General features: G+C 67.1%; 59 protein-coding genes, 1 pseudogene and 1 riboswitch (1 of these 61 cut by a window edge). Of the genes and pseudogenes, 25 read left to right on the top strand and 35 right to left on the bottom strand.

Going from position 1 to position 55,414, the window contains the following annotated elements:
- The 3 genes from A5692_RS27500 to A5692_RS27510 form a co-directional block, all read left to right on the top strand.
- Positions 1-623: GTP 3',8-cyclase MoaA (locus A5692_RS27500; protein ID WP_369830333.1), on the top strand; the 623-nt coding region annotated here is incomplete at its 5' end.
- Positions 616-906 carry a MoaD/ThiS family protein gene (locus A5692_RS27505; RefSeq protein WP_369830334.1) on the top strand — a complete coding sequence of 97 codons (291 nt, stop codon included), beginning with the start codon at positions 616-618 and terminating at the stop codon, positions 904-906. The genes A5692_RS27500 and A5692_RS27505, both read left to right, overlap by 8 nt.
- Before the next feature lie 208 nt (positions 907-1,114).
- A riboswitch (cyclic di-AMP (ydaO/yuaA leader) is annotated at positions 1,115-1,341 on the top strand.
- 12 nt (positions 1,342-1,353) lie between these two features.
- Positions 1,354-2,175 (top strand): transglycosylase family protein, encoded by an 822-nt coding sequence (locus A5692_RS27510; RefSeq protein ID WP_068062743.1) that lies wholly within the window; start codon positions 1,354-1,356, stop codon positions 2,173-2,175.
- A gap of 77 nt (positions 2,176-2,252) precedes the next feature.
- Here A5692_RS27510 and A5692_RS27515 read toward each other — a convergent pair whose 3' ends face one another.
- The 4 genes from A5692_RS27515 to A5692_RS27530 are packed head-to-tail and all read right to left on the bottom strand — an operon-like array spanning position 2,253 to position 3,893.
- Entirely contained in the window at positions 2,253-2,678 is a 426-nt protein-coding gene (locus A5692_RS27515) for a molybdenum cofactor biosynthesis protein MoaE (protein WP_068062746.1), read from the bottom strand.
- Complete coding sequence (locus A5692_RS27520) at positions 2,675-3,157, bottom strand: molybdenum cofactor biosynthesis protein B (RefSeq protein ID WP_068062900.1); 483 nt, start codon at positions 3,155-3,157, stop codon at positions 2,675-2,677. The genes A5692_RS27515 and A5692_RS27520 overlap by 4 nt, the downstream gene beginning before the upstream one ends.
- Complete coding sequence (moaC, locus tag A5692_RS27525; RefSeq protein WP_068062749.1) at positions 3,157-3,684, bottom strand: cyclic pyranopterin monophosphate synthase MoaC; 528 nt, start codon at positions 3,682-3,684, stop codon at positions 3,157-3,159. The genes A5692_RS27520 and moaC overlap by 1 nt, the downstream gene beginning before the upstream one ends.
- An 8-nt stretch (positions 3,685-3,692) precedes the next feature.
- Positions 3,693-3,893 carry a hypothetical protein gene (locus A5692_RS27530; RefSeq protein WP_139273158.1) on the bottom strand — a complete coding sequence of 67 codons (201 nt, stop codon included), beginning with the start codon at positions 3,891-3,893 and terminating at the stop codon, positions 3,693-3,695.
- Positions 3,894-4,011: 118 nt separating this feature from the next.
- On the opposite strand from A5692_RS27530, the gene A5692_RS27535 reads away from it, so the two are divergent.
- Together A5692_RS27535 and A5692_RS27540 are read left to right on the top strand one after the other, a co-directional pair.
- On the top strand, positions 4,012-6,264 hold the full coding sequence (locus A5692_RS27535) for a helicase-associated domain-containing protein (protein WP_068062756.1): 2,253 nt from the start codon (positions 4,012-4,014) through the stop codon (positions 6,262-6,264).
- Between the two features lie 95 nt (positions 6,265-6,359).
- Positions 6,360-8,009 carry a DNA repair helicase XPB gene (locus tag A5692_RS27540; RefSeq protein ID WP_068062758.1) on the top strand — a complete coding sequence of 550 codons (1,650 nt, stop codon included), beginning with the start codon at positions 6,360-6,362 and terminating at the stop codon, positions 8,007-8,009.
- On the opposite strand, the gene A5692_RS27545 is transcribed toward A5692_RS27540, so the two are convergent.
- A complete protein-coding gene (locus tag A5692_RS27545; RefSeq protein ID WP_068062760.1) occupies positions 8,006-9,151 on the bottom strand; it encodes a thiolase family protein in 1,146 nt (381 codons plus the stop codon). The two genes, A5692_RS27540 and A5692_RS27545, sit on opposite strands and share 4 nt — an antisense overlap.
- A 42-nt stretch (positions 9,152-9,193) precedes the next feature.
- On the bottom strand, positions 9,194-9,607 hold the full coding sequence (locus A5692_RS27550) for a Zn-ribbon domain-containing OB-fold protein (RefSeq protein WP_068062904.1): 414 nt from the start codon (positions 9,605-9,607) through the stop codon (positions 9,194-9,196).
- Between the two features lie 144 nt (positions 9,608-9,751).
- Here A5692_RS27550 and A5692_RS27555 point away from each other — a divergent pair, with 144 nt between their 5' ends.
- Entirely contained in the window at positions 9,752-10,045 is a 294-nt protein-coding gene (locus tag A5692_RS27555) for a putative quinol monooxygenase (protein ID WP_068062763.1), read from the top strand.
- Positions 10,046-10,099: 54 nt separating this feature from the next.
- On the opposite strand, the gene A5692_RS27560 is transcribed toward A5692_RS27555, so the two are convergent.
- On the bottom strand, positions 10,100-11,089 hold the full coding sequence (locus tag A5692_RS27560; protein WP_068062766.1) for an LLM class F420-dependent oxidoreductase: 990 nt from the start codon (positions 11,087-11,089) through the stop codon (positions 10,100-10,102).
- Between the two features lie 207 nt (positions 11,090-11,296).
- On the opposite strand from A5692_RS27560, the gene A5692_RS27565 reads away from it, so the two are divergent.
- From A5692_RS27565 to A5692_RS27575, 3 genes are read left to right on the top strand one after another with little or no spacing between them, the layout of a single operon-like run.
- Positions 11,297-12,529: an FAD-dependent monooxygenase gene (locus A5692_RS27565; RefSeq protein ID WP_068062770.1), complete on the top strand. Its 1,233-nt coding sequence runs from the start codon at positions 11,297-11,299 to the stop codon at positions 12,527-12,529.
- Entirely contained in the window at positions 12,520-13,377 is an 858-nt protein-coding gene (locus A5692_RS27570; protein ID WP_068062773.1) for an LLM class F420-dependent oxidoreductase, read from the top strand. Before A5692_RS27565 ends, A5692_RS27570 begins: the two co-directional genes overlap by 10 nt.
- Positions 13,378-13,401: 24 nt before the next feature.
- Positions 13,402-14,028 carry a bifunctional 2-polyprenyl-6-hydroxyphenol methylase/3-demethylubiquinol 3-O-methyltransferase UbiG gene (locus A5692_RS27575; protein WP_068062777.1) on the top strand — a complete coding sequence of 209 codons (627 nt, stop codon included), beginning with the start codon at positions 13,402-13,404 and terminating at the stop codon, positions 14,026-14,028.
- Positions 14,029-14,083: 55 nt separating this feature from the next.
- Here A5692_RS27575 and A5692_RS27580 read toward each other — a convergent pair whose 3' ends face one another.
- Together A5692_RS27580 and A5692_RS27585 are read right to left on the bottom strand one after the other, a co-directional pair.
- Entirely contained in the window at positions 14,084-16,228 is a 2,145-nt protein-coding gene (locus tag A5692_RS27580; RefSeq protein WP_068062780.1) for a 3-hydroxyacyl-CoA dehydrogenase NAD-binding domain-containing protein, read from the bottom strand.
- A gap of 4 nt (positions 16,229-16,232) precedes the next feature.
- Entirely contained in the window at positions 16,233-17,444 is a 1,212-nt protein-coding gene (locus tag A5692_RS27585) for an acetyl-CoA C-acetyltransferase (protein WP_068062783.1), read from the bottom strand.
- 190 nt (positions 17,445-17,634) lie between these two features.
- Between A5692_RS27585 and A5692_RS27590 the strand changes: the two are divergent.
- Positions 17,635-18,826: pseudogene (locus A5692_RS27590) on the top strand (pyridoxal phosphate-dependent aminotransferase); the annotation flags it as partial.
- Here A5692_RS27590 and A5692_RS27595 read toward each other — a convergent pair.
- Genes A5692_RS27595 through A5692_RS27610 form a run of 4 tightly spaced genes read right to left on the bottom strand, consistent with a single transcriptional unit; the run spans position 18,822 to position 21,364 of the window.
- Positions 18,822-19,271, bottom strand: coding sequence for an SRPBCC family protein (locus tag A5692_RS27595; protein WP_068062788.1), 450 nt, complete (start codon positions 19,269-19,271; stop codon positions 18,822-18,824). The pseudogene A5692_RS27590 and the gene A5692_RS27595 sit on opposite strands and share 5 nt — an antisense overlap.
- A 50-nt stretch (positions 19,272-19,321) precedes the next feature.
- Positions 19,322-19,777, bottom strand: a complete 456-nt coding sequence (locus A5692_RS27600; RefSeq protein ID WP_082963157.1) for an SRPBCC family protein — start codon at positions 19,775-19,777, stop codon at positions 19,322-19,324.
- Positions 19,778-19,835: 58 nt separating this feature from the next.
- Positions 19,836-20,915, bottom strand: coding sequence for a CaiB/BaiF CoA-transferase family protein (locus A5692_RS27605; protein WP_082963158.1), 1,080 nt, complete (start codon positions 20,913-20,915; stop codon positions 19,836-19,838).
- Positions 20,916-20,920: 5 nt separating this feature from the next.
- Positions 20,921-21,364, bottom strand: coding sequence for an SRPBCC family protein (locus A5692_RS27610; protein WP_068062793.1), 444 nt, complete (start codon positions 21,362-21,364; stop codon positions 20,921-20,923).
- 64 nt (positions 21,365-21,428) lie between these two features.
- Between A5692_RS27610 and A5692_RS27615 the strand changes: the two genes are divergently transcribed.
- Positions 21,429-23,114 carry an alpha-keto acid decarboxylase family protein gene (locus A5692_RS27615; protein WP_068062796.1) on the top strand — a complete coding sequence of 562 codons (1,686 nt, stop codon included), beginning with the start codon at positions 21,429-21,431 and terminating at the stop codon, positions 23,112-23,114.
- 10 nt (positions 23,115-23,124) lie between these two features.
- Here A5692_RS27615 and A5692_RS27620 read toward each other — a convergent pair whose 3' ends face one another.
- From A5692_RS27620 to A5692_RS27640, 5 genes are all read right to left on the bottom strand, one after another.
- Positions 23,125-23,310: a bacterioferritin-associated ferredoxin gene (locus A5692_RS27620; protein ID WP_068062798.1), complete on the bottom strand. Its 186-nt coding sequence runs from the start codon at positions 23,308-23,310 to the stop codon at positions 23,125-23,127.
- Positions 23,311-23,323: 13 nt separating this feature from the next.
- Positions 23,324-23,950 (bottom strand): fatty-acid--CoA ligase, encoded by a 627-nt coding sequence (locus A5692_RS27625; RefSeq protein ID WP_068062800.1) that lies wholly within the window; start codon positions 23,948-23,950, stop codon positions 23,324-23,326.
- Positions 23,947-25,350 carry a FadD3 family acyl-CoA ligase gene (locus A5692_RS27630; RefSeq protein WP_068062908.1) on the bottom strand — a complete coding sequence of 468 codons (1,404 nt, stop codon included), beginning with the start codon at positions 25,348-25,350 and terminating at the stop codon, positions 23,947-23,949. The genes A5692_RS27625 and A5692_RS27630 overlap by 4 nt, the downstream gene beginning before the upstream one ends.
- 32 nt (positions 25,351-25,382) lie before the next feature.
- Positions 25,383-26,573, bottom strand: coding sequence for an amidohydrolase family protein (locus A5692_RS27635; protein WP_068062803.1), 1,191 nt, complete (start codon positions 26,571-26,573; stop codon positions 25,383-25,385).
- An 83-nt stretch (positions 26,574-26,656) separates the two neighbouring features.
- Complete coding sequence (locus A5692_RS27640; RefSeq protein ID WP_068062811.1) at positions 26,657-27,079, bottom strand: lipoprotein LpqH; 423 nt, start codon at positions 27,077-27,079, stop codon at positions 26,657-26,659.
- 114 nt (positions 27,080-27,193) lie between these two features.
- On the opposite strand from A5692_RS27640, the gene A5692_RS27645 reads away from it, so the two are divergent.
- Both A5692_RS27645 and A5692_RS27650 read left to right on the top strand, forming a co-directional pair.
- Positions 27,194-27,940 (top strand): enoyl-CoA hydratase/isomerase family protein, encoded by a 747-nt coding sequence (locus tag A5692_RS27645; RefSeq protein WP_068062814.1) that lies wholly within the window; start codon positions 27,194-27,196, stop codon positions 27,938-27,940.
- A gap of 98 nt (positions 27,941-28,038) precedes the next feature.
- Positions 28,039-28,362, top strand: a complete 324-nt coding sequence (locus tag A5692_RS27650) for a hypothetical protein (RefSeq protein ID WP_082963166.1) — start codon at positions 28,039-28,041, stop codon at positions 28,360-28,362.
- On the opposite strand, the gene A5692_RS27655 is transcribed toward A5692_RS27650, so the two are convergent.
- Entirely contained in the window at positions 28,278-28,979 is a 702-nt protein-coding gene (locus tag A5692_RS27655; protein ID WP_068062821.1) for a TetR/AcrR family transcriptional regulator, read from the bottom strand. The genes A5692_RS27650 and A5692_RS27655 overlap by 85 nt on opposite strands.
- Before the next feature lie 183 nt (positions 28,980-29,162).
- On the opposite strand from A5692_RS27655, the gene A5692_RS27660 reads away from it, so the two are divergent.
- Positions 29,163-30,458 carry a cytochrome P450 gene (locus A5692_RS27660; RefSeq protein WP_068062823.1) on the top strand — a complete coding sequence of 432 codons (1,296 nt, stop codon included), beginning with the start codon at positions 29,163-29,165 and terminating at the stop codon, positions 30,456-30,458.
- A 2-nt stretch (positions 30,459-30,460) separates the two neighbouring features.
- Here the strand turns inward: A5692_RS27660 and A5692_RS27665 are convergent, their stop codons facing one another.
- Genes A5692_RS27665 through A5692_RS27680 form a run of 4 tightly spaced genes read right to left on the bottom strand, consistent with a single transcriptional unit; the run spans position 30,461 to position 32,911 of the window.
- The gene (locus tag A5692_RS27665) at positions 30,461-30,745 is read right to left on the bottom strand and encodes a cytochrome C oxidase subunit IV family protein (RefSeq protein ID WP_068062911.1); all 285 of its coding nucleotides are present in this window, start codon (positions 30,743-30,745) and stop codon (positions 30,461-30,463) included.
- Entirely contained in the window at positions 30,745-31,332 is a 588-nt protein-coding gene (locus tag A5692_RS27670) for a cytochrome c oxidase subunit 3 family protein (RefSeq protein ID WP_068062825.1), read from the bottom strand. Before A5692_RS27670 ends, A5692_RS27665 begins: the two co-directional genes overlap by 1 nt.
- Positions 31,332-32,129 (bottom strand): hypothetical protein, encoded by a 798-nt coding sequence (locus A5692_RS27675; RefSeq protein ID WP_068062837.1) that lies wholly within the window; start codon positions 32,127-32,129, stop codon positions 31,332-31,334. The genes A5692_RS27670 and A5692_RS27675 overlap by 1 nt, the downstream gene beginning before the upstream one ends.
- The gene (locus A5692_RS27680; RefSeq protein WP_068062913.1) at positions 32,126-32,911 is read right to left on the bottom strand and encodes a hypothetical protein; all 786 of its coding nucleotides are present in this window, start codon (positions 32,909-32,911) and stop codon (positions 32,126-32,128) included. Before A5692_RS27680 ends, A5692_RS27675 begins: the two co-directional genes overlap by 4 nt.
- A gap of 101 nt (positions 32,912-33,012) precedes the next feature.
- On the opposite strand from A5692_RS27680, the gene A5692_RS27685 reads away from it, so the two are divergent.
- Positions 33,013-33,615, top strand: a complete 603-nt coding sequence (locus A5692_RS27685; protein ID WP_068062840.1) for a TetR/AcrR family transcriptional regulator — start codon at positions 33,013-33,015, stop codon at positions 33,613-33,615.
- A 9-nt stretch (positions 33,616-33,624) separates the two neighbouring features.
- Here A5692_RS27685 and A5692_RS27690 read toward each other — a convergent pair whose 3' ends face one another.
- Complete coding sequence (locus tag A5692_RS27690) at positions 33,625-34,008, bottom strand: hypothetical protein (RefSeq protein WP_197514579.1); 384 nt, start codon at positions 34,006-34,008, stop codon at positions 33,625-33,627.
- 217 nt (positions 34,009-34,225) lie between these two features.
- Between A5692_RS27690 and A5692_RS27695 the strand changes: the two genes are divergently transcribed.
- The 3 genes from A5692_RS27695 to A5692_RS27705 all read left to right on the top strand — a co-directional run bounded on the left by A5692_RS27695 (position 34,226) and on the right by A5692_RS27705 (position 36,254).
- The gene (locus A5692_RS27695; RefSeq protein ID WP_068062920.1) at positions 34,226-35,026 is read left to right on the top strand and encodes a hypothetical protein; all 801 of its coding nucleotides are present in this window, start codon (positions 34,226-34,228) and stop codon (positions 35,024-35,026) included.
- Positions 35,023-35,598 (top strand): hypothetical protein, encoded by a 576-nt coding sequence (locus A5692_RS27700; RefSeq protein WP_068062842.1) that lies wholly within the window; start codon positions 35,023-35,025, stop codon positions 35,596-35,598. The genes A5692_RS27695 and A5692_RS27700 overlap by 4 nt, the downstream gene beginning before the upstream one ends.
- 134 nt (positions 35,599-35,732) lie before the next feature.
- Positions 35,733-36,254 (top strand): hypothetical protein, encoded by a 522-nt coding sequence (locus A5692_RS27705; protein ID WP_068062844.1) that lies wholly within the window; start codon positions 35,733-35,735, stop codon positions 36,252-36,254.
- A 41-nt stretch (positions 36,255-36,295) separates the two neighbouring features.
- Here the strand turns inward: A5692_RS27705 and A5692_RS27710 are convergent, their stop codons facing one another.
- From A5692_RS27710 to A5692_RS27755, 10 genes are all read right to left on the bottom strand, one after another.
- On the bottom strand, positions 36,296-38,041 hold the full coding sequence (locus tag A5692_RS27710; protein WP_068062847.1) for an MCE family protein: 1,746 nt from the start codon (positions 38,039-38,041) through the stop codon (positions 36,296-36,298).
- Complete coding sequence (locus A5692_RS27715; RefSeq protein ID WP_068062850.1) at positions 38,042-39,337, bottom strand: MCE family protein; 1,296 nt, start codon at positions 39,335-39,337, stop codon at positions 38,042-38,044.
- Positions 39,334-40,764, bottom strand: coding sequence for an MCE family protein (locus tag A5692_RS27720; RefSeq protein WP_068062854.1), 1,431 nt, complete (start codon positions 40,762-40,764; stop codon positions 39,334-39,336). The genes A5692_RS27715 and A5692_RS27720 overlap by 4 nt, the downstream gene beginning before the upstream one ends.
- Positions 40,761-41,879 carry an MCE family protein gene (locus tag A5692_RS27725; RefSeq protein ID WP_068062921.1) on the bottom strand — a complete coding sequence of 373 codons (1,119 nt, stop codon included), beginning with the start codon at positions 41,877-41,879 and terminating at the stop codon, positions 40,761-40,763. Before A5692_RS27725 ends, A5692_RS27720 begins: the two co-directional genes overlap by 4 nt.
- Complete coding sequence (locus A5692_RS27730; RefSeq protein WP_068062857.1) at positions 41,879-42,901, bottom strand: MCE family protein; 1,023 nt, start codon at positions 42,899-42,901, stop codon at positions 41,879-41,881. The genes A5692_RS27725 and A5692_RS27730 overlap by 1 nt, the downstream gene beginning before the upstream one ends.
- A complete protein-coding gene (locus A5692_RS27735; protein ID WP_068062860.1) occupies positions 42,898-44,157 on the bottom strand; it encodes an MCE family protein in 1,260 nt (419 codons plus the stop codon). The genes A5692_RS27730 and A5692_RS27735 overlap by 4 nt, the downstream gene beginning before the upstream one ends.
- Before the next feature lie 19 nt (positions 44,158-44,176).
- Entirely contained in the window at positions 44,177-45,022 is an 846-nt protein-coding gene (locus A5692_RS27740; RefSeq protein ID WP_067922237.1) for an ABC transporter permease, read from the bottom strand.
- Between the two features lie 9 nt (positions 45,023-45,031).
- The gene (locus A5692_RS27745; protein ID WP_068062863.1) at positions 45,032-45,850 is read right to left on the bottom strand and encodes an ABC transporter permease; all 819 of its coding nucleotides are present in this window, start codon (positions 45,848-45,850) and stop codon (positions 45,032-45,034) included.
- 384 nt (positions 45,851-46,234) lie between these two features.
- Entirely contained in the window at positions 46,235-47,440 is a 1,206-nt protein-coding gene (locus A5692_RS27750; RefSeq protein WP_068062866.1) for a CaiB/BaiF CoA-transferase family protein, read from the bottom strand.
- On the bottom strand, positions 47,437-48,942 hold the full coding sequence (locus A5692_RS27755; RefSeq protein ID WP_068062873.1) for an aldehyde dehydrogenase family protein: 1,506 nt from the start codon (positions 48,940-48,942) through the stop codon (positions 47,437-47,439). The genes A5692_RS27750 and A5692_RS27755 overlap by 4 nt, the downstream gene beginning before the upstream one ends.
- 276 nt (positions 48,943-49,218) lie before the next feature.
- Between A5692_RS27755 and A5692_RS27760 the strand changes: the two genes are divergently transcribed.
- The 7 genes from A5692_RS27760 to A5692_RS27790 all read left to right on the top strand — a co-directional run bounded on the left by A5692_RS27760 (position 49,219) and on the right by A5692_RS27790 (position 54,523).
- The gene (locus A5692_RS27760) at positions 49,219-49,920 is read left to right on the top strand and encodes an SDR family NAD(P)-dependent oxidoreductase (RefSeq protein WP_068062876.1); all 702 of its coding nucleotides are present in this window, start codon (positions 49,219-49,221) and stop codon (positions 49,918-49,920) included.
- A 37-nt stretch (positions 49,921-49,957) separates the two neighbouring features.
- Complete coding sequence (locus tag A5692_RS27765; RefSeq protein WP_068062879.1) at positions 49,958-50,833, top strand: mycofactocin-coupled SDR family oxidoreductase; 876 nt, start codon at positions 49,958-49,960, stop codon at positions 50,831-50,833.
- Between the two features lie 48 nt (positions 50,834-50,881).
- A complete protein-coding gene (locus A5692_RS27770) occupies positions 50,882-51,082 on the top strand; it encodes a ferredoxin (RefSeq protein WP_067922210.1) in 201 nt (66 codons plus the stop codon).
- Between the two features lie 43 nt (positions 51,083-51,125).
- A complete protein-coding gene (locus A5692_RS27775; protein WP_068062883.1) occupies positions 51,126-52,490 on the top strand; it encodes a cytochrome P450 in 1,365 nt (454 codons plus the stop codon).
- 141 nt (positions 52,491-52,631) lie between these two features.
- Positions 52,632-53,048: a hypothetical protein gene (locus A5692_RS27780; RefSeq protein WP_068062887.1), complete on the top strand. Its 417-nt coding sequence runs from the start codon at positions 52,632-52,634 to the stop codon at positions 53,046-53,048.
- A gap of 48 nt (positions 53,049-53,096) precedes the next feature.
- Complete coding sequence (locus A5692_RS27785; protein WP_068062890.1) at positions 53,097-53,954, top strand: hypothetical protein; 858 nt, start codon at positions 53,097-53,099, stop codon at positions 53,952-53,954.
- Positions 53,951-54,523 carry a hypothetical protein gene (locus A5692_RS27790; RefSeq protein ID WP_068062892.1) on the top strand — a complete coding sequence of 191 codons (573 nt, stop codon included), beginning with the start codon at positions 53,951-53,953 and terminating at the stop codon, positions 54,521-54,523. The genes A5692_RS27785 and A5692_RS27790 overlap by 4 nt, the downstream gene beginning before the upstream one ends.
- A 25-nt stretch (positions 54,524-54,548) precedes the next feature.
- Here the strand turns inward: A5692_RS27790 and A5692_RS27795 are convergent, their stop codons facing one another.
- Positions 54,549-55,414, bottom strand: partial view of an acyl-CoA dehydrogenase family protein gene (locus tag A5692_RS27795; RefSeq protein WP_068062898.1) — the 3' portion only. Its footprint extends 310 nt past the window's final position; the window shows 866 of its 1,176 coding nt (coding positions 311-1,176); the start codon falls outside the window, past its right edge — the gene reads right to left on this strand; it ends in the stop codon at positions 54,549-54,551.

Genomic DNA, 55,414 nt, shown 5'->3' on the forward strand with positions numbered 1-55,414 from the left:
GCGAGCACTTCGCGGCGATCACCCGACGGGACCGACTCGACGACGTGCTCGCCGGCCTGGCGGCCGCCCACGACGCCGGCTTGACACCGGTCAAGGTGAACGCCGTCCTCGACCCCGTCACCGGGCGGGAGGACGTGGTCGAATTGCTGCGGTTCTGCCTCGAGCGCGGCCACCAGTTGCGGGTCATCGAGCAGATGCCCCTGGACGCCGGGCACCAATGGCGTCGGGGCGCCGCATTGAGCGCCGACGATGTGCTCGACACGCTGCGGCCCCACTTCCGGCTACGTCCCGACCCGGCGCCGCGCGGGTCGGCGCCCGCCGAGCTCTGGCTGGTCGACACCGGCCCGGGGACGCCCAGCGGCAAGTTCGGTGTCATCGCGTCGGTCTCGCACGCTTTCTGTTCGGCCTGTGATCGCACCCGCCTGACGGCCGATGGCCAGGTCCGCAGCTGCCTGTTCTCGGTCGAGGAGACCGATCTTCGGACCCTGCTGCGCACCGGCGTCTCCGACGACGCGATCGAAACGGCGTGGCGGGTCGCGATGTGGGGCAAGCCCGCGGGTCACGGCATCAACGACCCGAGCTTCGTCCAGCCCGACCGGCCGATGAGCGCGATCGGTGGCTAGGCCCGTGGGTCACGCGTCCGTCCAGCAAGGCGGGATTCAGGTGACGGTGCGCTACTTCGCGGCCGCGCGGGCGGCGGCGGGGGCCGAGTCGGAGACGGTGGTGGTGCGCCCCGGCACCACGGTGGCCGAGCTGGTCGAGCGCCTCGCCGTGCGGGGCTCCCGCCTCGCCACGGTGTTGGACAGGTGCTCCTACCTGTGCGACGGGGTCGCCGTCCGCGACGAGACCGCACCGTTACGCACCGGAAACACGATCGACGTTCTACCCCCCTTCGCCGGCGGCTAAAACTGTGAAATATCTCACGTAACGGAACGATAACGGCGTAATCACGCTCCGATATCGGGTGCTATGACCTGCGTGAATGCCGCATGCCGCGGACGTTTTCGCAGATGGCCGAGAGGGAAACGCCCGGTTGCGCAGAACGTGACGGGACCAACAGAAACCGCTACCTTTCTCCGAAGGCTCGCCAAGACAACCGAATTGGTGAACCTCCCCTCCTATCGCGCCGAGCTCCATCCAATAGGCAGGGGCCCACCGACCAACGTGGATGGAGACGGGGGACCCACCGGTCCACCGTGATCGGATCGGGGCCGCATGCGGCTCCTTGGGGTGAAGCCGACGTCGTTTCACAGCGGATGCTCGCTGAATTCGATGACGGCCGGGTGGCCTCTCCAACCCGAACCCGACAGCTGACCTCGCAGGCGCGTGACGAGAGAGGATTTTTCACGGCCTATGAGTGGACGTCACCGTAAGCCCAGCACGTCAAACATCAGCGTCGCCAAGATCGCCGTCACCGGCGCGGTCCTCGGTGGCGGCAGCATCGCCCTGGCCGGCCAGGCGGCAGCGGCCACCGACGGCGAATGGGACCAGGTAGCCCGCTGCGAATCCGGCGGCAACTGGGGGATCAACACCGGCAACGGTTACCACGGTGGCGTGCAGTTCAGCTCCAGCACGTGGGCGGCGCACGGCGGCGGTCAGTACGCCCCGTCGGCGGAATTGGCCACCAAGGAACAGCAGATCGCCGTCGCAGAGCGCGTACTGGCCACCCAGGGCCGCGGTGCGTGGCCGGTATGCGGTGGCCCGCTGTCGGGCCCGACGCCGCGTGACATTCCCGCACCGGCCGCCCTGGACGCTCCGGACCTCAACGGCCAGCCGGCGCCGCTGGCTCCCCCGCCCGCCGATGCGCCCCCGCCGGACGCCCCTCCGCCGCCCGCTCCTGTGCAGCTGGCCGGCTTCGATCAGCCGGCTCCTCCGGCGGACCTGCCGCCCGCGCCTCCGGCCGACGCGCCGCCCGCGCCCCCGGCAGACCTCCCACCGGCGCCCCCGGCCGACGCCATGCCGCCCGCCCCTCCGGCGGACCTGCCGCCGGCGCCTCCCGCCGACGTGCCACCGGCGCCTCCCGCCGACGACTTCCACGGCTTCGTGCCGGCCAACATGCCGCAGGAGGTTTCCACGGTCGGCTACACGAAGCAGCTGTGGGACGCCATCCGGGCGCAGGACATTCAGGGCAACGACGCGCTGGACGCGATCGCGCAGCCGGCCCCGGCCACCTGAGTTCCGCCCGTCAGACTGCCCGGCACGCCTCGAACGTTCACGCTTCGGGGCGTGCCGGCATTCCAATCGTCACGGCGTTACGCCGAGCCCACCCATTCTTCTGTTCCGTCGTCGAAGAACTGGTGCTTCCACACGGGTAGCCGCGCCTTGATCTCGTCGACCAGCAGGGCACACGTCGCGAACGCCTCCTGGCGGTGGTCGGCGGCCACCGCCGCCACCAGCGCCGCCTCGCCGATGCGCAGCACCCCGATCCGGTGGCTCGCCGCAATGGCGCGCACCCCGCTCGACTGGTCCGCGACGTCGGAGACCACCTTGGCCAAGACCTGCTCGGCCGACGGATGCGAGGAGTACTCCAGCCGCACCACCCGTCGCCCGCCGTCGTGGTCGCGGATCATGCCGACGAAGCCGACGATGGCGCCGGCTGACTGATGGCCCACCAATTCTTCGTGCTCGGCCAAGAAGATCGGGTGATCGGTCATGGCCGCGCGGACGACGAGCGTCATTGCTGGTGATCTCCGCCGGCGAGCTGATCGAGCGCGTGATCGAGCACGTCGGCGAGCACACCCAGACCGTCGCGCACCCCGCCCGGCGAACCCGGCAGGTTGACGATCAGCGTCCGTCCCGCCACGCCGCACACGCCGCGTGACAACACCGACGTCGGCACCTTGGGCAGCCCCGACCGGCGAATGGCGTCGGCCAGCCCCGGGATCATGTAGTCCAGCACCGCCACGGTCTGGTCGGGGGTGCTGTCGCTCGGCGAGATGCCGGTGCCGCCGGAGGTGATGATGACGTCCACGCCGTCGCGGACCGCCTTGCGCAGGGCGTCGCCCACCGGATCACCGTCGGCGACCACCTCCGGCTCGGGGAACGAAAACCCCCGCTCACCAAGCCATTCCGCGATGATCGGCCCGCACCGGTCGTCGTACACTCCCGCCGACGCGCGGGTCGAGGCGATGATGACGCGGGCGGATCGGGCGCCCATCACCGCTCCCACGTTCCGGTCTTGCCGCCTTCCTTGCGCAGCACCCGAATGCCATCGAGGCGCGCGGCGGGGTCGACCGCTTTGATCATGTCGTAGAGCGTCAGCCCGGCCACGCTGACGGCGGTCAGCGCCTCCATCTCCACGCCCGTGCGGTCGGTGCTGCGCACCGTCGCGGTGATCTCGATTTCGGACTCCCCCACGGTGAATGCCACGTCGACTCCGGTGAGCGCCAACTGGTGGCAGAGCGGTATCAGGTCGCTGGTGCGCTTCGCCGCCAGGATGGCCGCCACCCGGGCGGTGGCCAGCGCGTCGCCCTTGGGCAGACCTCCGGCCGAGATCAGCTCCACGACGCGCGACGACGTGTGTAGGACGCCCGCCGCGACCGCGGTGCGATTGGTCGCACCCTTGCCGCTCACATCGACCATGTGCGCCGCGCCGCGGTCGTCCAGATGTGACAGCGCGCCCGGGCCGGATTCTCCCGATGTCCAGGTCGTCGGGGGCTTGGCGGCCTCGGAGGCCTTAGCCATCCTGGCGCCTACCGGTTAACGACGGTGACCGGGTGCAGGTAGGGCAGGTCCGTAGAGGGCAGCGGGAACACCAGCTCGCCGAACGGCGACAACGCGCCCGTCCGGTCGGTCACGAGTTCGCTCACCGCGTGGTCGTCCGGGTCCGTCGTCGGCCACCCGTTGTCGACATACCTGGTTTTGCGGGCTTTGCCCTCAGCAGTGTCAGCCACGCCGTCCATTCTGACAGGTCGCTCTTGCGCGCGTCGTACAAGACCGGCAGTTCGACCGAGGAGCTGCCGACATTCGTTGCCTACGTGCGACCCGCCGACTGTTTTACGCTGGTCAGCAATGACCGACAACACCCCGGATATTCCGCTGGGGTCGTGGCTGGCCGACTTGCCCGACGAGCGGCTCATCCGCCTGCTAGAGCTGCGGCCGGACCTCGCCCAGCCGCCGCCCGGCAGCATCGCTGCGCTGGCCGCCCGCGCGCAGGCCCGCCAGTCGGTCAAGGCCGCCACCGACGAGCTCGACTTCCTGCGGCTGGCGGTGCTCGACGCGCTGTTGGTGCTGCAGGCCGACGCCACGCCGGTGCCCACGGCAAAACTGTTCGCCCTGATCGGTGAACGCGCTCCCGAGTCCGACGTGCTGGGGGCGTTGGACGATCTCCGGGAGCGCGCGCTGGTCTGGGGCGATGCGGCGCTGCGCGTCGCACCCGACGCCGGCGCGGCCCTGCCGTGGCACCCGGGCCAGGTCACCCTCGAGGACGCGTCTCGCACCGGCGAGGACATCGCCGGTCTCATCGACGGGTTGACTCAGGCGCAGCGCGATGTGCTGGAGAAGCTCCTCGAGGGTTCCCCGATGGGCCGCACCCGCGATGCCGCGCCCGGCGCCCCCGCGGACCGGCCGGTGCCCCAACTGCTGGCGATGGGCCTGCTGCGGCGCATCGACGCTGAGACGGTGATCCTGCCCCGCCACGTCGGGCAGGTCCTGCGCGGCGAACAGCCCGGGCCCATGCGGCTGACGGCACCCGACCCGGTGGTGTCGACCACCACCACCGGCGACGTCGACGCGGCGGCGGCCGGGGCCACCATCGACCTGTTGCGCGAACTCGACGTCCTCATCGAAACGCTGGCCGCCGCACCGGTTTCCGAGCTACGCAGCGGCGGATTGGGAATTCGTGACGTCAAACGGCTCAGCAAGACGACCGGCATCGACGAGTCGCGGCTGGGGCTCATTCTCGAGGTGGCGGCCGCGGCCGGCCTGATCGCGAGCGGGATGCCCGATCCGGAACCGGCCACCGGCGAGGGGCCGTACTGGGGGCCGACCGTGGCCATCGACCGGTTCACGGCCATGCCCACCGCCGAACGCTGGCAGCTGCTGGCCAGCAGCTGGCTCGACCTGCCGAGCCGGCCGGCCTTGATCGGAACCCGCGGTCCCGATGCCAAACCCTATGGCGCCCTTACCGATGCGTTGTACTCGACCGCCGCGCCGCTGGATCGCCGGCTGTTGCTGGGCATGCTGGCGCAGTTGCCCCCGGGCGCCGGCGTCAACGCCGCCGAGGCGTCGGCTGCCCTCGTCTGGCGGCGGCCGCGCTGGGCCAAGCGGTTGCAGCCGGGGCCCGTGGGTGACCTGCTGGCCGAGAGCCAGGCGTTGGGGCTGGTGGGACGGGGGGCGCTCAGCACCCCCGCCCGGGCCCTGCTGGACGAAGGCGCCGACGCCGCGGTCGACGCCATGGCGCGGGCCCTCCCCAAACCGATCGATTACTTCCTGATCCAGGCCGACCTGACCGTCGTCGTGCCGGGTCCACTGCAGCGCGACCTCGCCGAGCAGTTGGCCGCGGTGGCCACCGTCGAATCGGCCGGCACCGCGATGGTGTACCGCGTCAGCGAGCAGACGATCCGGCATGCGCTCGATGTCGGTAAGACCCGCGACTGGATGCACGCCCTGTTCGCCAAGCACTCTAAAACTCCTGTCCCCCAAGGACTTACCTATCTCATCGACGATGTCGCACGCCGGCACGGCCAGCTGCGGATCGGGATGGCGGCCTCGTTCGTCCGGTGCGAGGACCCCGCGCTGCTGGCCCAGGCCGTCGCCGCCCCCGCGACCGAAGGGGTGCAACTGCGCGCCCTGGCGCCGACGGTCGCGGTGTCTCCGGCGCCGATCGCCGAGGTGCTGCTCGCATTGCGGGCCGCGGGCTTCGCCCCCGCCGCCGAGGACTCCACCGGCGCCATCGTCGACGTCCGGCCGCGGGGCGCCCGGGTGCCCACGCCCCAGCAGCGGCGGCCCTACCGCCCGATGCCGCGTCCCAACACCGAAAGCCTCAACGCCGTGGTGGCGGTGCTGCGAAAGGTGACCGCCGCGCCCTTCGGCAACATTCGCGTCGATCCGGCCGTCACCATGTCGCTGTTGCAGCGCGCGGCCAGGGAACAAGACACGCTGGTGATCGGTTATCTAGACGCCGCCGGCGTCGCCACCCAGCGCGTTGTGTCGCCGATCACCGTCCGGGGAGGTCAGCTCACGGCCTTCGACTCGGCGTCCGGGCGGCTGCGCGACTTCGCCATCCACCGCATCACGTCGGTGGTGTCGGCCAACGGCCGATAATGGATTCCGTCCAGGCACGCGACGATGAGAAGGAGTTGGGCCATTGACTCGCGCCGCGACGATGCAGAGTGAATCGATGAGGAGGAGCGGCGCCATTGACTGACGGCCCGTTGATTGTGCAGTCCGACAAGACGGTGCTCCTCGAGGTCGACCACGAGTTGGCCGGCGCGGCGCGTGCCGCGATCGCACCCTTCGCCGAGCTCGAACGCGCGCCCGAGCACGTGCACACCTACCGCATCACGCCGTTGGCGCTGTGGAACGCCCGCGCCGCCGGCCACGACGCCGAACAGGTGGTCGACGCGCTGGTCAGTTTCTCGCGCTACGCGGTGCCCCAGCCGCTGCTCGTCGACATCGTCGACACCATGGCCCGCTACGGCCGCCTGCAGCTGGTCAAACACCCGGCGCACGGCCTGACCCTGGTGAGCCTCGACCGCGCGGTGCTCGAGGAGGTGCTGCGCAACAAGAAGATCGCCCCCATGCTCGGCGCCCGGATCGACGACGACACCGTCATCGTGCACCCCAGCGAGCGCGGCCGCGTCAAACAGATGCTGCTCAAGATCGGCTGGCCCGCCGAGGATCTCGCAGGCTACGTCGACGGCGAGGCCCACCCGATCAGCCTCGCGCAGGACGGCTGGCACCTGCGCGACTACCAGCAGATGGCCACGGACTCGTTCTGGTCCGGCGGATCCGGGGTGGTGGTGCTTCCGTGCGGGGCCGGCAAGACACTGGTGGGCGCGGCCGCGATGGCGAAGGCCAGCGCGACGACGCTGATCCTGGTCACCAACGTCGTCGCGGCGCGGCAATGGAAGCGCGAACTGGTCGCGCGCACCTCCCTGACCGAGGACGAGGTCGGCGAATACTCGGGTGAGCGCAAGGAGATTCGGCCCGTCACGATCTCGACGTACCAGATGATCACCCGCCGCACCAAGGGCGAGTACCGGCACTTGGAGCTCTTCGACAGCCGCGACTGGGGGCTGATCATCTACGACGAGGTCCACCTGCTGCCGGCGCCGGTGTTCCGGATGACCGCCGACCTGCAGTCCAAGCGGCGCCTGGGCTTGACCGCCACGCTGGTCCGCGAGGACGGCCGCGAGGGCGACGTGTTCTCGCTGATCGGCCCGAAGCGCTACGACGCCCCGTGGAAGGACATCGAGGCGCAGGGCTGGATCGCGCCGGCGGAGTGTGTCGAGGTGCGGGTCACCATGACCGACAACGAGCGGATGATGTACGCCACCGCGGAACCCGAAGAGCGCTACAAACTCTGCTCGACGGCGCACTCCAAGATCGCCGTGGTCAAGTCGATTCTGGACAAGCACCCCGGCGAACAGACGCTGGTGATCGGCGCCTACCTCGACCAGCTCGACGAGCTGGGCGCCGAGTTGAACGCGCCGGTGATCCAGGGATCGACCCGGACCAAGGAACGCGAGGAATTGTTCGACGCATTCCGCCGCGGCGAGGTGTCCACGCTGGTGGTGTCCAAGGTCGCCAACTTCTCCATCGACTTGCCGGAAGCATCGGTGGCCGTGCAGGTTTCGGGGACCTTCGGCTCGCGCCAGGAGGAGGCTCAGCGGCTGGGGCGGTTGCTGCGGCCGAAGGCGGACGGTGGTGGGGCCATCTTCTACTCGGTGGTGGCGCGCGACAGCCTGGACGCCGAGTACGCCGCGCACCGGCAGCGCTTCCTCGCCGAGCAGGGCTACGGCTACATCATCCGCGACGCGGACGACCTTCTGGGCCCGGCGATTTAGAGCGACAGGATGGTCGCCGAGGCGGTGCCCGGGGCGCCGTACACCTGGGCCAGGCCGACGCGCGGATTGCCGGGTACCTGACGCTCGCCCGCCTCACCGCGCAATTGGCGCACCAGTTCGTGCATCTGCCGCAGCCCGGACGCGCCGATCGGCTCGCCGTTGGCGATCAACCCGCCGTCGGTGTTGACCGGCATCGAGCCGTGAATCTCGGTGGCGCCGTCGGCCACCAACTTCTCCTGCTCGCCGTCGGCGCACAGGCCCGTCTCGGCCATGTGGATCACCTCGGCGCCGGCGTCGGTGTCCTGCAGTTGCGCGACGTCGACGTCCTCGGGCCCGATGCCCGCCGCCTCGTAGGCCGCCTTGGCCGCGTACACCGTCGGTGACGCGTCCTCGTCCAGCGGGGCCGACGTGGCGTGCACCTCGTAAGCCCCGTATCGCCGGGTCCGGATCTCGCAGGCGCGCACATACACCGGCTTGTCGGTGAACTTGTGCGCCAGGTCGGCGCGGCACATGATCACCGCGGCGGCGCCCTCGTCGGGCGCGCAGAACATGTACTGCGTCAGCGGATAATTGAGCACCGTCGAGTTGAGGATCTCTTCCTCGGGGATTGGCTTGCGGCGAAACGCATTCGGATTCAGCGCGCCGTTACGGAAGTTCTTGGCCGCCACCTTGGCCAGCGTGGCCTGGGAGATGTTGTGGTCGTGAATGTACTTGTTGGCCTTCATGCCGAAGAACTTGGTGGTGACGAACTGGCCGTTCTGGGCGTACCACTGCGGCAGCGCCAGCTTGGCGGGGTCGTCGGTGAATGCGCCGCGCGGATGCTTGTCCAGGCCGATGGCGATGCCGATGTCGTACTTACCCAGCCGGATCGTGTCGGCGGTCTGCTGAATCGCGCTCGCCGCGGTGGCGCACGCGTTGAACACGTTGGTGAACGTGATGCCGGTCAGCCCGACGAGGCGGGTCACCGCGTCGGGGTTGGACACCTCGTGGCTGCCGCCGAAGCCGAACTGAATGTCCTTCCACGCCACGCCGGCGTCCTTCAGTGCGGATTGGACGGCCTCGGCGCCCATCTGCATTGCGGTCTTGTCGAACCGACCGAAGGGGTGCAGGCCGACGCCGATGATGGCAACGTCGTTGGTCATCTCAGTCTCCTTCCGATTCCCGCTAGACCGGCCCGATTCCCGCTAGACCGGCTGGAACGCGAACGTCATGATTTCGGCGCCCTCTTCGTCGGTGGTGAGCGGCACCATGGTGAGCTCGACCTCCTGCCCGAATTGCAGCTTGGCCGGGTCGTTCTCGGTCAACCGCCCCTCGACGCGGATCACGTCCCCGAGCTGGACCAGCCCCACCCCGAACGGGACGAAGTCCTTGCCGGTGGGGCCGGCGTAGGGAGCCCCGGGCGGGAAGCCCTGGGTGGTCCACGCCACCAGCGTTCCGCGGCGCGGCAGCAACACGTCGGTCATCTCACCGACGCTGCAACGCGGGCACCACTGCTGCACCGGGAAGGTGGTGGCCCCGCAGCTGCCGCACCGACTGCCGATCAACTGCGGGCTCTCATCGGGCCAGGTCGAGATCTCGGGGGCGAGTGCTTTTTGCATCGAGGGGTCCTCCAGAGGCGCCGCCAACAGAATGTTGCTCACTGAACCGTATAACAGCTTTCCGAAAAGCGGAAACCACATTCTCATAGCGTGCGGCGGCGCGGGGCTGGGCTATCTTGGCGATGTGACGTAAGGAGACGACCAATGCCAGTCACGGTGATACTCGAACTGACGTTCAAGCCCGACGCGGTGCCCCGGGCGCGCGAGGTCATGGGCCGGGCGCTGAAAGACACCCGGGCGTTCGCCGGGAACCTGGGCACCGATGTGCTCGTCGACGAGGACGACGAAGCCCACTGGCTCATCTACGAGATATGGGACACGGTCGGACACGACGAGGCCTACCGCGCGTTTCGCGCCGGCGAAGGCCGGCTCACAGAGTTGCCGCCGCTGCTGGCCGAGCCCCCCGTCAAGAAGAGGTACACCACCTCCGACATCTAGCTGATGGTCGCGACCCGCTGCGCCCGGCTTCGCCGCGCTTGCGATCGCTCCTAGCTAGCTCAGGGCGGGAATGACCTCGCGCTCGAACAACTCGATGCCCGAGCGGTCGTACGCGGCCTCCGGGAAGTAGCAGATGGCGTATTCGCAGCCGAGGTCGCGGAGCCTGGCGATCCGCTCGATCACCTGTTCCGGCGTGCCCGTCGCCGAATCGGGGCCACTGCCCGCGGCCAGCATCGCGTCGGCGGCCGCCTCGGGCACGTAGCGGACCAAGCGGTCGCGGACGCGCGCCAGCCGGTCCTTGACGTCGGCGTCCGAGGTTCCGACGACGGCGTTGAAGTTGGCCGACCGCACGATGGCTTCGAAGTCGGTGCCCAGCTGCTCGCAGTGTCGCGCAAGCACTTCCGACTTGTGGGCGAACGCCTCGGGCTCCGGCGTGAAGTTGGTGTACTGCGCGTATTTCGCGGCGATGCGCAGGGTCACCTTCTCACCGCCGCCGGCGATCCACAGCGGGATCCCGTTGTCCTGCAAGGGTTTGGGGGCGACGATGGCGCCGTCCACCTGGTAGTGCCGACCGTCGAAACTGACCTTGCCGTCGCGCCAGGCGTCCCGCATGATCTGTACGCCCTCGTCCAGGCGGCCCAGCCGCACGCCGGCCGAGGGGAAGCCGTAACCGTAAGCGCGCCATTCGTGTTCGTACCAGCCGCCGCCGATGCCCATCTGGATCCGCCCGCCGGAGATAATGTCGGCGGTCGCCGCGACCTTGGCCAGGTACACCGGGTTGCGGTAGCTCATCGCGGTGCACATCTGGCCGAGTTTGATCCGCGACGTGACCGCCCCGTAGGCGGCCATCAGCGACCACGCCTCGTGGGTGGCTTCGCCGGTCGGCAGCGGGACGGTGTGGAAATGGTCGTACACCCACAGCGAGTCCCACGTGCCGTTGTCGGCATAGGTGGCCAGGTCGCGCATCACCGCCCAGTGCTCGGCCGGTTCGATATCGACCAGATCCATTCGCCAGCCTTGCGGGATGAAGAGACCGAAGCGCATGACAACGGACTCTAGCCCGCCGGCCTCGCAGCCAATCGATAAGTCACGCCCAGCAGCGGCCGACACACCAGCTGTACACCTGACGCATGACAACCATCGGGCACACAGCGCACATGATCTTCGCCGGCACCGCGGGGCCTGAGCGGTCAGCGCCGCCGCCGGTCTCCTGATTAGGCTTACCGAGTTCGGTAGGAACGGGAGGTCGGCATGCGGGTCCTGATCTCCGGCGCGAGCATCGCCGGACCGGTGCTGGCGTACTGGCTGACCCGTCATGGCTTCGACGTCACCGTGGTCGAGCGCGCGCCCACCCTGCGCAAGACCGGCGGCCACGCCGTCGACCTGTTCCGTCCCGCGATGGAGATATCGGCGCGCATGGGCGTCCTGCCCCAGATCGAAGCGCTCGCCACCGGAACGACCCGGATGACCATGCATCGGGAGGGCCGGGCGCGGCCCTTCGAGATCGACCTCACCAAGATCTACGCCGCCACCTCGGGCCGGCACGTGGAGATCATGCGCGACGACCTCAGCGAGATCTACTACGCCGCCGGCCGCGACCACGTCGAGTACCTGTTCGGCGACTCGATCACGGCGATCGATCACGACGGCGAGGTGACGTTCGAGCATGCCCCCGCCCGCCGGTTCGACGTCGTCGTCGGCGCCGACGGGCTGCACTCCAACGTCCGGCAGCTGACCTTCGGTGACGAAGCCAACCTCACCCGATTCCTCGGTGGATATCTGGCGGTGGGGTCGGCGCCCAAGGCGCTGGCCAGCCCCGGCGAGATAACCTGCCACCTCGGCGTCGGCCGCGTCGCGGCCATCTACACCGCCGAGCACCTCGACGACGCGCGCGCCGTCTTCCTGTTCCGCTCCGATCGGGAACTGGACTACCACCACCGGGATGCGGTGCGGCAGAAGGACCTTCTGCGTGACGCGTTCGTGAACATGCACGAGCAGGTGGACCGTTGGCTGGGCGAAATCGACCACACACCAGCGTTCTACTTCGATGCGATCAGCCAACTCCGGCTGGACCGATGGTCGCGCCGGCGGGTCACCCTCGTCGGCGACGCGGGATATTGCCCCGGTCCCGCGGTGGGCGGCAGCACCAGCCTTGCGGTGCTGGGCGCCTACGTGCTGGCCGGCGAGCTCGCCCGGGCGGACGGCGACCACCTGCGCGCGTTCGCCGGCTACGAATTGCAGATGCGCGAACCGGTGCACCGCAGCCGGGCCTTCGCGCGCGGCGCCGCCAAGGGCATCATCCCCGGCTCGCGACTCGGGGTGTGGGCGTTGACCCGTGGCGCCCGGCTAGTGTCGCTGATGCCGGGCTCGCTTTCCCGGGCACTGGCGAAACTCAACACGAAGGGCGTGCGCATGCACGACTCGATGCCGGTGCCCGACTACGGCGCAGTGCGCGATGAAAGGAACGATCGCCCATGGAACTGACCGGCGTCGGAATCTGGAGCAGTCAACTTCGGTACGGTAACCCGGTCGAATCCGCCGACGCGGCAGCGGAATTGGACGAACTGGGCTTCCCGGCGCTGTGGATACCCGACGTCGGCGGACCGGTGCTCGAGGCGGTGGGCAACCTGCTCGCCGCGACCAGGCGGACCGTGATCGCCACGGGGATCCTCAACCTGTGGATGCATGCGCCCGGCGACGTCGCCGCATCCTATGCGACGCTGACCGCCCAGCACGGCGACCGCTTCCTGCTGGGCATCGGGGTCAGCCACGCGCCGCTGATCGACGCCGGCAACCCCGGGCGCTACCGCAAACCGCTGGCGGCGACGGCGGAATTCTTGGACGGGCTGGACGCCGCCCCACAGCCCGTACCCGCCGACAGCCGGGTGCTCGCCGCGCTCGGCCCGAAGATGCTGCACCTGGCCGCGACCCGCGCCCGCGGGGCGCACCCGTACCTGGTGACCCCCGACCACACCGCCTCCGCCCGTGCGACGTTGGGCGAAGGCCCGCTGCTGCTGCCGGAGCAGACCGTGATCCTGACCGACAGTGCCGACGAGGCGCGCCGCATCGGAACCGACTGGCTGCGTGCGTATCTGGCATTGCCGAACTACGCCAACAACCTGCTGCGCAGCGAGTTCTCCGACGACGACCTGGCCCAGGTGAGCGACCGGTTGTTCGACGCGATCATCGCGTGGGGCGACGAGGAGGCGGTCATGCGCAGGGTCGCCGAGCACCGGTCGGCCGGCGCCGACCACGTGTGCGTCCAGGTGCTGCTGGACGACCCGAAGGCCTTCCCGCGCGAGCAATGGCGCCGCATCGCTGCGGCGATGTAGCGGGTCGAGGCATACCGTTGGGGCATGGCCTCCAAGCACACCCTCTTTCGCATCTTTTACCGAATCGGCTTCACCCCATGGGATGGTCATCCGATCGCACAAAAATTGCGAGACCTGGTCGAGGGCACCGATGACACGCCCCCACTTTCCGCGGGGTCGGCCCTCGATCTCGGATGCGGCACCGGGGATTCGTCGATCTACCTCGCACAGCACGGATGGAAAGTCACCGGCGTCGACTTTGTCCCGAAAGCACTCGACAAGGCCCGGACCAAGGCCGCCAACCTGCCGGTCAACTTCGTCGGGGCCGACGTCACGCGGCTGAGTCGGACCGGGATCGGCATGGGCTTCCAGCTGATCGTCGACAACGGCTGCCTGCACAACATGAGCGATGCCGATCGCGAGGCGTACGTACGGGAGGTCAGCGCGGTGGCCGCGCCCGGCGCACGGCTGTTCATCGTCGCGTTCCGTCCCGGGGGGAGGTTCGGCGTGCGGGGTGTCGAGCCCGCCGAGATGGAATCACGGTTCTGCGCCGCATGGACGCTGTTGTCCGCCGGTGACGAGGGCGACCTCGATGAAGCGCGGCTGAGTCGGGGAAATGCGCGCGAGCAGACCCCGGCGCGGTACTACCTCTTCCAGCGCCGCGATACCTAAAACGCAAAAGCCCCCCGAAGACAAGCGCTTTGGGGGGCTTTCGCGAATGTTGGGACTAGGTCAGCGAATCCGGCGGCAGGAAACGGTCGCCGTACTTGGCGGCCAGCTCACGCGCCCGCGCCACGAAGGCTTCCTTGCCCGTACCGCCCGCACCGGAGTAGCCCACGATGAACTGCGCGCTACCACCGGTGTACGGCGGGAAGCCGATACCCATGATCGAACCGATGTTGGCGTCGGCGGTCGACGTCAACACGCCCTCGTCGAGGCACTTCTGGGTTTCCAGCGCCTCGGCGAACAGCATCCGGTCGATCATGTCCTGCAACGGGATCTCCGCGCTGCCGGACTTGAACGTCTCCCGCAGGCCCGGCCATAGGCGGGTCCGCTTGCCGTCGACGTACTCGTAGAAGCCGGCGCCCTTCAGCCGCGACGGGCGGCCGATCTCGATCATCTTCTCCACGACGGCCTCCGCCGGGTGCGGCTCGTAGGTGCCGCCCGCGTCCTCGACGCCCTTGCGGGTCGCGGCCGCGATCTTGTGCATCAGCTCGAGGTTGAGCTCGTCGGACAGCTGCAGCGGCGGCGCCGGGTAGCCGGCCTGCGAGCCGGCGTGCTCGATGCTGGCCGGTTCGACACCCTCGCCCAGCATCGCCAGCGCCTCGTTGACGAAGGTGCCGATGACGCGACTGGTGAAGAAGCCGCGGCTGTCGTTAACCACGATCGGGGTCTTGCCGATGGCCAGCGTGTAGTCGAACACCCGGGCCAGCGCCTCGTCAGAAGTCTTCTCGCCCTTGATGATTTCGACCAGCGGCATCTTGTCCACCGGTGAGAAGAAGTGGATCCCGATGAAGTCCTCCTGGCGCTTCACGCCGGTCGCCAGACCGGTGATCGGCAGCGTCGAGGTGTTGGACCCCAGCAGCGCGTTCGGCTCGACGATGTCCTCGATCTCACCGAACACCTTGTGCTTGAGTTCCTGGTTCTCGAACACCGCCTCGATCACGAAGTCGACGCCCTTGAAGTCGAGGGGATCGGCCGACGGCGTGATGCGGTCCAGCAGCGCCTTGCTCTTCTCCTCGGTGGTCTTGCCGCGCTGAAGTGCTTTGGCCTCAAGCTTTTCCGAGTAGGCCTTGCCCTTTTCCGCGGCCTCTATGCTGACGTCCTTGAGCACCACGTCGAAGCCGGCCTTGGCTGAGACGTACGCGATGCCGGCGCCCATCATGCCCGCGCCCAGCACGCCGATCTTGTTGATCTTGACCGGCTCGATGCCGTCGGGCCGCGAGCCGCCGCCGTTGATGTGCTGCAGGTCGAAGAAGAACGCCTGGATCATGTTCTTGGCGACCTGGCCGGTGACCAGGGAGGCGAAGTATCGGCTCTCGATGCGGCTGGCGGTGTCGAAGTCGACTTGCGCGCCCTCGACCGCGGCGGCCAGGATCGCCCGCGGTGCGGGCATCGGCGCACCCTTGAGTTGCTTGCGCAGCAGGGCCGGGAACGACGGCAGGATAGCGGCCAGCGCGGGGCTGGACGGGGTGCCGCCGGGCATCTTGTAGCCCTTCTTGTCCCATGGCTGTTCGTGCGCGTCAGGATTGGCCTTGATCCACGCCTTGGCGGCCGGCACCAGTTCCTCGACCGAGCCGACGAGCTCGTCGACCAGGCCCATTTCCTTGGCCTTGTCCGGCTTGAACCGGGTGCCCTGCGACAGGATGTTCATGAAGGCGTTCTGGATTCCGAACATCCGCACGGTGCGGGTCACCCCGCCGCCGCCGGGCAGCAGGCCCAGCGTGACCTCCGGCAGCCCGACGACGAGGCCCTTGACGTCGGCGGCGATGCGGTGGTGACACGCCAGGGCGATCTCGAGGCCGCCGCCCAGCGCCGCGCCGTTGATGGCGGCCACGACGGGCTTGCCCAGGGTTTCCAGGGCGCGCAGGTCCCTCTTGACCGCCTCGACCGTGTCGAACGCCTCGCCGGCGTCGTCGGGGCCGAGGTTGATCATCCCCTTCAGGTCACCGCCGGCGAAGAAAGTTTTCTTCGCGCTGGCGATGACCACGCCGGTGATCGAATCCTTCTCCGCGACAAGGCGTTCGACGGCGTTGTGCATGGACTCGGCGTAGTGCTCGTTCATCACGTTGGCCGACCCGGTCGGGTCGTCCATCGTCAACGTGACGATGCCGTCGGCGTCCTTGTCCCACTGGATGGTGTTCTGTGCCATGGTCTTAAACCCTCTCGATGATGGTGGCGACGCCCATGCCGCCGCCGATGCACAGCGTGATCAGGGCGCGACGCGCGTTGCGGCGCTCGAGCTCGTCGACCATGGTGCCGGTGATCATGGCGCCGGTGGCGCCCAGCGGGTGGCCCATCGCGATGGCGCCACCGTTGACGTTGAGGATCTCGTCAGGAATGTTCAATTCCTTTTGGAACTTCAGCACCACCGAGGCGAATGCCTCGTTGAGCTCGAAGAGGTCGATGTCGTCGACAGTCAGACCCGCGCGGTCGAGCACCTTGCGGGTGGCCGGGGCCGGGCCGGTGAGCATGATTGTCGCGTCGGCGCCGCTGGTGGCGGTGGCAACAATGCGTGCCTTCGGGGTCAGCCCCTGCGACTGGCCCGCCTTCTCGCTGCCGATGAGCACCAGCGCCGCACCGTCGACGATGCCGGAGCTGTTCCCGCCGGTGTGGACGTGGTTGATCTTCTCGACCCAGTGGTACTTCTGCAGCGCCACGTCGTCGAACCCGCCCATCTCGCCGATGCCCTCGAAGGCCGGCTTCAACTTGGCCAGGCCCTCCAGTGTGGTCTCGGGACGCATGTGCTCGTCGTGGTCGAGGATCATCAAACCGTTCTGGTCGCGCACCGGCACGACGGACTTGGCGAAGTAACCGCCCGACCACGCCGCGGCCGCGCGCTCCTGGCTGCGCAGCGCGTAGGCGTCGACGTCCTCGCGGCTGAAGCCCTCCATAGTGGCGATCAGGTCGGCGCCGATCCCCTGCGGGGCGATGTAGTTGTCGTAGGTAAAGGCGATATCGGTGAACATCGCGCCGCCGTCCGATCCCATCGGCACCCGGCTCATCGACTCGACACCACCGGCCAGCACCAGGTCGTCCCAGCCGGAGCGCACCTTTTGTGCGGCGGTGTTGACGGCCTCCAGACCCGAGGCGCAGAACCTGTTGAGCTGTACGCCGCCGACGGTGTCGGGCAGCCCGGCGGCCAGCACCGCGGTACGGGCTATGTCTGCACCCTGGTCTCCGACGGGTGAGACGCAGCCGAGAACGACATCGCTGATCAGGCTCTCGTCGAGGTCAGGGAAGCGGCGGCGCAGCTCCTCGATCAGGCCGACGACCAGGTGCAGCGGCGTGACCTCGTTCAGCGAGCCGTTGCGTTGCTTGCCCCGCGGTGTGCGGATGGCCTCGTAAATGAAGGCTTCTTCGGACATGTCGAGTTCCTCTTCGCGAGTGGGTTTCGGATCCGTATTAAAGGTAGGCCCAGATACCGCACCCTAACAAAGTGCCCGGCCAACCTGTTGGTTGGGTCGATCGCCGCTGGTCAGCCGCGACGCAGCGGGTCGCCGCCGAGTATGTGGCCGGCCGCACCCGCGGGCCGCGCGCCCCCTAAGCTCGACCGGCATGACGGTGTCGCGACTGCGTCCCTACGCGACCACGGTGTTCGCCGAGATGTCGGCGCTGGCGGCGCGGGTCGGCGCGGTCAACCTCGGCCAGGGGTTTCCCGACGAGGACGGGCCCGCCGCCATGTTGAAGGCCGCCCAGGACGCCATCGCCGAGGGGAACAACCAATACCCGCCCGGAATCGGCGTGGCCTCGCTGCGGCACGCCATCGCCGCCCAGCGGCAGCGGCACTTCGGCATCGAGTACGACCCCGACACCGAGGTGCTGGTGACGGTCGGGGCGACCGAGGCCATCGCGTCCGCGGTGCTGGGCCTGGTCGAGCCCGGCTCGGAGGTGCTGCTTATCGAGCCGTTCTACGACTCCTACTCGCCGGTGGTGGCGATGGCCGGCGCGCACCGGGTGGCCGTCCCCCTGGTCCCGCACGGGCGCGGCTTCGCCCTGGACGCCGACGCACTGCGCCGTGCCGTCACGCCACGCACCCGCGCGCTGATCGTCAACTCACCGCACAACCCGACCGGCACGGTGCTCAGCGCGGCCGAACTGACCGCCATCGCCGATGTCGCGGTCGCCGCCGATCTCCTGGTGATCACCGACGAGGTCTACGAGCACCTGGTGTATGACGGCCACCGGCACCTGCCGCTGGCAGGCTTCGACGGCATGGCCGAGCGGACGGTCACCATCTCCAGCGCGGCCAAGATGTTCAACTGCACCGGTTGGAAGATCGGATGGGCTTGCGGCCCTGCGCAACTCATCGCCGGGGTGCGGGCGGCAAAGCAGTATCTGAGCTACGTCGGCGGCGCGCCGTTCCAGCCGGCGGTTGCCCTGGCGCTCGACACCGAGGACGCGTGGGTGGCCGGGTTGCGGCGCTCGTTGCGGGACCGTCGCGACCGGCTGGCCGCCGGGTTGTCGGAGATCGGCTTCGAGGTGCACGACAGCGCCGGCACGTATTTCTTGTGCGCGGACCCACGCCCGCTCGGCTACGACGACAGCACCGCATTCTGCGCGGCCCTGCCGGAAAAGGCCGGGGTGGCGGCCATTCCGCTGTCACCCTTCTGCGACCCGGCCGCCCCGCACGCCTCGGCGCAAGCCGACGTGTGGAATCACTTGGTGCGCTTCACCTTTTGCAAACGCGAGGACACCCTCGACGAGGCGATCAGGAGGCTGGCCGTCCTGCGGTGACCGGCCCGCTACGTCGCGGGCCCGAAACCCTCCATCACACGCTGGCGCAGTCCCTCGAGCGCGGCGTGCAGGATCTTCTTGCGGGCCCGGCTGACCCAGAACTCGGGCAGCGGAGCAAACGGTTCGACCGTGATGGCGAACCGCACCCTGGTCTTGTCATAGCCCTCCCGGGTGAGGGTGTACTCCCCGTGCTGGCCGCGTTGCTGGGCGGTCTTCTGGGCGTCCCACACCATCCAGTCCGGCCCCCAGTGGTATTCGAGCAATTCGGTGTCGTGGATGCCGGTCACCGCGATGGTGACCTTCACGTGGTGGGGCCGGCCGTCGGGGTGCTTGTCGACGACCTCGACCCGCTTGTGCACCGACGACCACGACGGCACCGCGTCCATGTCGGCCAGCGCCTCCATGATCGCTTCCGGAGGCGCGTCGATGACGATTTCCGACGACGCTTGAACAGCCACTGCTAATAAGTTAGCAATCGCTTCGCCACTGACGAAGGAGAAAAAGCGGGCTATTCGGCGTCGGATGAACCGCGAATCTGCTTCACCAATTCGCACAGTCCCTTCACCGACGAGTCGAGAACGCTTTCGCTGGCCCGCCGGACGATGAAGGCGGGCATGGGCCGGCCGGGCTCGACCGTGACATCGAAGCGCACCCGGGTCTTGTCGATGCCCTCGGGTTTGAGGTTGTACTCGACGTGCTGACCGTGCTGCTGGGAAGTGCCTTTGGCGTCATAGACGACCCAATCGGGGCCCCAGTGATATTCCAGGATCTCTTTGTCGACCAGCCCCAGAATCTTGATCGTGGTGGCGACGTGGTGAGGCCGGCCGTCGGGATAGCGGTCGATCACTTCGATGTGTTTGTGCAGCGGTGACCACGACGACAGGACGCCGACATCTGTCAGCGCCTCCATAACCACTTCTGGCGGCGCGTCGACGACAAATTCCCGTGATGCTTTTACGGCCACTGGGGTTCAACCTAGCAATGCCGGCAGCCCTGTGGATCGGTTCGGCGTAAAACGCAGGCTACCAGTCGATTTCGGCAAGGGACGTGGTGGCGGCCGGTGGCCGCCCGACCGGTGCGGCCGGGGTACGCGAGAAGCGCGGGCCGGGTGCGGCCTGGTCGACCCCGTGCGCGGTGACGATCGTGGACCGCGCCCTCAGGTGCTCGTCGGCGGCCGCTTCGTTCCACGTCAGCACCGGGGTGACGCACGCGTCGGTGCCGGCGAAAACGGCCACCCATTCGTCGCGAGTCCGGCCGGCGAACCGCTGCGCGAAGACGTCGTGCATTTGCCGGTAGGACCCGGTGTCTAGCTGGCCGGGCACCTCGTCGGGGGACAGGCCCAGCCCGGTCAGCAACGCCGCGAAGAATTGCGGCTCGATGGCGCCGACGGCCACATATTTGCCGTCGGCGGTTTCATAGCAGCGGTAGAACGGGGCACCACCGTCGAGCAGAAACGACTCCCGCCGGTCGCGCAGCGACCCGGTCGACTTCATGGTCCACATCATTTGGCCGAGCAGGCTGACGCCGTCCACCATCGCCGCGTCGATGACCTGTCCGGCGCCCGAACGTTCCCGTTCGTACAGCGCGACGGCGATGCCGAGCAGCACCAGCATCGACCCGCCGCCGAAGTCGGCGACGAGGTTCAGCGGCGGCATCGGGGGCCGGTCGGCGTAGCCCAGCGCGGACAGCGCGCCGGTCCGCGACAGGTAATTGATGTCGTGGCCGGCCGTCCGGGCCAGCGGCCCGTTCTGACCCCACCCGGTGATCCGCGCGAAGATGAGCCGCGGATTGACCGCCGCGCACTCGTCGGGGCCGATGCCGAGTCGCTCGCAGGTGCCAGGCCGGAAACAGTCCAGCAGCACGTCGGCTTTGGCGGCCAGATCCAGCAGCGCCCGCGGCCGTGTCTTGACGTCCAGGTCGACGATCCGCTTACCGCGATGCAGCAGGTCGCGGTCCTCGGGCGGCATCACCAAGCCGCCGGGCCGGCGCACCCGCACCACGTCGGCACCGAGGTCGGCGAGCATCATTCCTGCGTGCGGCCCAGGTCCGATCCCGCCGAGCTCGATGACCCTCACCCCGGCCAGGGGCCCGCCGTCGCCCACCTCGACTAGTTCCCCTTCTTGACCTTGAGCACTCGCTCGCGCAGCGCCTTGGTCGCCGAATCGATGGTGCCCTTGACGGCGCGCTTCAGGACGAAACCGGGCAGTGGCACATTCGGGTCGGCCAGCAGCTCGAACTTGACCAGCGTCGCCTCGCCCTGCGGTATCAGGGTGTACTTCCCGTCCTGGGCCTTCTGCTGCGAGGAGCTCACCAGCTTCCAGCTGACCGAGTCCGCCGCCCAGGTGTAGGCCACCACCTGCTCATCGGTGATCCCGGCGACCTTCACCTTCATCTTCACCTGTTCGGGCCGCCCGTCGGCCCCCCTCGAGAGGACTTCCGCACTCTGATGGGGTTCGGACCATTCGGGCATCGCTTCGAAATCGGCGATGACGTCCAGGATCTCCTCCGGACTGGCTTCGATGACGATGTCGCGGGATTCCTTGAGTGCCATGGCCCGCACGATACTGAAACGGCGTCCGGCCCGGTAGGGATTCGGCGGAGGTACCGTCGTGCTTGTGACTGCCCCCGCAAGCCAGCCCGTCTACACCGTCGGTGACTATCTGTTGGACCGCCTCGCCGAACTCGGTGTCACCGAGATCTTCGGCGTCCCGGGGGACTACAACCTGGAGTTCCTGGACCACATCGTCGCCCACCCCAGCATCCGGTGGGTGGGCAACGCCAACGAGCTGAACGCCGGCTACGCCGCCGACGGCTACGGTCGGTTGCGCGGAATGTCGGCGGTGGTAACCACTTTCGGCGTGGGCGAGCTGTCGGCGGCCAACGCCATCGCGGGCAGCTACGCCGAGCAGGTGCCCGTCGTGCACATCGTCGGTGGACCCTCGAAAGACGCGCAGGGCACTCGCCGCGCGCTGCACCACTCCCTCGGCGACGGAGACTTCGAGCATTTCTTCCGGATCAGCCGCGAGATCACCTGCGCGCAGGCCAACCTCATGCCCGCGACCGCCCGCCGCGAGATCGACCGGGTGCTGTCGGAGGTGCGCGAACAGAAGCGGCCCGGCTACATCCTGCTCTCCACCGATGTGGCCCGCTTCCCCACCGAACCGCCCGGTGACCCGCTGCCCCGTTACACCGGCGGCACCAGCCCGCGCGCCCTGTCGCTGTTCGTCGAGGCCGCCTCGGAGCTCATCGGCGACCACCAGCTGACCGTGCTGGCCGACTTGCTGGTGCACCGGCTGCAGGTGGTCAAGGAACTCGAGGCGCTGCTAACCGCCGACGTCGTCCCCTACGCGACGCTGATGTGGGGCAAGAGCCTGCTCGACGAAAGCTCACCGCACTACCTGGGCATCTACGCGGGCTCGGCCAGCGCCCCGGCGGTGCGCGCCGCCATCGAACGGGCGCCGGTTTTGGTGACCGCGGGCGTGGTGTTCACCGACATGGTGAGCGGCTTCTTCAGCCAGCGGATCGACCCGGCCCGGACCATCGACGTCGGGCAGTACCAGAGCAGCGTGGCCGGCGAGGTCTTCGCGCCGCTGGAGATGGGTGCCGCGCTGGAGGCGCTGGCCACCATCCTGACCCGGCGTGCGGTCACGTCGCCGCCGGTGGCCTCGCCGCCCGCCGAGGCGCTGCCCCCATCCCCGCCGCGCGACCAACCGCTGACGCAGGAGATGTTGTGGGACCGCCTGTGCACGGCCCTCACCCCGGGCAACGTCGTCCTCGCCGACCAGGGCACCTCCTTCTACGGAATGGCCGACCACCGCCTGCCGCAGGGCGTGACCTTCATCGGCCAACCACTATGGGGCTCAATCGGTTACACGCTGCCCGCGGCGCTGGGAGCCGGGGTGGCGCATCCGGACCGCCGGACCGTGCTGCTGATCGGTGACGGCGCCGCGCAGCTGACCGTCCAAGAGCTGGGCAACTTCTCGCGGGAAGGGCTGTCCCCGGTCATCGTGGTGGTGAACAACGACGGCTACACCGTCGAGCGGGCGATCCACGGGGAGGCGGCGCCCTACAACGACATCGTGAATTGGAAGTGGACGGATGTCCCCGGCGCGCTGGGCGTCGCCGACCACCTGGCGTTCCGCGTGCAGACCTACGGTGAACTCGACGACGCCTTGACGGCCGCCGCGCGGTACCGGGACCGCATGGTGCTCGTCGAGGTGGTCCTGCCGCGGCTCGAAATCCCGCCGCTGCTGGTCGAACTCGTCCAGCCGATGTCGCCGGACGGCAGCGTTCGCCGCTAGGGCCACCGCATCAGGGTCGCGCGGGTGCGCCGTTGGGGCCCGCCGATCGCAGTATCGCCTGGACCGTCCGCCGGCAGCGGCCGCAGTCGGCGCCCGCCCCGCAGGCCCGCGCGACGTCCTTGGTCGTGCACGCCCCGGCCTCAACCGCCTCGGTCACCGTTTGACTGGTGACCCCGTTGCACAGGCACACGAACATCCCGGGTGGCCGCTCAGTCCGCCTCGATGCGCATCATGTTGGTGAATCGGCCGATGAACACCGGCGGGTAGGGCCCCACCCCGGCGCCCGACATCCACTCGGCCGCGGCGTCGGGATGCTCGATCCACCGCCGCGCGCTCTCCTCGTCGGGCAACTCCGACATGATCAGCACCTCGTGCTCATCGTCGAAGGCCTGGAAGATCCACGTCTTGCGGATGCCGGCCGCGACGAATCTGTCGGTGGCCGAGGCGACTTCGGCGGTCAGCGCCGACACGTCGTGGACCGAGGCGATGGTGGCGACGACGACGCCCGGCGCCTCCGGGGTCGCGGTGGGCGCCGGAATGAACCTGTCGACGATCTCGCCGGCGAAGACCGCGGGAATGTCGTCGACGCCGGCCGCGTCGAACCAGTCGAAGAAGATCCGGGAGCGCAGCAGTTCCACGATCGGCTCGCAGCTGTGGACTCCGATCATCACCAGTACGCGGCCGTAGTCGTGCGTCGAGGTGTAGACCAGGACGTGGTGGGCGCCGATGTCGGCCAGGGCCGCCTTCCTGCGCTCGAGCAGCGGCCACACCCGGCTCGGATCCGGAACGCGGTAGTCGGACGCGATCACCATCGAATGAATGTCGCCGTCGCTCAACGGAGTTGGTCCTTCATCACTTTCCCGGTGGCATTGAGCGGCAGGGCGTCGAGAAACTGGATGGATCTCGGCGCCTTGAAACCTGCCATCCGCTCCCGGCACCATATCAGCAAGTCATCCTCGGCCACCGGGGTTTTCGCCACCACGAAGGCCTTGCCCACCTGGCCGAGGCGTTCATCGGGGACACCGATGACAGCGGCCTGCGCCACCGCCGGATGCTCGAGCAGGTAGCCCTCGATCTCCGCCGGGTAGGCGTTGAACCCGCCCACGATGAACATGTCCTTCTTGCGCCCGTCGATGCGCAGCCGACCGGCGGCGTCGACGCGGCCCAGATCGCCGGTGTGCAGCCAGCCGTCGGCATCGATCGCGGCGGCGGTGGCCTCCGGATCGTCGAGGTACCCCTGCATGACGCCGTAGCCGCGGACCAGCACCTCGCCATCGTCGGCGATGCGCACCTCGACCCCGTCGCAGGGCAGGCCCGCGGTCGTCGCCACATCCTCGAACGAATCGCCGGGCCGGGACAGGGTGACGTTGCCGGCTTCGGTGAGCCCGTATCCGGTCATCAACGTCTGGAAGGGCAGTTCGCCGTGGATGCGGCGGACCAGTTCGACGGGGATGTCGGCGGCGCCGGTCACCCCCGCCCGCAACGTCGCGAGCTTGGCTTTGTCGCCGACCGTCAGTAGCGAGTGATACAGCGTCGGCGGACCCGGCAGCATCGTGACACGTTCGCGTTCAATGAGATTGACCACCGTGTCGACGTCGAACACCGCGACCGGCAGCATCGTCGCGCCGCGGAGAAACGACGTGATGAGACCGGCCTTCAAGCCGAACGTGTGGAAGTACGGGTTGATCTGCAGGTAGCGGTCGCCTTCGCGCAGGTCGGCGAGCGTCGCCCATTCTTCGTACATCCGCAGGCTCTGGCGATGATTCATCATCGCGCCCTTCGGGCGGCCGGTCGTGCCCGAGGTGAAGATGATGTCGGCGATGTCGCTGCCGCTCACCGCCCGCTCGAACGGTGAACCGCTGGAAAGGAACTCGGACTTCAGATCGATGACGGGCGCGCCCGCCGGGGCGATGTAGTCCTGGCCCAGAAAACCCTTCTGAACCATTACGGCCTTGACTTCACTGCGGGTGATGATGTCGCCCGCTTCTTCCGTCTTGAACCGCGTATTTACCGGCACCAGCACGCCGCCCGCGGTGAGCAGCCCGAAGGCCGCGATGATCCATTCCGCGGAATTCGGCGCCCAGACGGCGACGCGATCGCCCCTGTTGATGCCCAGTTCGGCGAAAGCGCCTGCCGCGCAACGGATCTGCTCGACCGCTTCCGAGAAGGTGAGGCGCAGCGGACCGTCCACGATCGCTTCCGCGTCACCGAAGCGGTCCGCCGCGCTCGAGACCATCTCGGGGATGGTCTGCCAGGTCGGGCGGCCTGTCACACCGTGACGAGTCGTCCGAGGTTGCCGCCCATGATCTTTGCCTGGTCGTCGACGGACAGGTGCGACAATGCGTTGACGTAGAAGGTCGGCTCAGCCAGCCCCTCCGGGTGCGGCCAGTCCGAGCCATACAGCACCCGGTCCACGCCGACGAGGCTGACCAGATCGTCGATGCCGTCCTCGAAGAACGGGCTCACGTGGATGCGGTTCTTGACCATCTCGACGGGGTCGCTCGGGAAGACCTCCGGGGCCTTGCGGAAGACCTCGGCCAGGCCGTCCAGCAACGGTGTCATCCACTTCGAACCGGCCTCGACGATCGCGACCTTCAGCTTCGGGTGGCGGTAGAGCGCGCCGTGAATCACCCACGAGCCCACCGCGTCCTGGATCGGCCGCCACTCGTTGAGGATGCCCATCGCGTTGGTCTGGAACGGCAGCATCTCCTGCTCGGCGCCGTCCCACTCGGAGGTGTACCGGGAGTAGCCGCTGTCGCTGGAATGCATGCCGACCAGCACGTCGTGCTCGACGACCCGCTCCCAGAAGGGGTCGAATTCGGGCACCGCGAACGACCGCGGGCCGCGGAAGCCGGGGACGGGAGCCGGGCGGACCAGGATGCAGCGCGCGCCGCGCTTGACCGCCCACTCCAGCTCCTCGATCGCCTTCTCGACGATCGGCAGGGTGATGACCGGGGTGGTGAAGATCCGGTTCTGGTAGTTGAAGCCCCAGACCTCGTCGAGCCACTGGTTCAGCGCATGGATCAGGACGTGGATGGCGACCGGGTCGTCGCGCAGCCGCTCCTCGAGCAGGCTGGCCAGCGTCGGGAACATCAGCGTGCGGTCCAGGCCCAGCTCGTTCATCTTCTCCAGACGCGGGCCGGGCTCGAAGAACGCCGGGATCGCGCGCATCGGCTCGCCGAACAGCTCGCGCTTGCTCTTGCCGTCCGGGTTGCCGTACTTGAAGTACTCCTCCCACGCGCCCGGCCGCGCGACGACCTCGAAGGTCGGGTTGGGAATGTAATTGCTGATGTGGCCGCGGATCGCGATCTTGGTGCGCCCATTGATCTGCACGTACTGGACGTAGTCCTTGTACTCCTTGGGCAGGAACTTGGTCAGCGCCTCCGGCGGCTCGTAGAGATGGTTGTCCGCGTCAAAGATCGGGAACGGGACGTCCTCCCGGTGCGACAGCTGGCCCATGGAATCCTCCTTCGCAATTTTTGAGAATTGTATTCTCTGCGGGCGTCGAACCGCAACGGGGCCCCGCCATTGCGCGGGAACGGTCAGCAGGTGGCGACGATTTTGAAGGGCGCGGTGGCCGGTTCGTTGGGCTTGTCGGGCTTGTATCCCCGTGCGGTGCCGGTGATGGTGAACCTGTCCCCGCTCAGCCTCGTGTCCGCGTCACCCTGTCCGCCCCGCGAGTACATTCCGGTGAAGCCATTGACATTGCGGATGTGCACCGACTCGGCGCTGACGGCCTCCGCTTGCTCATCGACGACCACTCTGGCTCCGGCGAAATCGCCGCCGATGTCGATCGTCCGGGTCCATTGCAGCTGACCGCACTTGACGACGTTGAACGTCGTTTCGCTTCCGTTGACCGTCACCGAGGCGGTGCTGGCCAGCCGGGTGGGCGGCCGCGGAGTGCATGCGCCGACGGTCGTGACAGCGAGCGCCGCCACGACCGCGGCCGCGATTCGATCCCGCAAGGGGTACCCCTGTCTTCGCTGACGGATAGCGCTTCGGCCTGCAACGACGATGCTATTCTCTGCACTTCAGACAGATGCCGATATCGTCTGTTCTCGTCCAAGGAGCGATGCCGCATGGTGGACCTGGAGATCGACGACGGGCTGGCTGTGCTGACCATCGATCGGCCTCAGGCGCGCAACGCCATCGCCCTGGACACCATGCAGCAGCTCGAAAAGGCGCTCGACGCGGCGGCGGGCGCCAAGACGCTGGTGATCAAGGGCGCGGGTGATCGGGCTTTCGTGTCCGGTGGCGACCTCAAGGAGCTGCGCGCGCTGCGCACCGAAGAGGACGCCGCGGCGATGGCCAAGCGGATGCGGGCGATCTGCGATCAGCTCGCCGGCTTCCCCGCTCCGGTGATCGCCGCGCTGAACGGCCACGCCTTCGGTGGCGGCGCCGAGGTCGCCGTTGCGGCCGACATCCGGCTGGCGGCCGACGACGTCAAGATCGCCTTCAATCAGGTCGAGCTGGGGATCATGCCGGCCTGGGGCGGCGCCGAGCGGCTGGCCGAACTCGTCGGAAAGAGCCGGGCGCTGTTGCTGGCCGGCACCGGAACCGCCCTCACCGCGGACGAGGCCGAGCGAATCGGCTTGGTGGACCGGGTGTTGCCGCGCGCGGAGTTCGACGAGGGATGGCAATCCATCGCGAGGTCGCTGGCTCGCCACCCGGCAACCGAGATCAAGCGCGTAATCAGCGGAGTTTCGGCGGACGAAGCGATAGCATCCTTTGCGCGGCTGTGGGTTGCCGACGCGCACTGGCGGGCCGCGGAGCGGGTCATGAACCGCACGATGAGTGCGCGACGGGCGGCCGGAGGAGCGAGATGAGGGGCAGACTGGCGGGCGCGACGACGCTATCGGTGCTGCTGGTGGGTGCGACCGGTTCCCTCGTCAGCGCCGGCCATGCCCGGGCCGACGACCCGGTCATGCATCACGTCAAATACACCGTGACCGCGAAGAATCCGATCTACACCGACATCTATTACCTGGACCACCAACCGGAGAAATTCTCCGACTACAGCCACAACCCTTACTCGTTCACGCCGCACGTCGATGTCGACCTCGGCCCCAGCACGCCGTGGAGTTTCGACCTGGACATGTCGAACCCCGACGATTACGCGATGGTCGTGGCGAGCACGGGTACGGAGCCCGGCACGCCGGGGCTTCACTGCGATCTGGCGGTCGACGGAGCCGTGGTCGTATCCAAGGACGGCCCCAAGGGCGTGCTCTGTTCGCTGCGCAACTGGTGAACAACCCAGGTCTGCGGCACACCATCGATCGGCTGCGGCTCGCCTTCCAGGCGCCGCAAGTGATCTTCGACTAGCTGCACCGTTTCGGCGTGACCGCCGGACATCCCGATCGCCCGCTCGAGAACCAAAAATCTGGACAAGCTGGACATGAGCACGGTAACCACGACCGGCGGCATGTCTTCTCTGGCCACTCCATACCGCTGCAGGGCGGCCGTCACCGCTTGCCGTTCCTCTTCACGCAAACGTTCTGCGTAGTAAGCGATTTCGGCTCGCAATTCCTTGCGGTGGTTGGCCAGCGCCATGAATTCCATGGAAATCCGGGTGAATGCGGGATCAGTGCCGAATCGCCACAACGCCCACAGCGGCTGCGGCGACTTCATCAGCTGCGCGTGCACCGCGAGCGCTTCCTCGCCGCGGCGGCGGAACACCTCGAGGAAGAGCTCTTCCATGGTGCGGAAGTAGTAGTGCACCAGTTGCGGCTTCAGCCCCGCCTTGTTCGCGAGGCGGCGCGACGTGACTGCGGCGTAGCCCTCGTCGAGCATCAGCTGTTCGGCCGCGTCGAGCAGCAGACCGCGATTCTTCGCGTCCGGCGCCCCGATCCTGCGGACCGATGTCATCCCGCTACTCCGTCCTCCCGATCGCGTGGCGACCACGGAAATCGTAGCGCGGCACGGCGTTGTGACCTTGACCACGACATTACCGCCGTGCTAAGCAGGTGCTCAGCAGATTGTCGAAACGGGGGCGGTTTCGCATGCCGACGAACCCCGCCGGTAAACCCAGCCCAGGGAGACGCACATCCGATGAGTAACTACGAGTCGATCGACTTCTTCACCGATCCGTCTCTGGTCCCCGATCCCCACCCCTACTTCGACTACCTGCGCGGTCAGAATCCGGTGCTGCGTCTGCCCCATTACGGCGTCGTCGCCGTCACCGGGTATGACGAAGCCTGCGAGGTCTACAAGGACCCCGAGACGTTTTCCAACATCGTCGCCCTCGGCGGCCCGTTCCCCCCGTTGCCCTTCCAACCCGAAGGCGACGACATCAGTGCCCAGATCGATCGGCACCGCAGCTTTTTCCCGATGAACGAGCACATGGTCACCATGGATCCGCCGGACCACACCAAGGCGCGATCGGTGCTGGCGAAGCTGCTGACCCCGAGCCGGCTGAAGCAGAACGAGGAATTCATGTGGCGCCTCGCCGACCGTCAGCTCGACGAGTTCTTGCGCAACGGGGAGTGCGAGTTCATCGCCGAGTACTCAAAGCCGTTCGCCACCTTGGTGATCGCCGACCTGCTGGGCGTGCCGGAATCCGACCACAAGGAGTTCCGCAAGGTCTTGGGCGCCGACCGTCCCGAGGCGCGGGTGGGCGCGCTGGACCACGAGTCGGTCGGGATCAACCCGCTGGAGTGGCTCGACGAGAAGTTCTGCACCTACATCGAGGACCGGCGACGCGAGCCACGCAACGACGTCCTGACCTCATTGGCGTCGGCGAAGTACCCCGACGGCTCGACGCCGCCCGTCATCGAGGTCGTCCGCTCGGCGACGTTCCTCTTCGCCGCCGGGCAGGAAACCACGGCCAAGCTGCTCAGCGCGGCGCTGCAGGTGCTCGGGGACCGGCCGGACATCCAGCAAGAGCTGCGCGACGACCGCAGCCTGATTCCCGGGTTCATCGAGGAATCGCTGCGGATGGACAGCCCCGTCAAGAGTGACTCGCGGCTGGCCCGTAGAGCCACCACCGTCGGGGGCGTTGACATCCCCGCCGGCACCGTGGTGATGGTGCTGCCGGGCGCGGCCAATCGCGACCCGCGCCGGTTTGAGAACCCGCACGAGTTCGACCTGTATCGACGCAACGTGCGCGAGCACATGGCGTTTGCCCGCGGCGTGCACTCCTGCCCGGGCGGCCCGCTCGCCCGCGTCGAGGGCCGCGTCTCGATCGAGCGGCTGCTGGACCGGATGTCGCACATCGAGATCGACGAAGCCCACCACGGTCCGAGCGCCGATCGCCGCTACACCTACGAGCCGACGTACATCCTGCGCGGCCTGAGCGAACTGCACCTGAGGTTCACGACGGCGGACGCGGTCGCGGTCGTGGGCTGAAATCACAGGTTCATGCCGACGAAGTAGCAGCCGAGCAGGGCGGCGGCCATCAGCACCACCCAGGCGTCGGTCAGCCGGCACAGCAGGACCGGAGCGTTCCTGACCTCCATGAACTCGCGAAAGATGATGCGCACCTTGACAAGTGCGATCACGATGACGGTCGAGGTGACCACCGCGCTGGATTTCAGCGATCCACCGGCGGAATGGTCTATCCATAGGTAGGCGAGCGTCAGCGACGCCAGGATCAGCCATACCACCGGCAACCGCTTGTTGAACTTGATTCCGATCACCTCACCACATACAGCAACGCGAAGATGAGCACCCATAGGAAATCAACGGTGTGCCAATAGGTGGCACACGTTTCAATATTTTCCTGGACCTTCCGCTCCCGGCGCGCCTGACCGCGCAGTTGGTAGACGACGACACCGAGGGCGACGAAGCCGATCAGCAGGTGCACGAAGTGGATGCCGGTGAGGAAGAAGTAGTAGGTGAAGAAGTCGTTGCTGCCCAGCCCATTTCCCGCGTGCACCAGCCGGGCCCACTCGAACACCTTGAAGAACAGGAACACCACGGCGAATGCGGCCGTGACGAACACGTCTCGCAGCGCCGCACGATAGGCGCCGGCACGGGCGGACTGGACGCAGCGGGCCACCGACCACGAGCTCAGCAGCAGGACAAGGGTGTTGAAAACCCCGATGCGCAGGTCGAGGTGCGCCTGCGAGCGCAGGAAAAGCTCGGGGCCGCGAGCGCGGGAGAACAAATAGAAGCCGAAATATGCGGTGAAGACCAGCGTCTCGAACAACACGAATGCCCACATGTCGGGCTGGCCCGGCACGAACCTGGTCCGTTGCTTGTCCTCGGCTACGCCGGTCATCACGCGGCCGCCCCTTTTCGCGGCAGGTCAGGCAGGCGCCCGGTACCGAAGTCTTCGCGGCGGATCATGTGAAACAGCATCACGATGAAAGTGACTTGGTAGATGCCGAATACGACCATGTCCAGCCACCAGGCGATCTCCCCATCCCACGCGAACACGCCACGCCGAAAGATCCAGCACGGCGCCACCACCACCTCGGTCAGCGCGTTGCACAGGTTGAGATAGCCGAACCACTTGGGGAACACGCGGTTCGTGTCGAGCAGGATCGCGACCATCCAGATCAGCGAGCCGATCAGGAACACCCCCATCGTGCCGTCGAAGGACAGGAAGGCGAAGTCGTAGAGCCAACCGATCGCTTCGGGGTCGCGCTCGGGTCGCAGTGTGCCGACGATCAGCGCGATGTTGAGCAGCAGCATGCCGGGAACCGCACTCAGCGAATAGATGAGCAGATACGAATACCCGAAGGCCCGACTGACCGACATGCGCCGCATCGAGTACGCGATCAGGGCGTTGTTGACCGCGATCATGCCGCTGACGGCGAAGATGATGCCGAAGCCAACCGGTATCCCGAGACGGCGTTCGAAGAACCAGTGGAGCTGTGTGGCGAGGTCCCAGCTGGGCTCGGGCGGGGGCTGGACCTGCGCCACGATGAAAAACATCGGAAAGAAGATGGCGTAGAACAGCAGGAGGGTCCCCCACGCGAACCATAGTTCTCGTCTGGGGTTGTGCCTTACCTGCCAGCGGATTCGGCGAGGCAGGGCTCCAGCGGAGGGCGGCGGTGTGATCACCGCACTCATGCGTTGACCAGTTCGTCTGGCCGCCCGTGGATCTCGGCGCGCTCGCGATAAACGGCGCGCCCCAAGACGACGCCCATCACCACGATCCAGACGGCAATCGCGACGTTCTTCACCCAGAACGACAAGAAGCCGTCCCATGCCAGCGGTCCGGTCAGCGAGACGCCGACGAACGCCGCGGGCACCAGCGCGGCCGCCACGAGAAGATTGAAGTGGGCCACCCAGCGGCCGAACACCGGGCGCTGCTGATCGTCGAAATAGATTGCCACGGCCAGGATCACGCTTTGCCCGATCAGGAAGGGCACCAGGATCGTGAAGGTGATCCAGCCGAAATCGTTGAGCAGCTGAGTCAGCCCCGGACTCCGCTCCGGCCGGAAGGCGGCCAGCAGCCAGCAGACGTTGGCGACGAGAAACAGGGTCGGACCGCCGGCCGCGCAACCCAGCATCGCGTAGGAAAAGATCGGCGTTCGGTGCGCCATCCTGCGGATCTGCAGCACGATCAAAGCCAGAATCGGCACGAGGCACACCCCGAACCAGTTGAACACAATCATGCTGTACCGAACCTCCGGGAAATGCGCCGGATCGCGGTAGAACGCAGCGACCTGTTCCGCCGGCATCGTCGGTGACATCGGCGGGTTGAAGCCCGGAAAGAGAAAGAACGAGGCGATCCAAATGATCAGGGCGGCGGGCAGACTCCACAGCAGGATCAGCTCACCGTCGGTCCGCCGCAGCGGCGCCCGCGTCGTCCCTCCACCCTGAGTAACGCCACCGTCGACGTCGGACATCAGCACCCCTGTCCTGCGAGATCGGCCACCCACACCCGCCCAGTCAGCGAAGCTAGCCGATCGGCTAGCCTGGAGTCAATAGCATCGTCTAGTCTCGGTGCGTGGGCAGAGCACCAGAGCAGGTCACCGATGGGCAGTTCCGGCTGATCGAGCACAGTGCGGCCCGGACGCGGGTGCTGGACGCCGCGTTGGAGCTGTTCGCCGCGCACGGTGTCAGCGGTACGTCGCTACAGATGATCGCCGACGCCGTCGGGATAACGAAAGCCGCTGTCTACCACCAGTTTCGGACTAAAGAGCAGATCGTCATCGCCGTGACCGAGCGCGAACTCGGCCGGCTCGAGCCGGCCCTCGAGGAGGCCGAGGCATACGACGACGGGCCGCAGGCGCGAGACGCCTTATTGGTGCGGGTGGTCGAGATGGCCGTTCGCGACCGACGGTTGGTGCGCACGTTGCAATTCGATCCCGTCGTCGTCCGATTGCTGGCCGAGCACAAGCCGTTTCAAACCTTCATGGACCGTCTGTACCGGGTGCTGCTGAGCGATGCGGGGCTGGACGGACGAATCGAGGCGGCCATGTTCTCCGGCGCGCTCGCCACCGCTGTCATGCATCCGCTGGTCGCCGGCATCGATGACGACACATTGCTCACCCAGGTCACCGACTTGAGCCGGCGCCTGCTCGGCCTGCCTCGGGACACCCCCGACTGACGAGTGCGGCTATGTGTCGGCGCGGACCCAGGTCATGACGCCGTCGTGGGCGAAGCAGATCAGGAACAGGCCGTCCGGCGCCTGCGCGACGTAGTTCTGGTAGTTCTGGCAGTTGGCGCCTTCCTCCTTGACGCCCGCCATCGGAGGCGACCGGAACCATCGCGGCTGATATCTCCTGGGCGAGCCGCAGAACATCAGCCGTCCGGGCTCAGAGGCGAACGAGACGTAGCCGTCGGCGACACCGAAGGCGTAGTAGGTGGTGTTGTCACACGGCGCGCCCAGAACCTGATGCGGCATGATGCCCGGGGTGCAGGCCGGGTAGTCACAAACGGTGGGCCCGGCCGACGACGGCGGCGCCGCCAGCACACCGGCGCCGAGCAACGCGGCGGCCATCGCCACGATGAATCGCACCCGATTACTTTGCCATACCCGAAAAGAAAATTCTCCTGGTTGGAGAAGATCGGCCGAGCCCCGCGGGCGCCGGCGCCGGGGCGCGCCGGCGAGGCTTCGCGTCGTCACCCGGGAGGCACGCATTTCCGCATGTGGAAGCCACGATTGCGGCTGACCGATGACGCCGTTGACACCGGTCCAGGTGATAAGCTCCTTCTCCGTGCACGAACCGGAGGGGCCTAACGCCGACCAGTGCGGCGGCCCGGCGGACGTGACCGATCCCGAAGAACCACGGTCGCGCTCAGCGGCCGATGCCGGCGCCATCGCGCCCATCCCGGACGCGGAAGACGAAGTCGCCGAGGCCGAAGCGCGGGCGGCGGCGGCTGCCGCGCGCCTCGCAAGGCTGCGCGCGGCAGCCGAAACCGGGGAGGCGCACGACGACACCGCTTCCCCCGATGTCGCGCAGCGCCAGGCAAAGTCGATCCGGGCACGACTGCGGATGCCGCGGCTCCCGAGGCGACCGCGGTGGCTCCGACGCCCGTCCCGCAAAACAACTGCCGCCTCCGTCGGCGTCGTGCTGGTCTCCGCCTCTCTCGCGGCGACCGGTTACATGGTGTGGCAGCACCGGGCCACCGTGCACAGACAACAGCTCGCGGCGGAATTCACTGCCGCAGCGCGGCAACGGATCACGGCACTGATGTCGATTGACGCCAACCATGCCAGGGACGACTACCAGCGCATCATCGACGAGTCCACGGGTGACTTCAAGGCCCAGATGTCTGCGATGTCAGCCATCATGGCCAAACAGACGGAGGAATCGAAGGTCAGCAGCAAGGCCACCGTCGAAGCCGTCGCGGTCGAGTCGATGAGCGACAATTCGGCGGTTGTGCTTGTCGCAGCGAAATCCGACGTCACCAATGCGGACAACACGCATCGGCCACCCGTCGTGTGGCGGATCAGCGTTGCCCTCGCGCGGGACGGCGGCCAGCTCAAAATGTCGAAAGTCGATTTCTTGCAATGACTGTCGAGCGTGGTTCGTCTTCACCCTCCTCGCCGGGGCCGGCTCGCACCGGCGGACCGGCCGCAACCAAACGCTGGATCGGCCGGTGTGTCGCGAGGTGGCGTTCGATAGTCGCGACGGTGTTGGTCGTTGCGGCGATGAGTGTCGCCGCCAGCCTGTATTTCGTCCTGTACCGGCCGGATCAGCAGGTCTCCGAGGCGGCGGCGCAGCGGGCAATCCGGGCGGCGTCAGAGGGATCCGTGGCCGTGCTGTCGTACGCTCCCGACAACCTCGACCGCGATTTCGCCAAGGCGAAGTCATATCTCACCGGCAATTTTCTCGCCTACTACACCAAATTCACAGAGCAGATCGCCGCGCTGGCACAGCAGAAGCACGTCACGGAGACAGCCCAGGTGATCCGGGCGGCCGTTTCGGAGCTGCACCCGGATTCCGCGGTCGTGCTGGTATTCGTCAACCAGACCGCGACCAGCGCGGAGAAGCCACAACCACAAACGACCGCGAACAGCGCCCGGGTGACGCTGACGAAGGTCAAGGGGTCCTGGCTGATTTCGAAGTTGGATCCGCTGTCGTGACCGCTTGCCATTTCGGTTCAATCGCCATTTTGTCGGAGCCGAAGCGGTGTTAATCTCATTGCACGAAAAGCCGCACGGAATGTCGATACCGCATTAATAGTGTCGGTTAATCGAAGCGGGTCGAGGAGTACCTGATGCGTTCAGTTCGACCACTCACCGCCGTAACGCTGGTCGCTGCCACCGCTTTCGGCGGTTTGAGCACGGCATCCATCGCGCGGGCAACGACCAAGGAAGAAGTGGCCGTCAACGGAACGTTCCGCGCCACGTCCATCGGCGATTGGGCCCAGCGGAACGATCAGTACTTCGGCGAGCCGACGGTCGTTCAGACCTGGACCATCAGCTCGACGTGCGTCACGTTCCAGGAATGCCACGGCACGGTGACCAGCGACCAGGGATGGAGCGCTCCCCTGTACATGAACGACGGGGAGATGTGGAAGGTCAAACGCGAAGTGCGGGACTGGGAGCGGTGTGAGGACGGCACCGCGTTCACCGGGCAGCAGACCTTCTACTTCTACCCGGTGAACGAATACGGCGGATATCAGCTCGGCTCGTCGACCTACGCCGGAAAAGACAAGACGGTCGGCCCGTCCGGTGCCTGCGGGCAAAACCAGTGGCTTGATATCGCGATGCCGTTGCGCCTGGACAAAATAGGCTGACCGGCCGTTCCACTCACTTACTTCCGCGGCCCGAGGCGGCTTCAGGTGGGAAGCATGTCCTGCCACGTCTTGGGCGCCTTCGGAGCAACCAGATCCGACTGCTGGTACAGCTTTCCGTCCGGACCGACATAACGACCCGTGCGCGGGTCATACCGGGCGATGGTGACGGACGGCCGTTGCTTTCCGGCCCCGCCGTTGAATGAGCTTGGCGCGGCCTGCGGCCCGCCGCCCGCGGCCGCGTCGGGGGGCGCGGCATCGGGAGGAGTGGACACCGCGGGCGCGGCCGGCGGCGGGGGAAGTTCCCCGGCGGCAGGGACGTCCAGTGGCGCTATGGGCGGAAGGTCTGCCGACATTCGCGACATCGGCGCCAGCGGGGGCGGTCCCGACGACGGCACGGGCGGAACTGCCGCTCCAACCGTGCCCGGTGGCGGATTCTCGCCCCGCGGCCCCGCCGGCGAACCTCGCGGCACCGCCCCCGGCGGCAGCGGAGTTCCCTCCACCGGGCCGAAGATCCTGTCGTTGACGGTCACCCGGTCGTCGGGCGGGACGCCCTGAGCGAGCAGGTTGGGGTCAAGCGGGTAGGGACCGAGGACGTGCTGTTTCATCGCCAACGGCATGTACGGCTTGTCGCTGTTGCAGATTTCGACGGTGGGGGCGCGCTTGCCCGGGTGGCCCATACACGGGTAGTTGCGGGCGCCGCGAACCCCGATCGGCGAATCCTGCGGGAGCTTGCAATACAACCCGTCGGGTGTGTCGATGTCGGTGAGGTCGTCCGGGGATCGCCACGTGTTGGGCGGCATGAAGCCGACCGTGCAAATCGGCGGATCGTCGATCGTGAGCGCGAAGTCGCCCTGGGCCGTGCCCTCGGGATGGTTCGGCGCCGCGGCGGCCTGCTCGATGGCGACCGCCGACGGCAGCAACACCAGCAGCTGCTCCAGCGAGGGGTGGTAGGTGACGCCGATCTGACCGATGGTGGTCAGGTTGGCGAGCAACACCGGCAGCGTCGGTTTGATTTGGGCGAGAAGCCGCGACGCTTCGTTCGCCGCCTCGGGCCCGTTTTGCAGAATGGTGCGGAAGTGGGAGTCGTTGTTCACCAGCACATCCGAGATGCCGGCGAAACTCCGCGCCCACGTCCTGATCGAATCGGTGGTGCGCGCCTGGGTATCCAGGAGCGGACCGGTGTCTTCGGTGAGGGCCCGGGTGCGATCGACGACGCCGTTGGCGTCGCGGGACAACGTCTGCGACGAATCGATCAGTGACCCAAGGTCGTAACCGGATCCATTGAAGCCCTGGAAGGACTCGTCGAGCAATTGGCCGAGTTTGGTCTTCGGGATGCTTTGGACCAAGGCATTGAGCTGGTCGAGCATCGGCCCGACCGGCTGCGGAATCGTGGTGTCGCGCGCGGCGATCACCGAACCGTCGTGCAGGTAGGGCGGCGAATCGGTCTTGGGCCGCAGGTCCACGTACTGTTCACCCACCGCGGAGACGCTCAGCACCTCCGCGGTCAGGTCCGCGGGAACCTTCGGTGAAGTGCTAAGCGACAGCGTCGCTTTCGCGCCCGTCGGGGTCAGGCCCACCGACGTCACCTTTCCGAGCTGAACCCCGCGGTAGGTCACGTTGGAGAACCGGTACAGGCCGCCGGTGGCCGGCAGCTCCAGTGTCACCGTCATCCGGCCGATTCCCAGCAGGGTCGGCGCTTGGATGTAGAAGAGGACCATCGCGATCACGCCAACGGTCCCGGCGATCGCGAACACCGCCAGCTGGATCCGGACGAAGCGCGTCAGCATCTACCCGCCACCTTCCGTCGGTGCCGTTGCCGGCGGCGGTGTTTGACCCACAGCCGCATCGGGCTGCGGTGCCGCGGCGGGCGGCGGCCCGGGCAGCGGGGCAGCGGTCGGCGGCGGCCCGGGCAGCGGGGCAGCACCCGGCGGGGGCCCGGGCAGCGGAGGGAGGCTGGCCGGGTCGACCCACGGCGGCCGCACCGGGTCATGCATTGGATCGTGGGTGTATTGCAGGTAATACGGGTCGCCTGGCGCCGGTACCAGCGGCTGGTCCAGCTGCCCCCAGTGGGTTCCCAGCATCAGGCCTCGCTTGAGCCGTGGAATCGACAAGTCCAGATCGACGTGCAGGTTGAAGTAATCGCCCCGCACCGCACGGTCGACGAAGTTCTGGGTGAACGGGAACACGAACCCGGCCGCGACCGCCGTGCCGAGCTCCGGTCCGACGTCGGCGAGCGCGCGGATGGTCGGCTCCAAATTCTTGAGGTTCTTGACCAGGTCGGCCTGGGTGTCGTTGACCAACCGGGTGGCGGTGTTGCTGAAGACGCGCAGTTTGTCCAGGGCGGCCGTGAGCCGTGGGCGCTCCTTGATCAGCACATCGAGCGCGGGCGGTATCTTCTGCAGCGCCTGGGTGAGGACGTCGCGCTGGTCGGCGAACGTGGCGGCAAGCCGGTTCAGCGCCTGGATGGAATCGACGAGGTTGTCCCGCTGGTCGTCCAGCGTTCCGACGAACGTGTCGAGGCGGGTGATCAGATCACGCACCGCGCCCTCGCGCCCGGACAGGGCGGCGGAGAAATTGTGGATGATCTCCCCGATCTGTCCCAGCCCGCCGCCGTTGACGACCGCCCCCAGCGACGACAGCGTCTGCTCGGTCGACGGGTAGGCCGATGAGCGACTCAGCGGGATGGTGGCGCCCGGTTGCAGCCGTCCACTGCCCTGCTGGCCGAGCGGCGTATTGAGCTCCACATGCATCGACCCCAGCAGGCTGGTCTGACCGACGGTGGCCACCACGTTGGCCGGGACGACGACATCGCGCTTCACCGAGATCTCGACGTCGGCGTGCCAGCCTTTCACCCTCATCGCGCCGACACTGCCGACGACGACATCGTCGATCATCACCGGCGAATTCGACTCCATGGTGCCGACATTCGGCAGCTCCACGTGGTAGATGTTGGCCCCCGGCCCGCGTCCGACCGCGCCCGGCAGGGGCAGTGAATTCAGGCCGTGGAACGCGCATCCCGTCGCCGTCAGCACCACGCAACAGCCCACGGCGAACACCCGGCGCGCCGCCACCCCGGCGATCATTGTTGTGGCCGATCGGCCGGCAGCAGCATGTCTGACGCGCTCTGCGCCGGTGGCGGCGGTGGTGGCACCTCCGGCGTGCTCGGCGGGGGCGGCAGCGGCATCGCCGCGCCCGGTATCCGCGCGGGCGGCACCGCCCCCGGCGGTCCGACCGGATCACCGGGCAGGCCGGTGTAGGCCGACACCGCGGGCGGGATCTCGGGCGGTCCGGGTTTCGGGCCCTCGCCGCCGGGTGCCAGGCGCTGCTCGCTGTAAAGGATGTTGGACGGGTCCACCGACTTCTGCAGGAAGATGTTGATGGGGATCGGCAGGTTGTTGAAGTTGAGCACGCGCAACCCGGGACCGAGGAACAGCGAGCACAGCTTGCCCGATTCAACGGCAGTGACGTTCTCGATGGCGCCGAGTGCGGTGCAGCCCGGCACGGGCAGCGGAACCATCAAACCCGAGAAGGTGGGGTTCGCGAAGTTCATGATGCCGAACCCGCCGACGATGGTTCCGGTGTCGGCGTTGTAGTCGTTGAAGAAGTTGCCGAGCGCGTTCGGCGCCGCGTGCAAAATGTTCTCCAGATCCATGTGCTGATCGACCAAAACCTGTGTGACATCGGCCAACCGGGCGATCTGCTCGCTGGTCTGGTTGCGCGTCCCGGCGATGAAGCGCTGCACCTCGCCGACGGCCGTCGACAGGTCGGTCAGCGCCGCGTCCAGGTCGGATCTGCTGTCGTTGACCACGCTGGTGAGGGTGGCCAGGCGGTCGTTGAACTGCACGATCTGGACGTTGCTGTCGCGCAGCGCGCCGACGAAGGTCTGCAGGTTCTTGATGATGTCGACGATGTTGCCGCTACCGTTGGCGAGGATGCGGCCCACTCCTGACAGTTGGGCCAGTGTCTGGCGCAGCTTGTCGCCGTTGCCGTCGAGCGCGTTGGCGGCGCTGTCGATGAACCGGCCCACCGACGTGCCCGACACACCACTCTTGGGCCCCAAATCCGTCGCCAGCCGCATCAACTGGGCTTTCACCTCGTCCCACTCGACCGGGACCGCGGTCCGTTCGACCGGTATCACGGCCCCGTCGGGCATGACCGGTCCACTGTCCCGATAGGCAGGCGAGAGCTGGACGTAACGGGCAGCCACCAGGTTCGAGGCGACGATCACGGCTTTCGCGTCCGCCGGAATCGGCACGTCGCGGTCGACCTTCAAAGTCATCTTGGCCTGGGTGCCCTGCGGCTGAATGGATTTGATGTTGCCGACTTTGACACCCGATACCCGCACCTCGTCATTGGGATAGATCGCGGTGGCGGTGGTGAAGTAGGCGGTGATCGTCTTCGGGCCGAAGACCGCGTTGCGGACGAGTACGGCGGCGCCGGCAACGACGAGCCCGACCAGGACAACCGCCGCCACGGCCGTCAACCTGTTGCGGGGGATCCGGGAGGTCATTGCGATCCTCCGATCCTGCCGCCCAACGTGCAGCCAGGGCACACCGGAATACCGTTGTACGGCCAGGGAGTCAGCGACCTGGGCAACGGCGAAGGATAGCCGGGACCCTTCGAGGTGTCGAAGGTGCGGAATCCCCACAGGTAGTCGATGATCGGCTGGAACAGTTGGGGGGCAAGGAAGTTCGGTACGAAGGCCTGATAGGCGTACATGCTGGAGATGCCCTCGCCGACCGTGATCTGAAATTTCTTCAGCCCGGGCAGCGCTTTGCTGATGTTGTCGCGGTTCTTCTGCAGCATGGCGGTCACCGAATTCAGCCTCTCCAGCGTCGGTGCCAGCTTGCTCTCGTTGTCGTGCACCAGTGCCGTCAGCTGTTTGGCCACCGCCGACGTGTTGGCCAGCAGGTCCACGATCTCTTGCCGGCGCGCCACCAACACCTGGAGCAGGGAGTCGGAGTTGAGGATGAGTTTGTTGACCTGCTGGCTGCGTTCGGAGAGGACGCCGGTGACGTCGCCGGCGCTCTTGAACAGCTCGCCCAGGTTCTTGTTGCGGCTATTGAGCGTGCGCGACAACCGGGTGAGCGCGTCGAAGGCCGGCCCCATTTGAGGCGCGATCTGGTCGAGCGTCGCCGCGAGCGTGTCCAACGACCGATTCAGCGCCGTGGTGTCCGTTCCGGCGGTGTCGGTTGTCAAGTCGCTGACCGCTTCGGTCAGCGAGTACGGCGAAGACGTGCGCGAGACCGGGATGAGCGCCATCGGGTGCAACGCGCCGCTGCCGGCGGACTCCAGCGTCAGCATCCGCTCGCCCAGCAGTGTGCCGGTGCGGATGTGCGCGGACGTCTCGGAACCGAGCAGGACGTTGCCCTTCATCGCAAACGTCACCAGCGCGTCGCCGCGGTGCAGCTTCACATCCGACACCGTGCCGACCTTCACGCCCGACACGATCACGGGGTTGCCCGTCGCAAGGCCGCCGGCTTCGGTGAACAGCGCCTGGTACCTGACCATCGTCGCCCACGCGATGAACCGGTCGGGCGACAGGCCGACGAGGATGACCATCACCGCCAGGACGACGCCGATCAGTCCCGCCTTGACAAGGCCAGTTCCGCGATACTTGAGCATCAGGGTTCCGTGCACCTTCCCGCGTCTGACCTGAATATCGGGGCTTTCACCGTCCGACCCTGAAGATCCGTGCCGCGCAGTTCCAACTGGCAGAGGTAGTACGGAATGGTGGCGCCGTTCGCGCCGAGCCGGACCAGCTTGCGGTAGTTCTTGGGCGCCTTGCCGATTGCGGCGTCCAGGCGGTCCTTGTCGTTATCGAGAATCGGCGCCAGCCGATTCAACTGGTCGATGGTGCCCGACAGGGGCGGACGCGCGCTACTCAGCAGATCGGCCAGCGAGGCGGTTCCCCTGTCCAGGGCGTCGATGGCGGAGCCGATGGTGGTGCGGTCGTCCGACAGCCCGCTGACGAGTTGCTCGAGGCGGTCGATCGCCCCGGAGAACTTGTTGCCGTCCTTGGAGATCGTGCCGATCACGATGTTGAGGTTGTCGATCAGTTGTTGCACGGTCTGATCGTTGTCCGCCAAGGCATTCGAGAACGACGTCGTCTTGGCGAACAGCGACTCGAGGGTTCCGCCCTGCCCCTGGAAGACCTGCAGCAACGCCGAGGTCAGCGCGTTGACGTCGCGCGCATTCAGGCCCTGCGTAACGGGTTTCAGTCCGCCGAGCAGCAGATCGAGGTCAAACGCCGGCGCTGTGCGGTTGACCGGGATCTGGCCACCGGCCGACAAGCGCTTGGTCGGACCCGGACCATCGACGAGTTCGAGGTAGCGATCGCCCACCAGGTTCAGGTAGCGCACCGCCGCCTTGGTGCCCTCGGTGAGGACGATGCTGCGGTCGGCGTCGAACTGCACCACGACTTTCTTGTCCGGCTGCAGCGAAACGCTGTTGACCGTGCCGACCCGGATGCCGGCGACTCGCACCGACTGCCCCGCCTTGAGACGCGACACGTCGGTGAACACCGCCGAATACCCGTTGGTCGCACCCGTCCGGTATTGGCCGAAGATGAAGAACAGGAAGGCGGTCAGCATCGCCATCACGACCGCGAAGATCGCGAACTTTATCAGCGTGGCCCGCGTTCTCATCCGGGCATCCCGACCTGGGCGGAGTTGCGTGGCGGCCCGGCGATCGGTCCGTACAACAGCTGTTTGAGGAGGTCGGAGTTGATCAGCACTTGTGGGTTTCCGTACCCCACCGGGTTGGCGCCGATGTCGGTGATGAATTGCTTCGGATGCGTGTTGAACGGCAGGTTCGGCAGACCCATGCACTGCGGGCCGCCGGTCGCCGCAACCTTGGGCAGGTTCGTCGGATACCGATAACGTTCGCCGCCCCAGGTGAGGCTCGCCGAGATGTTGATGCTCGGTTCCGACAGCGGCGGACCGTGCGCGATGTTGATCAGCCCACCGAACCCGCAGGTGAACACCTCGTGGTATTCGTTGGTCAGATCGGTGGTCGGCACCAGCAGGTGCAGCGCATCCGTCAGCCGTTGGCGGTTCGTCGACAGGACGTCGTTGCCGATGTCGGCCAAGCCGATCGCGCTGATCAGCAGCGCGTCCAGGTTGTGTTGCTCGTCGACCAGCGTCTTGCTGATCCGCGTCGCGTTGGACGCGGTCTTCACCAGGTTCGGTGCCGCGTCGGCATAGGCGTTGGCCACCACCGGCAAAACCGAGAGGTCATGCCTGAAAGCGGGGAGGCTCGGTTCCAGCCTGGCCAGAAACGAGTCCAGGTCGCTCAGCGACTGGCCGAGCTGTGGGCCCCGCCCACTGAATGCTTGTGCGAGCGCACCCAGCGACTCGTTGAGCTTCGGCGGGTCGATGTGCGACAGGACCGACACCAATTGCTGGAATACGGTGTTGATTTCGACCATCACGTGTTGGCCCTGCAGCATCTGGCCGGCGTGCAGCCGCTGGGCCGAGGGTTGGTCAGGTTCGACCAGTTGGACGGACTTCGCGCCGAATACCGTCGATGACGCGATGTCGACGAGCACGTTGCTGGGGATGAAGCGCAACTGCGAGGGGTCCATCGCCAGGTGGATGGCGGCTTGGCCGTTGGGCAGCGATTCGACCGACGCGACCTTGCCCACCTGCACGCCGCGCATCTTGACCTTCGCGTCCGGGTTCATCACCAGGCCGGCGCGTTGCGAGATCACGGTCACCGGCACGGATTCGGTGAAAGACCCCTGAAACAGACCCACCGCCATGGCGACGATCAGGCAGATGATGACGACAGTGATCAGCCCCAGCAGGGGCGGCAGATAATTTCGACCGGCCGGCGGCCGGGCATGGCCGGAGCGCGGGGGTCGGCCGGCGACCGCGCGACCCGCTGGCACACTCTGCGTCACTGCCGTTCCACCTCCTTCGCTAACCGGACAGGTTGAAGTTGCCGTTCGTACCGTAGATAGACAGCGAGACCAACAGCGTTACCGACACCACGACGATGAGCGAGGTGCGCACCGCATTGCCGGTCGCATTGCCGACGCCGGCCGGCCCCCCCGACGCGAAATAGCCGTAGTAGGTGTGGATCAGCAGGATGGTGAGCGCCATCAGGATGGCCTGCAGGAACGACCACAACAAGTCGATCGGGTTCAGGAACGTGTTGAAGTAGTGCTGATACAAGCCCTGCGACTGCCCGAGCAGGAACGTCGTGGTGAACTGACTGGCCACGAACGACAGGATCACGGCGATGGCGTACAACGGCGTGATGGCCATCATTCCCGCCAGGATCCTGGTGCTCACCAGGTAGGAAACCGGCCGGATGGCCATGCTCTCCAAAGCATCGACTTCTTCGTTGATCCGCATCGCACCCAGCTGAGCGGTCACGCCCGCGCCGAAGGTGGCCGCCAGACCGATCCCGGCGACCACCGGCGCCGCGATGCGCACATTGATGAATGCGGACAAAAAACCCGTCAGCGCTTCGATGCCGATGTTGCCCAGCGAGGTGTACCCCTGGATCGCCAGGGTGCCGCCCGCCGCCAGGGTCAGGAAGCCGACGATCACCACGGTTCCGCCGATCATCGCCAAAGTGCCCGCGCCCATGCTGATCTCGGCGACGAGTCGAACGACTTCGCGCGTGTAATGGGTGGCCGCGAAGGGCACCCCGGCGAGCGCCTTGCCGTAGAACAGGGTGTGGTCGCCGATCCGGCCCAGCGAGGCGACCGGCCTCTCCAGCTGGCGGAAAAATCGCGGATATGCGGCCCTCAGCGCCATTGGCCGTCCCTACTTCGCCGTCATCTTGATGCCGATCGCGGTGACGACCACGTTGACGACGAACAGGGACATGAAGGCATAGACCACGGTTTCGTTCACCGCGTTGCCAACGGCCTTGGCGCCGCCGCCGGTGATCGACAGGCCCCGATAGCAGGCGACCAAGCCGGCGATGAGGCCGAAAAGCGCTGCCTTGACGCAGGAAATGATCACCTCGGGCACGCCGGTGAGCAGGGTGATACCCGCGGCGAACGCGCCGGGATTGACGTCTTGCACAAAGACCGAAAAGACGTAACCGCCAAGGACGCCGATGATGACGACGAGGCTGTTGAGCAGGAAGGCGACCAATCCGGACGCCAGCATGCGCGGGGTCACCAACCGTTGCACCGGGTTGATGCCGAGCACCTCCATCGCGTCGATTTCTTCGCGAATGGTTCGCGCGCCCAGGTCGGCACACATTGCCGTTGCGCCCGCACCCGCCACGATCAAAACCGTGACCAGCGGTCCGAGCTGGGTGACCGCGCCGAACGCGGCGCCCGCACCGGAGAGATCCGCCGCGCCCAGTTCGCGCAGCAGGATGTTGAGCGTGAAGCTGACGAGGACCGTGAACGGGATCGCCACCAACAACGTGGGGGCCAGCGACACCCGCGCGACAAACCAGGATTGCTCCAGGAACTCTCGCCACTGAAACGGCCGGCGGAACAAGAATTTGACCGCATCGGCCGACATGGCGAACAACGCCCCGACGGCCTGCATGGGCCCCGAGATGTCCCATTTCAGTTTCAGCTGCGGCAATCCCGCTGACCAGCGGTCTGCGCCCGTGGCTGCCATCGGCCTCAAACCCTTTCCTGAGTTACGAGACCGACAGTCTTGTTCCCGCGTACTGACTGCTGTAGATTTGGCTGAACCGGGGACCATGAAGGCGTGCTGACGACGACGAAACGCCTTGTGGGCGGCCGGAATCCGGCACCTGACCCGGGCATGACAGCGCTGTCCATCCTCACGCCAGGACCTCCGTTCTGTCGCGTGAGTCGACGCTCCAAAACGTGGGGCCCCATGTCTTGAAGCGTCCGGCGATTATGACTCATGCCGGGTCCGGACGGAACGGAAAACGCATAACCGTTATCCGACAAGCAATCAGCAGTCCGCTTACCCGGGGCGAACGTGCCGCCACAGCCGCTAGGGTCGGCTCGAACATCGACGAGACCTCCGGTCCTAAGTGACGGCGCCGGCCGTCTTGAGTTCGATGATGCGGTCCCAGTCGAGCCCGAGTTCCAGCAAGATCTCGTCCGTCTGCTCGGCGAATCCGGGCGCCGGCCCGGTCTGTGGGGCCGCGACGTCGAATTGGACCGGGTTCGCGACCAACTCGAGTTCGCCTGCCTGCACGATGTACTCGTTGGCACGGACCTGCGCGTCTTTGGCGGCCTGCAGGGTGTCCTGGACGGGCGCCCAGGGACCGGCCAGCGTGGCGAAGCGTTCGCTCCACTCGGCCAGCGTGCGGGTTGCGATGGCCTTGGTCAGCAGCTCCACCGCCTCCGCCGTGTTGGCGGCGATCTTCTCCACCGATGCAAAGCGCGGGTCGTCGGCCAGCTCCGGCAGGTCGACGTGCCGGCACACGTCGGCCCAAAACTTGGTGGGCTGCATCATCACGAAGGAGATGTAGCGTCCGTCGGACGTGGTGTAGAGCCCGACCAACGGGTTGTTGGGAGCCCCGTGCACACCGGGCGGCGGTGCTTCAAGCCGCTGGCCCAGGTGGTTCGTCAGGGCGACCGTGTGCCCCATCGACCACAGGCCGCTACCGAGCAGCGACACGTCGACGACGGACGCCTCGCCGGAGCGTTCCCGCTTGAGCAGGGCCGCCGCGATGCCGCCCGCGAGATTCGTGCCGGAGATGGTGTCGCCGTAGGCGGGCCCGGGCGGCGCGATCATCCCCGGCATCCCCGCCGGCGTGATGGTCGCGGCGGTTCCGGCCCTGCACCAGAACGCGGTCATGTCGTAGCCGCCCTTGACCGACTCCTCGCCGCGCGGACCGAGCGCGCTTCCACGCGCGTAGATGATCTGCGGGTTCAGCGCCCGAATGTCGTCGACGTCGATCCCGAACTTCTGGCGCGCGCCCGGCAGGAAGCTGGTCAGGAACACGTCCGACCGGCGGGCCAGCTCGTAGAGCACTTCCTTGCCCTCGGGCACCGACATGTCCAGCCCGATGCTGCGCTTGCCGCGGTTCGCGTGTTCGATGTTGGGGTTGGGGTCGCCTTCGACGCGCAGCATGCCGGTCTGTCGCAGGCCCCGCTGCGGATCGCCGGTCACCGCGTGCTCGACCTTGACGACGTCGGCGCCCCACTCGGCGAGCACGGCGCCCGCCGACGGGACGAACCCGTACATGGCGACCTCCAGGACGCGGATGCCCTCCAGCGGCCTCACGCCGGAGCTCCCGGCGCCGGCACCGCAAACGTCTTGCTCTCCAAGAACTCCTCCAAACCGGCCACGCCCATCTCTCGGCCCACCCCCGATTGCTTGAAGCCCCCGAACGGGCTGTCCGCGCCGAAGTAGTTGCCGCCGTTGATCGAGAAGGAGCCGGCCCGGATCCGGCGCGCCACCGCGAGCGCACGGTCCTCGTCACGGCTGAAGACGGCACCCGCCAGGCCATAGATCGAGTTGTTGGCGATGCGCACGGCGTCGTCGTCATCGTCGAACGCGATCACGACCAGCACCGGCCCGAAGATCTCCTCCTGCGCGATCTCGCTGTCGGGATCGACATTGGTGAGCAGCGTCGGCGCATAGAAGTAGCCCGGGTCCAGCCGCTTGCCGCCGGTGACCAACGTCGCGCCCGCGGCGACGGCGCGCTGAACCATGCCGTCCACCTTGTCGCGCTGGCGCTCGTTGATCAGTGGGCCCATGTAGGTTTTCGGATCCGCGGGGTCGCCGTGTCGGACGTGGGCGAAGTTCTGCGCGATCAGCTCGACGATCTCGTCGTGGTGCGACCTGGGCACCAGCAGCCGCGACGTCAGGGCACACCCCTGCCCCGCGTGGGTCACCATGCTGAACGCCGCGAACGTCGCCGCGCCGGCGAAGTCCGCGTCGTCGAGCATGATGGCCGCCGACTTGCCCCCCAGCTCCAGAAACACGCGCTTGACCGTTCCGCTGGCGGCGGCCATGATCTTGCGCCCCACCGCCGTCGATCCGGTGAAGGTAACGACGTCGACGTCGGGGCTGGTGGTCAGCGCCTCGCCCGCCTCGGGGCCCGAGGAGCTGATCACGTTCACCACACCGTCGGGCATGTCGGTGTGTTCGGCGATCAGCTCACCGAGCGCCAGCGTGACCAACGGTGTGTCCGGCGCGCCCTTGAGGACCACGGTGCACCCCGCGGCCAGGGCGGGGGCGAGCTTCGCCAACGCCAGCTGGTTGGGGTAGTTGTAGGCGATGATCGCCGCGACCACGCCGGCGGCTTCCTTTTCCACCCAGCGGTGATGGAGCATGCCGCGCGACTCCTTCTCCCCGAGGTCCTCGGAGAACCGGTAGCTGCGCAGCAGATCCGCGTAGAACCGCACGATGCCGATGGGCTCGTCGAGCTGGGCGCCGTGCGTCAGGGCTCGGGTGGCGCCGACCTCGGCGATGGTCAGCTCACGCAACTCTTCGGCATGGTCGATCAGCGCCCGATGCAGCTGGTCGAGGCAGCGGATGCGCAGCTCGACGTCGGTCGGCCAGCTGGTCGTGTCGAACGCGGCCCGGGCCGCCGCGATCGCGGCTTCGGCCTGCCCGGCGCCGGCGTCCGGCGCGCGCCCGAGCACCTCGCCGGTGGCGGGATTGATCGACGGGAACGTTTCGTCGGCGGTGACCAACCTGCCACCGATCAAGAGTCGGCGATCGACGTGTGACCCAGGCGCGGCATCCGCGGCGGGTTCTGCCGTGTCCTGGGCAGGCATTCCGTACCCCCTGGTGACGGTTACGATAATTTGATTCTCTTCCGCGGCGAATCTTACATTCGACTCTCGATAATTCAAGAAACTCCCAGGAATGAGAGCGGGCCGCTGACCAGCGACGCGAGCGCCAGCGATTGCCGGGGACGCACAGTTTGACGCAGGCCAAACAGGGTTTCCCGGGTATGTTGCAACCCGATCCCCCGTGAGAGTAGGGTTCTCATAATTGTAAGCGTGATTCTTTGTGACTGAGACGGTCACCTGTGGAGTAGAGGCCTCAACGTGAAGACTGCGGTGGTCACCGGTGGCGGATCCGGCATCGGTCTTGCCGTCGCACAACGGCTGCGAGCCGACGGCCTCGACGTCGCCACGATCGATCTCCGACCGTCGGACGGCGACCACTGCTTCACCGCCGACGTCACCGACCGGTCGCAGCTGGACGCCGCCTTCGCGGCGATCCGCGCCCAGCTGGGCCCCGTCACTGTCCTCGTCAACGCGGCGGGCCTGGACGGGTTCAAACGCTTCACCAACATCACGTTCGAGGACTGGCAGCGGGTGATCGACGTCAACCTCAACGGCGTCTTCCACACCATTCAGGCGGTGTTGCCCGACATGATCGAGGCGAAGTGGGGGCGGATCGTCAACATCTCCTCGTCGAGCACCCATTCCGGCGCGCCCTATATGAGCCATTACGTCGCGGCCAAGTCCGCGGTCAACGGGCTCACCAAATCCCTGGCGCTCGAGTACGGCCCCGCCGGCATCACGGTGAACGCGGTGCCACCGGGTTTCATCGACACCCCCATGCTGCGCGCCGCGGCGAAGAACGGCTTCCTGGGCGACATTGACGAGACCATCGCGCGGACCCCGGTGCGCCGGATGGGTAAGCCGGAGGACATCGCGGCGGCATGCGCCTTCCTGGTGTCCGACGAGGCCGGCTACATCACCGGTCAGCTATTGGGCGTCAACGGCGGTCGCAACACCTGAGACACCGGTCTTCGGCGACCAATCGGAAGGAGAATCGGTGGGAGACGGCGCACACGGGCGCGTGCAGGGCAAGGTCGCCTTGGTGACCGGCGCGGCCCGCGGCCAGGGCCGCAGCCACGCAGTGCGATTGGCCGAGGAAGGCGCCGACGTCATCGCCGTCGACCTGTGCTGTGACATCGACGCCATCGGCTACTCGATGGCCGCGCCTGAGGATCTCGACGAGACCGCACGGCTCGTGGAGAAGACCGGCCAGGCCGTCGTGACCGCCCGCGCCGACGTGCGTGACGCCGCACAACTGCGCGACGCGCTGGACACCGGGCTCGCCGAGTTCGGTCACCTCGACATCGTGGTGGCGCAGGCCGGAGTCGCCGGCATGAAGGGCGAGCCGCCGCTGCAGGCGTGGTGCGACGTGATCAACACCAACCTGATCGGCACCATCAACGCCATCCAGGTCGCGCTGCCGCACCTGCGGACCGGGGCCTCGATCATCGCCACCGGATCCACTGCGGCGCTGATGGATACCGCCAAGAAGGACGTCCCGGGTAACGACCCTGGCGGCATGGCCTATGTGCACTCCAAGCGCGCGATCGCGCATTACGTGCACGACCTGGCAACCGAGCTGGCGCCGTTGGGAATTCGCGCCAACGTCGTGCACCCCACGAACACCAACACCCCCATGCTGCAGAGCAAGCCGATGTACCGCTCGTTCCGGCCGGATCTCGAACACCCGACCCGGGCGGATGCCGAGCCCGTGTTCGGCGTGCAACAGGCGATGAGGATTCCCTATGTCGAACCGGAAGACATCAGCAACGCCGTGCTGTGGTTGGCCTCCGACGAGGCCAGGTACGTCACGGGCATGCAGCTGCGCGTCGACGCCGGCGGCTATCTGAAGTGGTACGACTACCACAACTAAAGAAGCGCCCCAACTCGAGCCCCGCCACGAACCACGCAAGGAGACACCGTGAAGGTCTGGGTTGATCCAGAGCGCTGCCAGGGCCACACCCTGTGCGCGATGATCGCGCCGGAGTCGTTTCGGCTCAGCGACATCGACGGCAGTTCGTCCGCGGTCGACGAGGTGGTGCCCGCCGATCGGCAGGACCAGGTTCGTGAAGCCGCCCAGTCCTGCCCGGAGCAGGCCATCATCATCACCGAAGACGCCTGAACCGCGCCCGGTTGACCGACGAGATACGCAGGGAGACAGAGCTTTGAGTGTCGACGACGTCGTCAGCGACAGCGACCGCATGAAGAATCGGTATGACTTCGATCGGCATTCCGCGGAGTACCGGTCGCAGTTCACGGCGATCACCCGGGAGATGCACGCCAAGTGCCCGATGGCGTGGAGTGACACCTACGGCGGCCATTGGGTGGCGGCCGGCAGCCACGAGGTCTTCGAGCTGGCCCGCTGCCCCGCCGTGTCCAACGACCACGACATCCACGGCGAACGCCGTGGCTACAAAGGCATTTCGATCCCGACCGCCAGCCGCGTCAGCGCCGTGCGCGGCGGCATCCTGGAGATGGACGACCCCGAGCACCGCATCTACCGCACCGTGCTCAACCCCTACCTGTCGCCGGCGGCGGTCAAGCGCTGGGAGCCGTTCATCGACGACGTGACGCGCGCCTGCCTCGACGAGAAGATCGAGGGTGGCAGCATCGACTTCGTCGATGACTTGGCCAACGTCGTTCCGGCCGTTCTGACGTTGGCGATGATGGGCATCCCGCTGAAGAAGTGGAACATGTACAGCGAGCCGGTCCATGCCGCGGTGTACACGCCCGAACACTCCCCCGATATCGAGCGCGTCACCGAAATGCACAAGCAGATGGGTCTCGACATGGTGAACAACATGCTCGAGATCCGCGAGAACCCGCGGCCGGGAATCGTGAATGCCCTGCTGCAGATGCGCATCGACGGGGAGCCGGCGCCGGACTTGGAAATCCTGGGCAACCTCGGCCTGGTCATCGGCGGCGGGTTCGACACCACGACCGCCCTGACCGCCCATTCGTTGGAGTGGCTTTCCGAGCACCCCGAGCAACGCGACCTGCTCAGCAGGGAACGCAAAACGCTGCTCGACCCGGCGACCGAGGAGTTCTTGCGCTACTTCACTCCGGCCCCCGGCGACGGCCGGACGTTCTCCGACGACGTCGAACTCGACGGCACCCGGTTCAAGGAGGGCGAGCGGCTGTGGATCTCCTGGGCGATGGCCAACCGCGACCCCGCGGTGTTCCACGACCCCGACGACATCGTCCTCGACCGTAAAGGCAACCGGCACTTCAGCTTCGGACTCGGCGTGCACCGGTGTATCGGATCCAATGTGGCACGCACCGTGTTCAAGTCCATGCTCACCGCGGTCCTCGACCGGATGCCGGACTATCGCTGCGACCGCGAGGGCACCATCCACTACGAGACCATCGGCGTCATCCAGGGCATGCGCAAGCTGCCGGCCACCTTCGCCCCCGGCCGCAAGATCGGGGCCGGCCTGGACGAGACGCTGGAGAAGCTGCAGCGCATTGTCGACGAGCAGGAACTCGCCAGGCCGATCACCGAACGCAAGGAAGCCGCCGTCATCGACTGACATCCGGCGTCGCTACGCGGGAGGAGGGCCGTCGTTGACCGCGCCAATTTCTCCGAGTACGCCTGTTCAGCGTGGGCGCGCTCTATATTCAGGCCAGGCGCGTGCGCAGAGACGGGAGACGCATCGGTGAAGACTTTCGCAGTGAGCCTTGCGCTTGCCACGGCCGCGCTGACCGTCGCGCCGACCGCCCACGCGGACATCCAGGTCGGCAACTACCGGGTGGACACCAACCGGGATCCCGGCCACATCTGGATTTGGGCGATCCGACCGTGCAGATACGATCAAGGGCCGGAATGCCTGACGATCCAAGCGATTCCGCAACCCAATGGGCAAGCGGCGCCCTGGAAGTCAGACGCACATCTGTCCAACGGCCGCTACACCATGGCCGTTGACGTCCCCGACGGTGTGCGCTGCGTGGTCCAGTTCTTTCCCTCGCATGACGTTTACTCATGGGATTCGGTGACAATGGCGGGTCAGGTTGACTCGACGTTCGACACCGGCTGCGGTGGCGGACCGGGGGGCACCGCCAGCTATCCGTTTTCGCTCGTGCGATGGTAGCCGCGACCCGGAGTCAGTCGATCAGGAAAGTGACGGGCAGTAAGCGCAATGGCTGAGGCGAAGGAACCGCAAGATTCGGCCACCTCTAAAGCCGACGTGAAGGCGTTGCTCGAGGAGGCCGAGGCCGAAGCGGCCGAGGCGGAAGCACTGGCGGCCGCGGCGCGCGCCCGCGCCCGTGCCGCCCGGCTGCGGCGTGAAGCGCAGGCCCAAGCGGAGGAAGAGGCGCAGGCCAACAACGCCGAGGCAGCCCCGGACGCCGACGAGGACGCGACCGAAACCGCGGAAGCAGAGGCCGAAGACGACGTCGCCGACGCTGCCGAAGCCACCGGCGCAGCGGAGACCGCCGAAGAAGTCTCCGGCGAAACCCCGGAAAAGGAGGAGTCGGAATCCGAGCCGGCCCGCTCGCGGCGACGCGTGCGGCTGCCGGCGTGGTCCGTGACGTGGAAAGCGGCCGTCATCGTGCTCATCTGCGTCTTCGTCGCGGCCAGTGGGTACATGATGTGGGAACGTCATGAGACCACCGAGCGCAATCAGCGCACCGCGAACTTCATCGCGGGGGCCAAACAGAGTGTCGTCAACATGTTCTCGATGGACTTCAACCGGGCCAAGGAGGACGTCCAGCGGGTGATCGACAGCTCGACCGGCCAGTTCAGGGACGACTTCCAGCAGCGCGCGAAAGATTTCACGACCGTTGTCGAGCAGTCCAAGGTGGTGACTCAGGGAACCGTGAATGCGGCGGCCGTGCAATCCATCGAGGGGAATTCCGCGTTGGTGCTCGTCGCGGCGTCATCGCGGATCAGCAACGCCGCGGGCGCCAAAGACGAGCCGCGCAATTGGCGGCTCAAGGTGACCGTCACAGACGACGGCGGGCAATACAAGATGTCCAAACTGGAGTTCGTTCCGTGAGCGAGGAAAACCGCGACATCGACGTCGCCGACGGCTCTGCCGACCAGACCGAAGACAGTGGACGTGGCAACCGCCGGGTGCGACCCAAGGTGAAAGTCGTTCCGGTTCTTCTGCTTTCGCTCCTGCTGATCTCCGGTGGCGTGGCGACGTGGCTGTACCTCACCCAGTACCGGCCCGATAAACAAACCGACGCCGGCGTCGCGAACGCGGTCGTCACTGCCGCGTCCGACGGAACGGTCGCTTTGCTGTCGTACTCGCCCGACACGCTCGACAAAGACTTCGCCGCCGCAAAGTCGCACCTGTCCGGTGATTTCCTGTCGTACTACAACCAGTTCACCGAGCAGATCGTCGCTCCGGCGGCCAAACAGAAGTCGCTGAAAACCAGCGCCCGGGTGATCGGGGCCGCGGTCTCGGAGCTACATCCGAATTCGGCCGTCGTGCTGGTGCTGGTCGACCAGAGCACTACCAGTAAGGACAACCCGGACCCGGCGATGGCGTCCAGCAGCGTGCTGGTGAGTTTGAGCCGCGTCAACGGCGCCTGGCTGATCACCAAATTCGACCCGGTCTAGCGACCCGGTTCCCTCGGCAAGGGAACTAACCGCGCGGCAGCCCGAGCACCCGTTGGGCGATGATGTTGCGCTGGATCTCCGAGGTGCCCCCGGCGATCGTCCCGGAAAAGCTGCGGGCGTAACGCTCGAACCAGCTCGCGAAATAGTGGTCGAGGTTCATGTGCGCATAGGGCCCGGTCAGGCCCGGGTGAACGAGCCCGTCGGCTCCCGCCGACGTCAGTGCGAGCTCCATCGCGCGCAGCTCGGCCTCGGACCCGAGCAGCTTGAGCACCGAGATCGCCGCCACGTCGTCTTCGCCGCGCGCGGCGCGGGCCAAGGCCACCGAGCCCAGCAGGCGCAGCGCCTGCTTGTCCATGATGGTGCTGGCGTACTGGTCGCGCTCGACCTCGGCGCCGGGATGGAAGTCGTCGATCATGTTGTCGAGTCGGTCGGCGAAACCCAGCCACATCATCGTGCGTTCGTGCCCCAGCGACCCGTTGGCAACCCGCCAGCCCTGGTCGAGCTCGCCGACCAGATTCTCCGCGGGTACCCGAGCGTCGGTGAAGAACACCTCGTTGAAATCCAGGTCATCGGCGCCACAGATCGACGGGAACGGCCGGCGCACGACTCCCGGGGTGTCGGTGGGGATGATCAGCGCGCTGATCCCCTTGTGCTTGGGCGCATCCGGGTTGGTGCGCACAAACGTCAGCAAGACGTCGGCGTCGTGGGCACCCGAAGTCCACACCTTCTGCCCGTTGACCACGAAGTGATCGCCGTCCAGCACGGCGCGGGTGCGCAACGACGCCAGGTCAGAGCCCGCGCTGGGTTCACTCATTCCCAGCGATGCGGTGATCTCGGCCCGCAGGATCGGTACCGCCCAGCGCCGCTTCTGTTCCTCGCTGCCGAACGACA

Source organism: Mycobacterium sp. E342, assembly GCF_001667665.1.
GTDB lineage: Bacteria > Actinomycetota > Actinomycetes > Mycobacteriales > Mycobacteriaceae > Mycobacterium.

Bases quoted from the DNA above. Each gene is read 5' to 3' on its own strand.
- A5692_RS27510 (WP_068062743.1), top strand. From the start codon at position 1,354: ATGAGTGGACGTCACCGTAAGCCCAGCACGTCAAACATCAGCGTCGCC.
- A5692_RS27515 (WP_068062746.1), bottom strand. From the start codon at position 2,678: ATGACGCTCGTCGTCCGCGCGGCCATGACCGATCACCCGATCTTCTTG.
- A5692_RS27520 (WP_068062900.1), bottom strand. From the start codon at position 3,157: ATGGGCGCCCGATCCGCCCGCGTCATCATCGCCTCGACCCGCGCGTCG.
- moaC (WP_068062749.1), bottom strand. From the start codon at position 3,684: ATGGCTAAGGCCTCCGAGGCCGCCAAGCCCCCGACGACCTGGACATCG.
- A5692_RS27535 (WP_068062756.1), top strand. From the start codon at position 4,012: ATGACCGACAACACCCCGGATATTCCGCTGGGGTCGTGGCTGGCCGAC.
- A5692_RS27545 (WP_068062760.1), bottom strand. From the start codon at position 9,151: ATGACCAACGACGTTGCCATCATCGGCGTCGGCCTGCACCCCTTCGGT.
- A5692_RS27550 (WP_068062904.1), bottom strand. From the start codon at position 9,607: ATGCAAAAAGCACTCGCCCCCGAGATCTCGACCTGGCCCGATGAGAGC.
- A5692_RS27555 (WP_068062763.1), top strand. From the start codon at position 9,752: ATGCCAGTCACGGTGATACTCGAACTGACGTTCAAGCCCGACGCGGTG.
- A5692_RS27560 (WP_068062766.1), bottom strand. From the start codon at position 11,089: ATGCGCTTCGGTCTCTTCATCCCGCAAGGCTGGCGAATGGATCTGGTC.
- A5692_RS27565 (WP_068062770.1), top strand. From the start codon at position 11,297: ATGCGGGTCCTGATCTCCGGCGCGAGCATCGCCGGACCGGTGCTGGCG.
- A5692_RS27570 (WP_068062773.1), top strand. From the start codon at position 12,520: ATGGAACTGACCGGCGTCGGAATCTGGAGCAGTCAACTTCGGTACGGT.
- A5692_RS27575 (WP_068062777.1), top strand. From the start codon at position 13,402: ATGGCCTCCAAGCACACCCTCTTTCGCATCTTTTACCGAATCGGCTTC.
- A5692_RS27580 (WP_068062780.1), bottom strand. From the start codon at position 16,228: ATGGCACAGAACACCATCCAGTGGGACAAGGACGCCGACGGCATCGTC.
- A5692_RS27585 (WP_068062783.1), bottom strand. From the start codon at position 17,444: ATGTCCGAAGAAGCCTTCATTTACGAGGCCATCCGCACACCGCGGGGC.
- A5692_RS27610 (WP_068062793.1), bottom strand. From the start codon at position 21,364: ATGGCACTCAAGGAATCCCGCGACATCGTCATCGAAGCCAGTCCGGAG.
- A5692_RS27620 (WP_068062798.1), bottom strand. From the start codon at position 23,310: ATGTTCGTGTGCCTGTGCAACGGGGTCACCAGTCAAACGGTGACCGAG.
- A5692_RS27630 (WP_068062908.1), bottom strand. From the start codon at position 25,350: ATGGTCTCGAGCGCGGCGGACCGCTTCGGTGACGCGGAAGCGATCGTG.
- A5692_RS27635 (WP_068062803.1), bottom strand. From the start codon at position 26,573: ATGGGCCAGCTGTCGCACCGGGAGGACGTCCCGTTCCCGATCTTTGAC.
- A5692_RS27645 (WP_068062814.1), top strand. From the start codon at position 27,194: ATGGTGGACCTGGAGATCGACGACGGGCTGGCTGTGCTGACCATCGAT.
- A5692_RS27650 (WP_082963166.1), top strand. From the start codon at position 28,039: ATGCATCACGTCAAATACACCGTGACCGCGAAGAATCCGATCTACACC.
- A5692_RS27655 (WP_068062821.1), bottom strand. From the start codon at position 28,979: ATGACATCGGTCCGCAGGATCGGGGCGCCGGACGCGAAGAATCGCGGT.
- A5692_RS27660 (WP_068062823.1), top strand. From the start codon at position 29,163: ATGAGTAACTACGAGTCGATCGACTTCTTCACCGATCCGTCTCTGGTC.
- A5692_RS27670 (WP_068062825.1), bottom strand. From the start codon at position 31,332: ATGACCGGCGTAGCCGAGGACAAGCAACGGACCAGGTTCGTGCCGGGC.
- A5692_RS27675 (WP_068062837.1), bottom strand. From the start codon at position 32,129: ATGAGTGCGGTGATCACACCGCCGCCCTCCGCTGGAGCCCTGCCTCGC.
- A5692_RS27680 (WP_068062913.1), bottom strand. From the start codon at position 32,911: ATGTCCGACGTCGACGGTGGCGTTACTCAGGGTGGAGGGACGACGCGG.
- A5692_RS27690 (WP_197514579.1), bottom strand. From the start codon at position 34,008: ATGGCCGCCGCGTTGCTCGGCGCCGGTGTGCTGGCGGCGCCGCCGTCG.
- A5692_RS27700 (WP_068062842.1), top strand. From the start codon at position 35,023: ATGACTGTCGAGCGTGGTTCGTCTTCACCCTCCTCGCCGGGGCCGGCT.
- A5692_RS27705 (WP_068062844.1), top strand. From the start codon at position 35,733: ATGCGTTCAGTTCGACCACTCACCGCCGTAACGCTGGTCGCTGCCACC.
- A5692_RS27710 (WP_068062847.1), bottom strand. From the start codon at position 38,041: ATGCTGACGCGCTTCGTCCGGATCCAGCTGGCGGTGTTCGCGATCGCC.
- A5692_RS27715 (WP_068062850.1), bottom strand. From the start codon at position 39,337: ATGATCGCCGGGGTGGCGGCGCGCCGGGTGTTCGCCGTGGGCTGTTGC.
- A5692_RS27720 (WP_068062854.1), bottom strand. From the start codon at position 40,764: ATGACCTCCCGGATCCCCCGCAACAGGTTGACGGCCGTGGCGGCGGTT.
- A5692_RS27725 (WP_068062921.1), bottom strand. From the start codon at position 41,879: ATGCTCAAGTATCGCGGAACTGGCCTTGTCAAGGCGGGACTGATCGGC.
- A5692_RS27730 (WP_068062857.1), bottom strand. From the start codon at position 42,901: ATGAGAACGCGGGCCACGCTGATAAAGTTCGCGATCTTCGCGGTCGTG.
- A5692_RS27740 (WP_067922237.1), bottom strand. From the start codon at position 45,022: ATGGCGCTGAGGGCCGCATATCCGCGATTTTTCCGCCAGCTGGAGAGG.
- A5692_RS27745 (WP_068062863.1), bottom strand. From the start codon at position 45,850: ATGGCAGCCACGGGCGCAGACCGCTGGTCAGCGGGATTGCCGCAGCTG.
- A5692_RS27755 (WP_068062873.1), bottom strand. From the start codon at position 48,942: ATGCCTGCCCAGGACACGGCAGAACCCGCCGCGGATGCCGCGCCTGGG.
- A5692_RS27785 (WP_068062890.1), top strand. From the start codon at position 53,097: ATGGCTGAGGCGAAGGAACCGCAAGATTCGGCCACCTCTAAAGCCGAC.